Annotated in this window: 55 protein-coding genes (2 of these 55 only partly in view); 19 read left to right on the top strand and 36 right to left on the bottom strand. The window is 71.1% G+C overall.

The window, feature by feature from the left end:
- The 4 genes in view from D0Z08_RS22950 to D0Z08_RS22935 are tightly spaced (at most 35 nt apart) and all read left to right on the top strand, a layout consistent with a single transcriptional unit that may run on beyond the window.
- Positions 1-535, top strand: partial view of a glycerophosphodiester phosphodiesterase gene (locus D0Z08_RS22950; protein WP_118927603.1) — the 3' portion only. Its footprint begins 296 nt before the window's first position; 535 of the gene's 831 nt are visible here — the last part of the coding sequence; the start codon falls outside the window, past its left edge; its stop codon occupies positions 533-535.
- Positions 532-2,094 carry a N,N-dimethylformamidase beta subunit family domain-containing protein gene (locus tag D0Z08_RS22945; protein ID WP_118927602.1) on the top strand — a complete coding sequence of 521 codons (1,563 nt, stop codon included), beginning with the start codon at positions 532-534 and terminating at the stop codon, positions 2,092-2,094. Before D0Z08_RS22950 ends, D0Z08_RS22945 begins: the two co-directional genes overlap by 4 nt.
- A 35-nt stretch (positions 2,095-2,129) precedes the next feature.
- Complete coding sequence (locus D0Z08_RS22940; protein ID WP_147381515.1) at positions 2,130-2,741, top strand: hypothetical protein; 612 nt, start codon at positions 2,130-2,132, stop codon at positions 2,739-2,741.
- Positions 2,741-3,628 carry an LCP family protein gene (locus D0Z08_RS22935; protein ID WP_118927600.1) on the top strand — a complete coding sequence of 296 codons (888 nt, stop codon included), beginning with the start codon at positions 2,741-2,743 and terminating at the stop codon, positions 3,626-3,628. The genes D0Z08_RS22940 and D0Z08_RS22935 overlap by 1 nt, the downstream gene beginning before the upstream one ends.
- Here the strand turns inward: D0Z08_RS22935 and D0Z08_RS22930 are convergent.
- The 9 genes from D0Z08_RS22930 to miaA all read right to left on the bottom strand — a co-directional run bounded on the left by D0Z08_RS22930 (position 3,625) and on the right by miaA (position 13,342).
- On the bottom strand, positions 3,625-4,278 hold the full coding sequence (locus D0Z08_RS22930) for a response regulator (protein ID WP_118927599.1): 654 nt from the start codon (positions 4,276-4,278) through the stop codon (positions 3,625-3,627). The genes D0Z08_RS22935 and D0Z08_RS22930 overlap by 4 nt on opposite strands.
- A 2-nt stretch (positions 4,279-4,280) precedes the next feature.
- Complete coding sequence (locus tag D0Z08_RS22925) at positions 4,281-6,551, bottom strand: sensor histidine kinase (RefSeq protein WP_147381514.1); 2,271 nt, start codon at positions 6,549-6,551, stop codon at positions 4,281-4,283.
- A gap of 51 nt (positions 6,552-6,602) precedes the next feature.
- Positions 6,603-7,379 carry an SDR family NAD(P)-dependent oxidoreductase gene (locus tag D0Z08_RS22920; protein ID WP_118927622.1) on the bottom strand — a complete coding sequence of 259 codons (777 nt, stop codon included), beginning with the start codon at positions 7,377-7,379 and terminating at the stop codon, positions 6,603-6,605.
- Positions 7,380-7,444: 65 nt separating this feature from the next.
- Positions 7,445-8,293, bottom strand: a complete 849-nt coding sequence (gene dapF / locus D0Z08_RS22915; RefSeq protein ID WP_118927597.1) for a diaminopimelate epimerase — start codon at positions 8,291-8,293, stop codon at positions 7,445-7,447.
- Positions 8,286-8,921, bottom strand: coding sequence for an MSMEG_1061 family FMN-dependent PPOX-type flavoprotein (locus D0Z08_RS22910; RefSeq protein ID WP_118927596.1), 636 nt, complete (start codon positions 8,919-8,921; stop codon positions 8,286-8,288). Before D0Z08_RS22910 ends, dapF begins: the two co-directional genes overlap by 8 nt.
- Positions 8,918-10,774, bottom strand: a complete 1,857-nt coding sequence (gene ggt, locus D0Z08_RS22905; RefSeq protein ID WP_118927595.1) for a gamma-glutamyltransferase — start codon at positions 10,772-10,774, stop codon at positions 8,918-8,920. Before ggt ends, D0Z08_RS22910 begins: the two co-directional genes overlap by 4 nt.
- 77 nt (positions 10,775-10,851) lie before the next feature.
- Positions 10,852-11,424, bottom strand: a complete 573-nt coding sequence (locus tag D0Z08_RS22900; RefSeq protein ID WP_118927594.1) for a dihydrofolate reductase family protein — start codon at positions 11,422-11,424, stop codon at positions 10,852-10,854.
- Positions 11,421-12,341, bottom strand: coding sequence for a helix-turn-helix domain-containing protein (locus tag D0Z08_RS22895; RefSeq protein WP_118927593.1), 921 nt, complete (start codon positions 12,339-12,341; stop codon positions 11,421-11,423). The genes D0Z08_RS22900 and D0Z08_RS22895 overlap by 4 nt, the downstream gene beginning before the upstream one ends.
- 68 nt (positions 12,342-12,409) lie before the next feature.
- Positions 12,410-13,342 carry a tRNA (adenosine(37)-N6)-dimethylallyltransferase MiaA gene (gene miaA / locus D0Z08_RS22890; RefSeq protein ID WP_118927592.1) on the bottom strand — a complete coding sequence of 311 codons (933 nt, stop codon included), beginning with the start codon at positions 13,340-13,342 and terminating at the stop codon, positions 12,410-12,412.
- An 82-nt stretch (positions 13,343-13,424) separates the two neighbouring features.
- Between miaA and D0Z08_RS22885 the strand changes: the two genes are divergently transcribed.
- On the top strand, positions 13,425-13,628 hold the full coding sequence (locus tag D0Z08_RS22885; protein WP_245994325.1) for an antitoxin: 204 nt from the start codon (positions 13,425-13,427) through the stop codon (positions 13,626-13,628).
- Positions 13,629-13,651: 23 nt separating this feature from the next.
- The gene (locus D0Z08_RS22880) at positions 13,652-14,137 is read left to right on the top strand and encodes an NUDIX domain-containing protein (RefSeq protein ID WP_118927590.1); all 486 of its coding nucleotides are present in this window, start codon (positions 13,652-13,654) and stop codon (positions 14,135-14,137) included.
- Here the strand turns inward: D0Z08_RS22880 and D0Z08_RS22875 are convergent.
- Complete coding sequence (locus D0Z08_RS22875) at positions 14,134-15,969, bottom strand: sigma-70 family RNA polymerase sigma factor (protein WP_118927589.1); 1,836 nt, start codon at positions 15,967-15,969, stop codon at positions 14,134-14,136. The two genes, D0Z08_RS22880 and D0Z08_RS22875, sit on opposite strands and share 4 nt — an antisense overlap.
- Before the next feature lie 208 nt (positions 15,970-16,177).
- On the opposite strand from D0Z08_RS22875, the gene D0Z08_RS22870 reads away from it, so the two are divergent.
- Positions 16,178-17,323 carry a helix-turn-helix domain-containing protein gene (locus D0Z08_RS22870; RefSeq protein ID WP_118927588.1) on the top strand — a complete coding sequence of 382 codons (1,146 nt, stop codon included), beginning with the start codon at positions 16,178-16,180 and terminating at the stop codon, positions 17,321-17,323.
- A 132-nt stretch (positions 17,324-17,455) separates the two neighbouring features.
- Here the strand turns inward: D0Z08_RS22870 and D0Z08_RS22865 are convergent, their stop codons facing one another.
- From D0Z08_RS22865 to miaB, 4 genes are all read right to left on the bottom strand, one after another.
- On the bottom strand, positions 17,456-18,364 hold the full coding sequence (locus D0Z08_RS22865) for a phosphotransferase family protein (protein WP_118927587.1): 909 nt from the start codon (positions 18,362-18,364) through the stop codon (positions 17,456-17,458).
- A complete protein-coding gene (locus D0Z08_RS22860; protein ID WP_118927586.1) occupies positions 18,364-19,092 on the bottom strand; it encodes a Type 1 glutamine amidotransferase-like domain-containing protein in 729 nt (242 codons plus the stop codon). Before D0Z08_RS22860 ends, D0Z08_RS22865 begins: the two co-directional genes overlap by 1 nt.
- 122 nt (positions 19,093-19,214) lie before the next feature.
- Positions 19,215-19,841: a hypothetical protein gene (locus D0Z08_RS22855; RefSeq protein WP_147381513.1), complete on the bottom strand. Its 627-nt coding sequence runs from the start codon at positions 19,839-19,841 to the stop codon at positions 19,215-19,217.
- A 58-nt stretch (positions 19,842-19,899) separates the two neighbouring features.
- Positions 19,900-21,405 (bottom strand): tRNA (N6-isopentenyl adenosine(37)-C2)-methylthiotransferase MiaB, encoded by a 1,506-nt coding sequence (miaB, locus tag D0Z08_RS22850; RefSeq protein WP_118927584.1) that lies wholly within the window; start codon positions 21,403-21,405, stop codon positions 19,900-19,902.
- Between the two features lie 36 nt (positions 21,406-21,441).
- Here miaB and D0Z08_RS22845 point away from each other — a divergent pair, with 36 nt between their 5' ends.
- The 6 genes from D0Z08_RS22845 (at position 21,442) to D0Z08_RS22820 (ending at position 26,567) form a co-directional block, all read left to right on the top strand.
- The gene (locus D0Z08_RS22845) at positions 21,442-22,689 is read left to right on the top strand and encodes a phospholipase D-like domain-containing protein (protein WP_118927583.1); all 1,248 of its coding nucleotides are present in this window, start codon (positions 21,442-21,444) and stop codon (positions 22,687-22,689) included.
- Positions 22,690-22,714: 25 nt separating this feature from the next.
- Positions 22,715-23,203, top strand: coding sequence for a GNAT family N-acetyltransferase (locus tag D0Z08_RS22840; protein ID WP_118927582.1), 489 nt, complete (start codon positions 22,715-22,717; stop codon positions 23,201-23,203).
- 135 nt (positions 23,204-23,338) lie between these two features.
- Positions 23,339-24,067 carry an amino acid ABC transporter ATP-binding protein gene (locus tag D0Z08_RS22835; RefSeq protein WP_220454309.1) on the top strand — a complete coding sequence of 243 codons (729 nt, stop codon included), beginning with the start codon at positions 23,339-23,341 and terminating at the stop codon, positions 24,065-24,067.
- 11 nt (positions 24,068-24,078) lie between these two features.
- Entirely contained in the window at positions 24,079-25,002 is a 924-nt protein-coding gene (locus D0Z08_RS22830; RefSeq protein ID WP_118927580.1) for a glutamate ABC transporter substrate-binding protein, read from the top strand.
- A gap of 6 nt (positions 25,003-25,008) precedes the next feature.
- On the top strand, positions 25,009-25,704 hold the full coding sequence (locus tag D0Z08_RS22825) for an amino acid ABC transporter permease (RefSeq protein WP_118927579.1): 696 nt from the start codon (positions 25,009-25,011) through the stop codon (positions 25,702-25,704).
- Positions 25,701-26,567 carry an amino acid ABC transporter permease gene (locus D0Z08_RS22820; protein WP_118927578.1) on the top strand — a complete coding sequence of 289 codons (867 nt, stop codon included), beginning with the start codon at positions 25,701-25,703 and terminating at the stop codon, positions 26,565-26,567. Before D0Z08_RS22825 ends, D0Z08_RS22820 begins: the two co-directional genes overlap by 4 nt.
- Positions 26,568-26,570: 3 nt before the next feature.
- Here the strand turns inward: D0Z08_RS22820 and D0Z08_RS22815 are convergent, their stop codons facing one another.
- The 4 genes from D0Z08_RS22815 to D0Z08_RS22800 all read right to left on the bottom strand — a co-directional run bounded on the left by D0Z08_RS22815 (position 26,571) and on the right by D0Z08_RS22800 (position 29,497).
- On the bottom strand, positions 26,571-27,050 hold the full coding sequence (locus D0Z08_RS22815; RefSeq protein WP_118927577.1) for a hotdog fold domain-containing protein: 480 nt from the start codon (positions 27,048-27,050) through the stop codon (positions 26,571-26,573).
- A 373-nt stretch (positions 27,051-27,423) separates the two neighbouring features.
- Positions 27,424-27,810 (bottom strand): VOC family protein, encoded by a 387-nt coding sequence (locus D0Z08_RS22810; protein ID WP_118927576.1) that lies wholly within the window; start codon positions 27,808-27,810, stop codon positions 27,424-27,426.
- Positions 27,807-28,595: a methyltransferase domain-containing protein gene (locus D0Z08_RS22805; RefSeq protein WP_118927575.1), complete on the bottom strand. Its 789-nt coding sequence runs from the start codon at positions 28,593-28,595 to the stop codon at positions 27,807-27,809. Before D0Z08_RS22805 ends, D0Z08_RS22810 begins: the two co-directional genes overlap by 4 nt.
- Positions 28,592-29,497: an alpha/beta fold hydrolase gene (locus D0Z08_RS22800; RefSeq protein ID WP_118927621.1), complete on the bottom strand. Its 906-nt coding sequence runs from the start codon at positions 29,495-29,497 to the stop codon at positions 28,592-28,594. Before D0Z08_RS22800 ends, D0Z08_RS22805 begins: the two co-directional genes overlap by 4 nt.
- Positions 29,498-29,564: 67 nt before the next feature.
- On the opposite strand from D0Z08_RS22800, the gene D0Z08_RS22795 reads away from it, so the two are divergent.
- Positions 29,565-30,059, top strand: a complete 495-nt coding sequence (locus D0Z08_RS22795; RefSeq protein WP_118927574.1) for a MarR family winged helix-turn-helix transcriptional regulator — start codon at positions 29,565-29,567, stop codon at positions 30,057-30,059.
- A gap of 71 nt (positions 30,060-30,130) precedes the next feature.
- On the opposite strand, the gene D0Z08_RS22790 is transcribed toward D0Z08_RS22795, so the two are convergent.
- From D0Z08_RS22790 to rsmI, 8 genes are all read right to left on the bottom strand, one after another.
- Entirely contained in the window at positions 30,131-30,649 is a 519-nt protein-coding gene (locus D0Z08_RS22790; RefSeq protein WP_182481442.1) for a histidine phosphatase family protein, read from the bottom strand.
- Positions 30,646-32,463 carry an ABC-F family ATP-binding cassette domain-containing protein gene (locus D0Z08_RS22785; RefSeq protein WP_118927572.1) on the bottom strand — a complete coding sequence of 606 codons (1,818 nt, stop codon included), beginning with the start codon at positions 32,461-32,463 and terminating at the stop codon, positions 30,646-30,648. Before D0Z08_RS22785 ends, D0Z08_RS22790 begins: the two co-directional genes overlap by 4 nt.
- Entirely contained in the window at positions 32,456-33,391 is a 936-nt protein-coding gene (locus D0Z08_RS22780) for a 4-(cytidine 5'-diphospho)-2-C-methyl-D-erythritol kinase (RefSeq protein ID WP_245994322.1), read from the bottom strand. Before D0Z08_RS22780 ends, D0Z08_RS22785 begins: the two co-directional genes overlap by 8 nt.
- Positions 33,388-34,257 carry a 16S rRNA (adenine(1518)-N(6)/adenine(1519)-N(6))-dimethyltransferase RsmA gene (rsmA, locus tag D0Z08_RS22775; RefSeq protein WP_118927571.1) on the bottom strand — a complete coding sequence of 290 codons (870 nt, stop codon included), beginning with the start codon at positions 34,255-34,257 and terminating at the stop codon, positions 33,388-33,390. Before rsmA ends, D0Z08_RS22780 begins: the two co-directional genes overlap by 4 nt.
- A gap of 48 nt (positions 34,258-34,305) precedes the next feature.
- On the bottom strand, positions 34,306-35,511 hold the full coding sequence (locus tag D0Z08_RS33485; protein WP_281271767.1) for a resuscitation-promoting factor: 1,206 nt from the start codon (positions 35,509-35,511) through the stop codon (positions 34,306-34,308).
- A gap of 289 nt (positions 35,512-35,800) precedes the next feature.
- Entirely contained in the window at positions 35,801-36,655 is an 855-nt protein-coding gene (locus D0Z08_RS22765; protein WP_118927569.1) for a TatD family hydrolase, read from the bottom strand.
- Entirely contained in the window at positions 36,652-37,494 is an 843-nt protein-coding gene (locus D0Z08_RS22760; protein WP_118927568.1) for an alpha/beta fold hydrolase, read from the bottom strand. Before D0Z08_RS22760 ends, D0Z08_RS22765 begins: the two co-directional genes overlap by 4 nt.
- Entirely contained in the window at positions 37,484-38,329 is an 846-nt protein-coding gene (rsmI, locus tag D0Z08_RS22755) for a 16S rRNA (cytidine(1402)-2'-O)-methyltransferase (protein WP_245994320.1), read from the bottom strand. Before rsmI ends, D0Z08_RS22760 begins: the two co-directional genes overlap by 11 nt.
- A 58-nt stretch (positions 38,330-38,387) precedes the next feature.
- Between rsmI and D0Z08_RS22750 the strand changes: the two genes are divergently transcribed.
- Together D0Z08_RS22750 and D0Z08_RS22745 are read left to right on the top strand one after the other, a co-directional pair.
- Entirely contained in the window at positions 38,388-40,211 is a 1,824-nt protein-coding gene (locus tag D0Z08_RS22750) for a dolichyl-phosphate-mannose--protein mannosyltransferase (protein WP_182481441.1), read from the top strand.
- A gap of 2 nt (positions 40,212-40,213) precedes the next feature.
- The gene (locus tag D0Z08_RS22745; RefSeq protein WP_147381512.1) at positions 40,214-40,729 is read left to right on the top strand and encodes a hypothetical protein; all 516 of its coding nucleotides are present in this window, start codon (positions 40,214-40,216) and stop codon (positions 40,727-40,729) included.
- 27 nt (positions 40,730-40,756) lie between these two features.
- Here the strand turns inward: D0Z08_RS22745 and D0Z08_RS22740 are convergent, their stop codons facing one another.
- The 3 genes from D0Z08_RS22740 to D0Z08_RS22730 all read right to left on the bottom strand — a co-directional run bounded on the left by D0Z08_RS22740 (position 40,757) and on the right by D0Z08_RS22730 (position 42,573).
- The gene (locus D0Z08_RS22740; RefSeq protein WP_118927565.1) at positions 40,757-41,026 is read right to left on the bottom strand and encodes a DUF7218 family protein; all 270 of its coding nucleotides are present in this window, start codon (positions 41,024-41,026) and stop codon (positions 40,757-40,759) included.
- Positions 41,027-41,119: 93 nt separating this feature from the next.
- Positions 41,120-41,623 carry a DUF6328 family protein gene (locus D0Z08_RS22735; protein ID WP_245994318.1) on the bottom strand — a complete coding sequence of 168 codons (504 nt, stop codon included), beginning with the start codon at positions 41,621-41,623 and terminating at the stop codon, positions 41,120-41,122.
- An 89-nt stretch (positions 41,624-41,712) separates the two neighbouring features.
- Positions 41,713-42,573: an SDR family oxidoreductase gene (locus D0Z08_RS22730; RefSeq protein WP_118927564.1), complete on the bottom strand. Its 861-nt coding sequence runs from the start codon at positions 42,571-42,573 to the stop codon at positions 41,713-41,715.
- A gap of 126 nt (positions 42,574-42,699) precedes the next feature.
- Here D0Z08_RS22730 and D0Z08_RS22725 point away from each other — a divergent pair, with 126 nt between their 5' ends.
- Complete coding sequence (locus tag D0Z08_RS22725; RefSeq protein ID WP_118927563.1) at positions 42,700-42,960, top strand: hypothetical protein; 261 nt, start codon at positions 42,700-42,702, stop codon at positions 42,958-42,960.
- 196 nt (positions 42,961-43,156) lie between these two features.
- Here D0Z08_RS22725 and D0Z08_RS22720 read toward each other — a convergent pair whose 3' ends face one another.
- Positions 43,157-43,885 (bottom strand): PAS and ANTAR domain-containing protein, encoded by a 729-nt coding sequence (locus tag D0Z08_RS22720; RefSeq protein ID WP_118927562.1) that lies wholly within the window; start codon positions 43,883-43,885, stop codon positions 43,157-43,159.
- Positions 43,886-44,048: 163 nt separating this feature from the next.
- Between D0Z08_RS22720 and D0Z08_RS22715 the strand changes: the two genes are divergently transcribed.
- Positions 44,049-45,233, top strand: a complete 1,185-nt coding sequence (locus D0Z08_RS22715; RefSeq protein ID WP_118927561.1) for an alcohol dehydrogenase catalytic domain-containing protein — start codon at positions 44,049-44,051, stop codon at positions 45,231-45,233.
- 53 nt (positions 45,234-45,286) lie between these two features.
- On the opposite strand, the gene D0Z08_RS22710 is transcribed toward D0Z08_RS22715, so the two are convergent.
- The 6 genes from D0Z08_RS22710 to D0Z08_RS22685 form a co-directional block, all read right to left on the bottom strand.
- Positions 45,287-46,129 (bottom strand): sigma-70 family RNA polymerase sigma factor, encoded by an 843-nt coding sequence (locus tag D0Z08_RS22710; protein WP_245994316.1) that lies wholly within the window; start codon positions 46,127-46,129, stop codon positions 45,287-45,289.
- Between the two features lie 111 nt (positions 46,130-46,240).
- Positions 46,241-46,912, bottom strand: a complete 672-nt coding sequence (locus D0Z08_RS22705; RefSeq protein ID WP_147381511.1) for a hypothetical protein — start codon at positions 46,910-46,912, stop codon at positions 46,241-46,243.
- Between the two features lie 227 nt (positions 46,913-47,139).
- Positions 47,140-49,350, bottom strand: coding sequence for a catalase/peroxidase HPI (katG, locus tag D0Z08_RS22700; protein WP_118927558.1), 2,211 nt, complete (start codon positions 49,348-49,350; stop codon positions 47,140-47,142).
- A gap of 41 nt (positions 49,351-49,391) precedes the next feature.
- On the bottom strand, positions 49,392-49,793 hold the full coding sequence (locus tag D0Z08_RS22695) for a Fur family transcriptional regulator (RefSeq protein WP_281271768.1): 402 nt from the start codon (positions 49,791-49,793) through the stop codon (positions 49,392-49,394).
- Between the two features lie 171 nt (positions 49,794-49,964).
- Positions 49,965-52,538, bottom strand: coding sequence for a DUF4153 domain-containing protein (locus D0Z08_RS22690; RefSeq protein WP_118927557.1), 2,574 nt, complete (start codon positions 52,536-52,538; stop codon positions 49,965-49,967).
- A complete protein-coding gene (locus D0Z08_RS22685; protein ID WP_118927556.1) occupies positions 52,535-53,239 on the bottom strand; it encodes a response regulator transcription factor in 705 nt (234 codons plus the stop codon). The genes D0Z08_RS22690 and D0Z08_RS22685 overlap by 4 nt, the downstream gene beginning before the upstream one ends.
- A 175-nt stretch (positions 53,240-53,414) precedes the next feature.
- Between D0Z08_RS22685 and D0Z08_RS22680 the strand changes: the two genes are divergently transcribed.
- Positions 53,415-55,501: the 5' portion of a M36 family metallopeptidase gene (locus tag D0Z08_RS22680; RefSeq protein ID WP_118927555.1), read on the top strand. 16 nt of this gene lie beyond the right edge of the window; only the first 2,087 of its 2,103 coding nucleotides appear in the window; its start codon is at positions 53,415-53,417; its stop codon lies beyond the right edge, outside the window.

Below are 55,501 nucleotides of genomic sequence, written 5' to 3'. Positions count from 1 at the left end.
CCGGGTCCGCGCGAAGACCCTCGGCTGGATCAGGACGAACTGCCGCGGCCGCCACCACCGGGAGCCCATCCCTGCGCTCACCGACGTCCTGGACTGGGCCCGACCCTCCGGCGTGAGCCTCCTCGTCGAGCTCAAGGAGGCGCCCGGTTGGGATGCCGACCGGACGCGGGAGGTCGTCGACGCGATCGAGGACCGCGGCCTGGAGCTCCGCGCCCAGTTCCTCTCCTTCGAGACGGACCTGCTCGCGCTCGTCGAGCAGGTGGCGCCCGGGATGCAGACCCTGCTCATCATCAGCGGCTCTCGCACCCCAGATCTCGCAGTCGGCCGTTTCGACGGCGTCACCATCGACCCTGACGAGGCGACCCCTGGGCTGGTCGACCAGCTGCACAGGCTCGACATGACCGTCTACGGCCGCACCAGCAACCGCCCGGCCGACTGGGAGACGTTCTGGCAGGCGGGCGTCGACGGGTTCCTGACCGACCGCCCGGGCGCCGCGGCGGACGCTCTCCCGCACACGACCGGGTCGCACCGATGAGGACGATCACGGTTGCGGCGGTCCTGACCGCAGGGCTCCTGGCCTACGGCTGCACACCCACGCGGATCGAGGACCCGACACGGCGGACAGAGCCGGCGGGACACTCCGGAGGAGCACAGCTCGTTGACGAGACCGGTGCCGAGGAGGAGCCGACCGAAGACCTCCGCGGCAGCGGCGAGTGGCGGCTGTCTCCTGATGCGTTCGACGGCAGGATCGAGGCCTACGCGACGCGGGCCAGCGCACCGGCGGGGTCCCTGGTCGGGCTCAAGGTCTCGACGTCGGAGGACGACTGGCGGGTGTCGGCCTACCGTATCGGCGCCTATCGCGGTGGCTGGGGACACCTCGTCTGGCGGTCCCGGCGCCAACCGGGCGAGCAGCAGCCGGACGCGGTCCTCGCCCCCGCGGCGACCCGGACCGTGGTCGCACCGTGGCGGCAGAGCCTGCTCCTCGACACGACCGACTGGCCGGAGGGCTTCTACGTGCTCAAGCTCCGCACCGGCAGTGGCTCCGAGACCCAGGTGCCCTACATCGTGTCGTCCCACACTGCCGAGGGGACCGTCGCGCTCGTGGCGCCGGTGACGACCTGGCAGGCCTACAACAAGTGGGGCGGCTACAACCTGTACGAGGGCCCCGACGGCCCCGAGGGCGACGCGCGGAGCTGGGCCGTCAGCTTCGACCGCCCGTACAACGGCGCCGTGGGCGCCAACGACTACCGGTCGGCCGCACTGCCGATCGTGATGCGCGCCGAGAGTCTGGGGATCCCGCTGTCGTACTTCGCGAACACCGACCTCGATGCCCGACCGGCGGCGCTGGACGGTGCCCGTGGGTACGTCTCCATGGGTCACGACGAGTACTGGACGACCGGCATGCGGCGGGCCGTGCTGCAGGCTCGCGACTCCGGCACCAACCTCGCGTTCCTCGGCGCCAACACGATGTACTGGCGGATCCGCCTCGCCGAGGGACCCTCCGGTCCCGACCGGACGGTGATCGGCTACCGCAGCGACGCCTACCTGGACCCGGTCCGGGACCGGGATCCCGCCAACGCGACGTCACGTTTCCGGGACCCGCCCGCCGCCCTCCCCGAGCAGGACCTGGTGGGCATGCAGTACGAGTGCTACCCGGTCGACCACGCCTACGTCGTGGTCTCACCCCGCTGGTGGGCGTTCCGCGGGACCGGAGTCACGTACGGCGACCGGTTCGAGGGGCTCGTCGGCCCCGAGGCCGACCGGGTCTATCCCGGCAGGCTCACTCCGCGCCCCCTGGAGGTGCTGAGCCACACTCCGTACCTCTGCCGCGACGTGGCCACGTCGAGCCAGTCGGTGTACTACACCGCACCGTCCGGCGCAGGTGTCTTCACCGCCGGCACGCTGCGGTGGGGCTGTGCCCTGATCGACTCCTGCGAGCATCCGCTCGGCGACCGCACGAGAAGGTTCGTGCGCACGGTGACGGACAACCTGCTGCTGGGGTACGCCGGCGGCCCGGTCGGGCTGCGGCACCCCGCCCGCGACAATCTGGACGAGTTCGACCTGTCGCCCTCCAACACGGTGTCGGCGAGTTGAGCCCAGGTCGGGGGGCATACGTCATCATGGCTGCCATGGCCTGCGCCCCGGGAAGAATCCGCGGAACCGGCTCCGCCGGGATGCCGGTCCGCATCTGCCTCGCACTGATCGCCTGCCTGCTGGGACTCGCCTCCTGCTCGCCAGACGAGCCGGACGATCCGCCTGGGAACGGCGAGGAGGTCGCCCTCCACCTGGAGCTCGTCTACGGCGAGGACGATCTCGACGCAGCCACCCGGATCGAGGTCGAGACCGAGGTCGGCGACGTGCTGTCGCGCTACGTCGCGGGCGCATTCCTCGGGGACTACCCACGCCAGGACTTCGTCGCCTCCTTCGAGGACTTCACGCCCCGGGCGGCCCGCTCGGCGGCGACGCACATCGAGGTAATGACCGGCACCGGGTTCGAGGACGCGTCCTCGGTGCGGGCCTCGGCGCTGGACGCCCGGCTCTCGCTGTTCGCACCGCCGGACGGCGTGCTCGCTGCCACGGCCACGATCGACTTCAAGTTCGAGGTGACCCAGGACAGCACGACGTCGACCGCTACGCTCAGCGGCCGCCTGATGCTCGTCCGGGAGCAGGGCAACTGGTCCGTCTTCGGGTACGACGTCGAGCTCGACGACGGCGGCGCCCTGGATGCGGCGGTCTCGTGATGAGCCGGCGCGCCCTGACCCGGCTGGTGTCGCTCGCGGTGGTTCTCGCCGTCGGCTGCCTCGTCGTCCCGGACTCCGCAGTGCACCCCACCCGGATCAGTCTCACCAAGGTCGAGAACGCCCGGAGCGTCGACTTCGCCGACGACGTCGTGTGGATCCTGGTGCTGGGTTCGGACGCCCGGCCCGGGCAGGACCTCGACGAGGGCAACACCGACGCCATCCACCTCGTCGGCCTGGAGGTCCCCTCCCGCCGCGCGGCCGGCATCGGCATCCCCCGTGACTTCTGGATGCAGCTTCCGGACGGGCTCGATCGGATCAACACCGCCTATGAGGAAGGCGGCGGGGAGCTAGTGGCCGCACTGGTGGAGGAGCTGGTGGGCTTCGCTCCCCACTACGTCATGGCCGCCGGGTTCGACACCTTCCGCGACCTGGTCGACACGGTCGGCGGGATCACCGTTCACGCTGACGAGGCGCTGCCCGACCTCGGCATACGACGGGGACGCAACGACTTCGACGGCGCCCAGGCGCTGGACTACGCGCGCAATCGGGAGTTCATCCGCGGCGACTTCGTGCGCTCCGCCAACCAGCAGCAGATCATGATCGGCATCCTCCGTCAGCTGCTGGTGCGCGAGGACGAGGAGGGTTTCATCGAGGGTGGCGCCATGGCGGCGCTGCAGGGGCTCAGCACCGATCTCCCGCCGACGGATCTCTACCGGCTCGCCCAGGCGGTCACCCAGATCCGGCCCGACCGCGTCACCACCTGCATCCTCCCCGGCACCGACGAGACGACCTCGGGCGGTGGCGCGGTGCTGATCCCGGACGCGGACGCCGCCCGGCGGATCGGCGACGACGTGCGGGACGACGCCCGCGTCGATGGCGACTGCTAGTCAGGTGTCTCCAGGCCGGCCTCACGAGCGAGGATGACCGCCTGCGCCCGATGTGCCACCTGCAGCTTGGCGAAGATGTTGCTGACGTGGTTGCGGACGGTCTTCACCGACAGCCCCAGCTCGCGGGCGATCTCAGCGTTCTCCAGCCCGTCGGCGATCCGCCCGAGGATGATCCGCTCCCGTTCGGTGAGCTGTGGGAAGGTCTGCGAGGTCGGCTTCAGTCGGACGCCGCGGAAGTACGACATCATCCGGTCCGCGATGCCCGGACCGAAGATCACCTCACCGGCGGAGACGGCCTCGATCGAGCGAAGGATCTCGCTGCGTCGCGCACCCTTGAGCAGGTAGCCGCGCGCGCCGGCCCGGATGGCGGCGAAGACCGATTCCTCGTCCTCCATCATCGTCAGCACCAGGACACCGATGTGGGGCGACGACTGCACGATCCGCGCCGTCGCCTCGACGCCGTTGAGGCGTGGCATGTGCAGATCCATCAGGATGACGTCGGGCTGCTGCTCGAGAGCCACCTCGACCGCCGTACGACCGTCGGCGGCCGTGCCGACGAGCTCGACGGAGTCGGCGGCGGTGAGCATCGCCTCCAGGCCCCGACGGAAGTTGTCGTGGTCGTCGACCACCATGACGCGCAACGGTTCCATGCCTACCTCGTGCTCTCCTGCGACGGCGCCCCCAAGGGAAGCCGCACGGTGACCACCGTGCCGCCGGGGGCCGACGAGACGGTGCAGGTGCCGCCCAGCTCCTCGGTGCGCTCGCGCATCGAGGTCAGGCCGACACCGGGGGCTGGGTCCGCTGGCATTCCGACCCCGGAGTCGCGGACCTCGATCCGGAGTGCATCGCCGTCGCGACGAAGGGACACGGCGCAGCTCCCCGCCTCGCTGTGCCGGACCGCGTTGGCAACCGCCTCGAGCACGATCCGGTACGCCGCGACCTCGACCGCCGCGGGAAGCGGCTCCAGGTCGTCGTCCGCCTCGACGGACCAAGCGAGCCCGTCGCGCGCGGTCGTGTCGCCCGCCAGGTTGTGCTGGTCGGCGCGCTGCCGGAGCGCGGTGACGAGGCCGAGCTGGTCGAGGGCCGGAGGACGCAGGCCGTCGATCACCCGGCGTACCTCAGTGATCTCAGCCCGGGTCTGGTCGGAGAGCTGACCGAGCAGGACGGCGGCCTTCGCGGGGTCCTCGTCGAGCAGGTCGCGGGCAGAGTCGAGACCCATCGCGAGCGTCGCCAGCGATGGCCCGAGCCCGTCGTGGAGGTCGCGGCGCACCCGGCGACGCTCCTCCTCCCGCGCGCTCACGATCCGCTGTCGGGAGCGCTGGAGCTCCCGGTTGATCGCCACTGCCTGCACCAGCGCCCCGACCTGGCTCCCCACGTCCGCGAGGAGGCGCCGGTCGCCGGGCCCGAAGGGGTCACGACCGACGGCGACCTGGAGCCGCATCCGGCCCAGCGTCGCGCCACCGGCGACCAGGTCGATGTCGGTCGTACGGCCGCGCTTCTCGCCGATCGACGCCTCGATCTGGTCGAGCCCGCCCTCACCGAAGACCTCGATCGATGCGTAGCTGAGCTGCAACCGGCGAGCGAGCACGCGGAGCGTCTCCTCGAGCGCCTCCTCCGGCGCCGTCAGCGGGTCGAGCCGTCGCAGCTCGGAGACCACCCTGCCGGGGAAGGCACGGTCGCCGTAGACCAGCCGCCGGACCGCCCGCTGCAACCCGACCGCCACGGGGAGCAGGAGCAGCGCCACTACTCCCCCGGCCACCATCGCGTCGAAGGACGTGTCCGAGGCGAGGTTGACTGCGCCAGCGACCGCCACGAACACGCTGCCGACCAGCGTCGCGAGCAACGCCTGCACCAGCGCGCGCCGTACCGTCGGCTCGATCTCCTCGAGCCGGAAGCGCAGCATCGCGACCACCACGCTGCACAGCACGGCCCCGACCAGCGGGGGACCGAGGATCTCCCACGGCACCAGCGCGGCGTCGCCGAGACCCGCCGGCAGGTCCACGAGCAGGACGCGGGCCGCCAGCCCGCCGACGACCGCCAGGAGCAGCAGCCTGAGAGCGAGCCGGTCCACGGTGTCCTGCGCCCGGAGATAGGTCACGACCAGGACCAGCAGCATCGCCGGCAGGGCAGCGGCCAACGCAGGGACGGCCACCGTGACGAGGTCCTGCAGTCGGTCCGGTTGGTCGTCGGCGCGGTTCACGACGGTCAGGACCCAGACGAGGTAGCCGCCGTACGGCAGCGCGACCACGGCCGGGACGACCCACGGCCGGTGACGGAGCCATCCCGGCGGCGTGCCGAGGGCGACGGCGGAGAGCAGCAATGCGCCCAGCCCCAGCGCGAAGGCCCCCTCGCCCACGAGCTGCGGCCAGACTCCGCGGGCACCGGCGAGGTCGATGGCACCGAGACCGAGGGGCCAGGACGTCAGCCCGCCGGACATCAGCGCCGCGCCCGCGAGGAAGGAGCGGGAAGCGGCCGACCCGGGCCGACGCCAGAAGGCGAACGAGGCGAAGCCCAGCAGCAGTGGTGCAAGCGACACGGTGGAGAGGTTCGCGAGGATCGCGTCGCCGATCGGGTACCGGGTGAGCGGCACCTCGATGTCGATCTCGTGGTCGATCTCGGCCGCCGGGCGCCGGATCTCGTACAGCGGCGCGTCGCCGTCCGACCAGCTCCCGGAGCCGCCGTCCGACAGCCAGTCCTCGACGGTGCGACCGTCGATCCGGAGGACGGTGTCGCCCTCGATCAGCGGCGTGTCGCCGTACGCACGCAGCACCCGGACTCCCGTGCCCCACCGCTGGTCCTCGTCGATCGAGCTCGACGAGACAGCGGTGCCGTCGGACGGTCCGGACAGCAGTGCGACCGCGATCCAGGCGACCGGCATCGCCCAGGCCGCGGTGACCACGAGAAACCGTCCTGCGCGCGACATCTTCCGCCCATGGTCGCGCTGATTCCTCCTGCGCGCCGGGAAACTGCCGCGTTACTTGGGAGGCATCCGGATGCCGCCGTCGACGCGGACGACCTCGCCGTTCATGTAGGAGTTGGTGAGGCACTCCATCACCATCGAGGCGAGCTCGTCGCCGCTGCCGAGACGCTTGGGGAAGAGCACGTTCTGGCCCAGGTTGGCCTTGAACGCGTCCGAGTCGGGGCCCTCGCCGTAGATCGGCGTGTCGATCAGGCCGGGGGCGACCGTGTTGAGGCGGATGCCAGCCGCCGACAGGTCGCGCGCGACCGGGAGGGTCATGCCGACGACGCCGCCCTTGGAGGCGGAGTACGACGCCTGGCCGATCTGGCCGTCGAAGGCCGCCACGCTCGCCATGTTGACGATGGCGCCGCGGCAGCCGTCCTCGTCGGGGTCGTTGAGGCTCATCGCGGTGGCGGCCTGGCGGACCATGTCGAAGGTGCCGACCAGGTTGATCGCGATGACCTTCTGGAAGGCCTCGAGCGAGTGCGCCGACTCGACGGTGCCGTCACGGCCGATGGTGCGCTGGGCCCAGCCGATGCCCGCCGAGTTGACGACGGCACGCAGCGGAGCGATCTCAGCAGCGGCCTTGACCGCCGCGGCGATCTGCTCGGTGTTGGTGACGTCGACCTGGGCGAAGACGCCCTTGATCTCCTCGGCAAGGGCCTCACCCTTGTCGGCCTGGAGGTCGGCGACGACGACGGTCGCGCCGCGGGCGGCGAGCTGGCGCGCGCACGCGGCCCCGATGCCTGATGCGCCGCCGGTGACGATCGCGGATGATCCGGTGAGTTCCATGGGGGCGAGCATAGGGGTGCGCCGCCGACCGTGACACCATCGGTGTCACAGTCAGAGACGACGGATCAGAGCGAGGTCGTGCCGGCGGCGACGACCACGGCCGGGCCGGTCATCAGGATCCGGTCGTCGGCGGTCCAGCTGATCCGGAGGGTCCCGCCGGGGAGGTCGACCCGGTAGTCGGTGTCGCGCGGAGCGGCGTCGGCGAGGGCGGCGGCGACCATCACCGCGCAGGCGCCGGTGCCGCACGAGCGGGTCTCGCCGGAGCCGCGCTCGTGGACGCGCATCGCAACATGGGCCGGCGCGCGTCGTACGACGAACTCCACGTTGACGCCGTGGGGATAGACCGCCTCGTCGTGCACGGGCGGGTCGAGCAGGTGGCCGGCGTCGGCGAGGTCGTCGACGAACGCGACCGCGTGCGGGTTGCCCATGTCGACGTGCAGCGCCGGCCAGGTGCGGTCGCCGACCGACACCTCGGTCTCCTCCAGCACCTTGGGAGTGCCCATGTCGACGGTGATCTCGCCGTCGGCACGACCGCCGGCGAAGGAGAGGACCTTGATGCCGTCCCGGGTGCCGACCGGCACCGGGCCGGTGGGGTCGACCAGACCCCCCAGGGCAAGGTGACGACCGAAGACGCGGATCCCGTTGCCGCACATCTCCGACAGCGACCCGTCGGAGTTGCGGTAGTCCATGAACCACTCGGCCTCGGTCTCGACCGGCTCGACCAGCTGCCGGTAGTAGATCGAGGTCGTCGAGACCACTCGCAGCACGCCGTCGCCGCCGATCCCGGCCCGTCGGTCGCACAGCGCCCGCACCCGCTCGGGGCTGAGGTCGCCGTGGACGGTGCCGTCGTGGTCGGGCAGGAGGACGAAGTCGTTCTCGGTGCCGTGGCCCTTGAGGAAGGGGTACTCATCCATAGAGCTTCTCCTCGTACGCCGGGCCGTAGTGGGCGTCGAGCGCCTCCACCGGTACGTCGGGCGCCTCGGCGCGGTGCGCGAGCACGGCCCGGCGCTCCACGAGGGCCTCCGGCTCCCAGGTCTCGGGGCGCCACAGCTGGGAGCGCAGGAAAGCCTTCGAGCAGTGGAAGAAGATCTCCTCGATCTCCACGACGAGCGCCAGCACCGGCCGGTGCCCCTTGACGACCATCGCGTCGAAGAACGGGGCGTCGGACACCAGGCGGGCCCGGCCGTTGATGCGGAGCGTGTCGCCGCGACCGGGGATCACGAAGACAAGGCCGACATGGGGGTTCTGGAGGATGTTGCGGTAGCCGTCGGCCCGCCGGTTGCCCGGCCGTTCGGCGATCGCGACCGTGGTGTCGTCGACGACATGGACCAGTGACCCGGCGGGGTCGCCCTTGGGCGACACGTCGCAGCGGCCGGCCGCATCGGAGGTGGCGACCAGGCAGAACGGCGACGCCGCGAGCCAGGCGCGGTCGTCGTCGGACAGTGCCGCGCGGTCCTTGGTGAGCACCCGCTCGCCGGGCACACCCAGCAGCGCCGTCAGCGCGGCGTCGTCAGCGATCTCGGTCCAGACGGGGGCGCTCACTCGTCAAGGGTAGGCCGGACCACGTACGCCGCCCCACCACCCCGCCGCGTCGGCTCGGCGACGGCCGTCATCCTCAGGCGCGGCCCGAGCCCGATCGCGGCGACCGCCCCGATCTCCGCGCGGCTGGTGCCGGGCGGACCCGCGACGGCGAACTGGTGACCGTAGTCCCCGAGCACACCAGCCCACCTGTCGATGAAGGCCTGCTCGGCGGTCACCGCGGTCGTGTTGCGCTGGGAGGCGCGCGGCGCCGCGACTGCGCCCGGCAGGGTCATGCCGAGGTCCAGCCGGTTGACGAGCACCTGGAGGACGGTGGTGATGATGGTCGACCCACCGGGCGAGCCGAGCGCGAGCACCGGCCTCCCGTCACGCAGCACGATCGTCGGCGACATCGAGCTGCGCGGCCGCTTGCCGGGCTGGATCCGGTTGGGGTCCTCCTCGTCGTAGACCGTCGAGAAGTCGGTGAGCTCGTTGTTGAGGATGAACCCGCGGTCGGGGACCACGATCCCCGAGCCGCCGGTCTGCTCGATCGTCAGCGTGTAGGCGACGACGTTGCCCCAGCGATCGGCGGTCGTGAGGTGCGTCGTCGAGCGGCCCTCGGTGTCGGAGTCGGCGGCACCGTCGCCGGCAGCGCCGCACACGCCGTCGTACGACGACACGTCGCCGGGCATGACCGGCTTGGTGGCTGCGGTGTCGGGGTCGATCAGGCAGGCGCGCTCCCGGGCGAAGGTGTCGTCGAGCAGCTGCTCGGTCGGCACGTCGACGTACGCCGGGTCGCCGACGTACTCGCCGCGATCAGCGAACGCGAGCGCCGTCGCCTCGAGGTAGTGGTGCAGCACGTCCCGCCGCTGCATCGCACCGAGGTCGAACTGCTCGAGGATGTTGAGCGACTCCCCCACCGTGGTGCCGCCCGACGACGACGGCGCCATCCCGAACACGTCGTAGCCGCGGTAGCCGATCCGGGTCGGCGCCTGCAGGAGCGCTTCGTAGGTGGCGAGGTCGGCCCTCGTCATGCTTCCCGGCGGGGCCGGCAGGTCGGTCCGGCCGCTCAACGGCGGCTCCTGGACCGTCGCCGCGATCTGCGCACCGAGCCGACCTTCGTAGAACCAGTCCGTGCCACGGTTCCCGAGCCGCTCGTAGGTGCGGGCAAGGTCGGGGTTGCGGAAGCGGCTGCCGACCACCGGCAGTCCGTCGTTCAGGAACAGGTCGAACGTCGGCTCGAACGTGCGGAACCGGGCGGCGTTCTCCTTGGTCTGCAGGCGGAAGGTCTCGTCGACGACGAAGCCATCGCGGGCCAGCCGGGCGGCCGGCCGCAGTGCCGACCGCAGCGACAGAGAGCCCCAGCGGTTGAGCGCCCGCGCCCAGGTCGCCGGCGTCCCGGGCACACCGACGGAGACGCCGCTGGTGACCAGGTCCGGGGAGAACGGGTACGGCTCGCCGGTGTCGGGGTCGATGAACGCATCGGGCTGCATCGCCGCGGGCGCGGTCTCGCGGCCGTCGATGGTGGTCACCCTGCCGTTGTTCGCGTTGTAGAAGACGAAGTAGCCGCCTCCGCCGATCCCCGCACTGTAGGGCTCGGTAACGCCGAGTGCCGCCGCCATCGCGACCGCGGCGTCGACAGCGTTGCCGCCGCGCGCGAGCACGCGGCGACCGATCCGCGACGCGTAGGGGTCGACCGAGCTGACCGCACCGCCGCGACCGACCGCGGTCGGTGTCTTGGGCGGTGTCTCGGGCGGAGCACCGGACCGGTCGGCCGAGGGCTGCGGCGCAGCGCCGGCACCGTCGAGGCCGGTGGACGTGCCGAGCAGGGCGAGGGCGAGGGCGCACGACGCGACGAGCGCGGTCGGACGGGGCATGGGGACCTCCCGAGAGTCGGAACCGTGGTCTCACCATGCCCCCGCTGGTGTGGGATGTCGAGGGCGCGCCTCGCACCTCAACCAGCGGCGGGGGGCTGGTCCTCCTTCAGCGGCCCGACGTACCGGTAGCGGGCCGCGATGAACGCCTTGTTCTGCGTCGCCTCGAGCAGCTCCAGGTCCAGTCGGCGCGGCAGGATCGGGCGACCGGCTCCGAGCGTGACGGGCGCGATGTAGGTGATCACCTCGTCGAGCAGGCCCTCGTCGGCGAACTGGCCGACCAGGTCTCCCCCACCGACCACCCACAGGTCCTTGCCACCCGCGGCAGCCGCCATGTCGTCGTACACCTCGCGCACGCTGCCGGACGCGAACCGCACGTCGGGGTCGACCCCCTCGATGACCGGCGGCTTGAGGTCGCGGTGCGTCATCACCCACGACGGCATCGAGTAGAACCACTGGTCGGGTTCGTGGGCGCGGACCCACTCGTACGTCGTCGCGCCCATCACGATCGCGCCGATGTCCTTGATGAAGTCGTCGTAGTTGAGCGGGCCCTTCTCGTCCTGATCCTGCCGGAAGAGCCACTCGAGCGAGTCGTCGGGATCGGCGATGTAGCCGTCGAGCGTGGTCGCCGTGTAGTAGGTCAGCTTCGTCATGCGCCGGCTCCTCCGTCCTCGCCCCGTCGGGCGCGCAGCCAGTTGATGGGATCGCCGTCGTCGATCTCGACGTCGGCGCCGCGCAGCATCTGCCGTACCAGCTGGCGGCGATGCGCTGCGAAGGACAACACGTGCGCGACCACGCTGCCCATCTGGAAGCTCTCGGGCGGATCGCACAGCGCGTCGATCAGCCGGTCGTCCCACGCACCGCGGCTCTCCGTGTCACGGACGAAGCCCAGCCAGCGCGCGGCGACGGCGTCGTGCCGCTCCAGCAGCGTGGCGGGATCGTTGGCCTGCTCCTGGGGGAAGTCGGTGCCCTCGATCGCGGCCAGCCAGACCTCCTTGGTGAAGACCTGGTGCTCGAGGACGTTCACGATGGACGAGTCCTCACCGTCCCAGCGCAGCACCGTGTGGGCAGGGAAGCGCTCCTTGCGGTACTCCTCGTCCGGGAGGCCCTTCGCGACCTCGAGCAGGTGGCGGGTGTCGTCGAGGTCGTGCTCGACGAGCTGTCCGGTCAACGGGTTCATCGGCTGCTCCGTGGTGTGCACCCACAGCGACATCGGTGGGTGGAAGTGGATTCCGTTGTTGGCGGGGAGCCAGTGGCTCTCGGCGTACGTGCTGGGCGGATGCCCGAACGCCCTCGTGAACGCGCGGCCGAACCCCTCGACGCTCTCGTAGCCGGCGTCCCACGCCGCGTCGGTCACGCTGGTCCCCTGCCGGATCTGCCACGCCGCCCGCTCGAGCATCACCCGGCGCCGCATCGCCACCGGTGCCTCGTAGGCGCTGCGGGAGAACAGCCGGTTGAAGTGGTACGGCGACGCGTACGCGTCACCCGCCATGTCGGTCAGCGTCCGGTTGTCCTCGTCGAGGACCGCGTCGAGCAGCTCGCGGAGTCGGTCGCGCGGGGTGTCGGCCATGCGAACAGTCTCACCCCGAGGGTGGGTCCTGCGCCTGACCGTTCTTGCGCAGCGCCCGACTGATGTAACTACATCACTGCCGCGACCACCGCCAGCGCCTGGTCCACCCGATCGGGAGCGTCGTGCTCGACCCAGGTGATCCGGGGGTCGTTCTTCCACCAGGCGAGCTGGCGGCGGGCGAACTGGCGGGTGGCGATCACGGTCCGCTCGCGGGCCTCGTCGAGGGTGAGGTCGCCGGCCAGGTGGGCGATCACCTGCTGGTAGCCGATCGCCCGCGACGCCGTACGGCCCTCGGCGAGGCCGTCGTCCAGCAGCCGGCGCACTTCGTCGACGAGGCCGGCGTCGAACATCTCCTCGACCCGCTGCTGGATCCGCTGCTCGAGCAGCTCGCGGTCGATCCGGACGCCGATCTGCACGGTGGCGGGCTCGACGTACTCCAGCTGCGGGAGGGTCGCCGAGAACGGCCGGCCGGTGAGCTCGATGACCTCGAGCGCGCGGACGATCCGGCGGCCGTTGTCCGGCTGGATCCGGGCGGCGGCCTCCGCGTCGCGCTCGGCGAGGCGGGCGTGCAGGTCGGCGGCTCCGCGTACGGCGAGCTCGGCCTCCCACGTCGCGCGGAGCGCGGGATCGGTGCCCGGGAACTCGAACCGGTCCAGCACCGCGCGGGTGTAGAGCGCGGACCCGCCGACCAGCACCGGCGGCTTGCCCTCGTCCCGCAGATCGGCGATCACCCTGCGGGCCCAGCCCTGGAACTCCGCCACGGTCGCCGGGTCGCGAACGGTGAGCAGGTCGAGCAGGTGGTGCGGGATGCCGCGCCGCTCGGCGACGGGCAGCTTCGCCGTACCGATGTCCATGCCGCGGTAGAGCTGCATGGCGTCGGTGTTGACGATCTCGCCACCGAGACGTTCGGCCAGGTCGAGCGACAGGCTGGTCTTGCCGGCAGCGGTCGGCCCCACGATCGCGACGATCGGAGTCGTCGATCGGGGACTGTCTGAGGCCATGGTGGCAGTCTGCCAAGGCGGGCTAGGGTGGGCCGGACGCGGCCCGGCGAGCGGGCCGATCGATCAACACAGGGGGTTTCTCGTGGGCTTCTTCGACAGCGCGAAGGACAAGCTGACCGACGCGGTCGACAGCCAGGGCGACAAGATCGCCGACGGCCTCGACAAGGCCGCCGACCTGGTGGACGACAAGACCGGCGGCAAGTTCGGCGACAAGATCGACATGGGCGCCGACAAGGCGAAGGACGCGCTCGACGGCCTCGACGGCCAGGACGACGACATCAACTGACCACCACCCAGGCAGCACCTCAGGTGACCGTTCAGGACCCGGCCACGGGCGCCGAGCGCTTCGTGATCGTCCCGGCGTCGTACGTCTTCTTCCTGCGGGAGTACGACGACGCGGTCACCGAGGTGCTGCTCCAATTGCGGCGCGGCACCGGGTACATGGACGAGCACTGGGCGGCTGCTGCCGCCGGCCACGTGGAGCGGGGCGAGACCGCGGAGGCGGCCGCGCGGCGTGAGGCGGCCGAGGAGGTCGACGTCACCGACCTCGGGCTGGAGTTCCTGACGGCGATGCAACGTACGGCGCACGACCTGCCCATCGACGAGCGGGTCGACTTCTTCTTCGCCGCCCGCACCTGGAGCGGCGAGCCACGGATCGTCGAACCCGCCAAGTGCGCCGACCTGCGCTGGTTCCCGCTCGACGCGCTCCCGGACCCGGTGGTGCCGCACGAGCGGTTCGTGCTCGATGCGCTGCGGTCGGGACGGGTACCGCCACTGACGAGCTTCGGGTTCTAGAACGCTCCCTGGTCGACGACTTGGCCGTTCGACCTGACGGTGACCGTGCCCGGAGGGCTCTTGTTGATGTTCGGAACCAGGGCGCGCGCATCGACCTCGACCGCGGGAGGCTGCACGCCGGTGTAGTCGAACGTGCAGGTCACCGGACCGCCGAGGAGGACGAGTGGGTTGAGTGCGCCGTCGCAGGCCCAGCCCGTCTGGGACTGGCCGAAGAGGAACACCGGCTGGGTGAAGTCGAAGACGACGTCGACCGTCGCCGGCCGCGTTCCCTGGACATCCAGCGTGACCCGGAACTCCCAGGGGGTGATCAGGGGCGGCCCGTTGCGTTGTTCGTCGACGTCCGTGAGCGTGACGCACGGGTAGTAGGCGCCGAGGTCGCCTGCGAAGTGGGTCGTGGCGCCGTCGGCGATCACGTAGCCCTCGTCTGTGGACGCCTCGACCTCCCACGGCCCCTCGGTCCCGCTGCCGGCCGTCCGGTCGTAGCTGACGCCCTCGGTCTCGGGGAGGTCGAGGGAGCCGTCGGTGCCGCAGGCGGAGATGTCGACCTCGACCGGCGCCTCCGGCACGACCTCGACCGGGTCCGGCGGTTCGGTGGGCTCGGTGGGCTCGGTCGGCTCGGTCGGCTCCGAGGATGGCTGGGTCGGCTCCGAGGATGGCTGGGTCGGCTCCGAGGACGGCTGGGTCGGCTCCGACGTCGGGGTGGTGGAGGTCGGGGCGGCCGCCGGCGGCTCGAAGGCGTCCGGCTCGTCGGTCGACGTGGCGGCGGGTGGCTCGTTGGCCGGTGGCTCGTTCGCCGGAGGCTGGTCGGCCGGAGGCGGATCCTGGTTCGCGTCGTCTGCGACAGGAGACTCGGCGGTGGTGTTGTCGCGCGGCTCGTCCTTGGCCGCCACCACCGCGAACGCCACGCCACCGGCGAGGCCGCAGGCCACGGCTGTGGCGACCGCGCCGACCACGAGCGGGTTGGGTCCTGACCCGCCGGGCGATCCACCGGGCGTCGTACCGGCTGCACCGGCTCCCCCGGCTCCGGCCGCTCCCGCGAACCAGAGCAGGCCGCCCTTGTTGGCGCCGGCGATGCCCCAGAGGACGACGGGGAACAGCCAGGCCGCGAGCTTCTGGTTGACCCGGTCGACCGCGACGAACGCCACGCCGCAGGCGCTGCAGTCGTCGAGGTGGTCGGCGACCTTCTGCTGGGCGCGCGGGCTGAGGTCGCCCCGGACGTACTGGCTCATCCGGGTCTGCGTCCAGCCGCACTGGCCACCCGCGGCCGGTTGGAAGTGCTGGTCGAGGTAGGCGCGCTTGAGGCCCTCGCGGGCCCGGTAGGCCAGCGACGAGACCGCGCCGGCGTCCATGTCGAGGAGGCCGGCGACCTCGGCCGGCTTGCGGCCCTCGACCTCGAGGTGCCAGAGGACCTGCTGCCACGACCTCGGCAGCGTCGCGAGCGCGGTCACGGCGACGTCGCGGTCGAGGTCCTCGACGAGCTCTTCCACCGGAGGGAGTACGTCGTCGAGGAGCCACGGCTGGTCGGACGACGGCGACTCCTTGGTGCCGCGTAGGCCGTCGCGGAACCCGTTACGGATCGTGACCTGCAGGTAGGCGCGGAAGTCGTCGGTCGGGCCCCGCCCCGCCTGCAGCTGGGCGAGCACCTTCGCGAAGGACTCGGCGACCAGCTCGTCGGCCCCGTTGTCACCGACGAGGATCCGGGCCAGGCGGGTCGCCGGGTCGATCTCGCGCTTGTAGAGCTCACCGAACGCGTCGCTGTCTCCCGCGCGGGCGCGCTCGAGCAGGAGCGCGTCGTCCGCGTCGTCCCCGGTGCGGGGAGGGAGATCGGTCATGGGTCTGCCTCGGTCGTTGCCGGGGGGAACCCGAGCGCACCCCCCGATGCACCTCCCGTCCAACGAACGGGAAACAGCAACATCATGCCGCCAAAAAAGATTCTTGGACTAATTCTCAAAATCGCGTGATGTTCGCGAGCCCGTCCCGTCTTGGTTGGTGAACGCGGAGGCCATGGGAGCCGCCCACACCGGCAAGAGGACGGAATCGATGACGAAGAGGACGAACCGCACGCCCGCGGCCGCCGCCGCTCGACCGACCTCTCTTGCCGACTACCGCGCCCGCACCCGGGGTGGACAGCGCCCCACGCCGCCCTTCGACGCGGCCGCGGACACCCCCGCTCCTGACGTCGCCCAGGTGCTCGCCTCCTTCGCCGCCGCTGCTCGGGCCAACGGCCACACCGCCGAGTTCCACCGCATGGTGGCCGCGGTCCTCGACCGCGGCGACCGCGTCGCCGAGGCCGACCTCCGCGAGTGGAACCGATTCCTGAACCTTCTCGACCGGCACCGCAGGAACCCCAAGGCGGCGCTGAACTGCGCGGTTCTCGCCAACCTGGTCGGGATCGCCGCGTTCGGCGACAACGCCGACTTCGTCACGCTCGAGGAGCTGACCTGTCTGCTCGGCGCCGAGCGGGTCGCCGCGGTCCAGCACCGGTCGGCACGATTCGTGGAGCCCGATCTCACCTACCCGATCACGACGATCGCGGTGCGCCGGATGGTGGCGGCGTCGCCGGCAGCGTCCGTCGACGCGAGCATCGCGTCGGCGGTGGCCCTGCTGCTCGAGGGCCTGAACCCCGACCAGTACCTCCCGGTGATCCGCACCCAGGCGGAGCTGCTCGGCGTCGTCGACGGTGGGAGCGTCCTCGAGTGGCGCCACCACCTCGCCATGATCGCGGCCAGCCCCTGGTCGCCGTACTCGCGTCACCTCGTCGAGCTCGCGACGGAGGCCTCCCGTCCGGGGGTCGCCACGGTCGTCGAGCAGGTCACCGAGATCTGCCGCGAGCAGAACAAGGAGCGCGAGCGCGAACAGGTCGCTGAGGAGGTACGCCGGCTCGTCTCGTCCAGCGGCGTGACCCAGCGGCAGTTCGCGCAATGGGTGGGCACCTCGCCCTCGCGCCTGTCCACGTACATCTCCGGCACGGTCACGCCGTCGGCATCGCTGATGCTGCGCATGGCCCGCACCTCACGCCTGCTCCTGGAGCGTGACGTGCACGAAGCCCCGTCGACGTCGGCCGAGCAGAGCTGGGGGGCCGCTCGGGCCGGCGTCGACGGTCGGGGGACTGAAGGGGCGGCCGGCCCGGCCGAGCGAGTCTCGGGGCCGCTCAGTCGCGGCCGGTCGCACCTTTCGGCGGTGTAGCCACCAACCACATACAGGGAGCGGGAAACCGCCTCACCGAGCGAGCCTGGGGGGCTCGCTCGGTGAGGTCGGCGGGGAGAGAGACCGCCGTCCCGTCCGAGCTGATCGGGGGGTCGCTCGGGCGGGGCGGCTTCATTCTTGCCCTGGTACGGCGTGCCAGTCGCGGGTGTCGACGATCGCGCGCAGGTTGGCCTCGGCCCGGGTCGCGACCGGGTTCGTCCCACTGCGCGCCGCGAGGTCGACGAGGGCCAGCAGGTCGGCCGCCCGGGCGAGGTCGAGCGCCTCGTCGGCGGCGGTGCCGTGACGGTCCTCCCAGGCGCCGAGCACGCCCTCGAGGTAGGGCGGCTCGCGGTCGAAGCGCGCCACGTTGCCGAGGTCGGTGAACGGGTGGCCGCTGTGCGTGAACTCCCAGTCGAGCACCCCGGTCACCGTCAGCGTCTCGGGATCGAGCAGCAGGTTCTTCGGGTTCAGGTCGGCGTGCACGAGGCTGGTGCGGCCGACCGTGTCGAGCCGCGCCTGGGCGCGCTCGGCGATCCCGACCAGGTCGTCGATCTCGCCGCTGTGCCAGTCCATCCGCACCAGGTCGTCGCGGTGCCGCTCGACCCAGTCCGCCAGGCCGCTGTCGAACGGCTCGATGGTCAGGTCGCCGTCGGCGAACAGCCCGCCGCGCAAGGTCGGCATCCCGGCGAGCACGGCCGCCACCTCCCCCACCGCAGCCCCCGCGCGACGGAGCCCGGCCCCGTCGAGCGTCGGCAGCAGCAGGTCTCCCCGGACCCCGGGGAGCCACTCGGTCACGAGGAGCGCGGGGGTGCCCGCAGCGGGGTCGGCTCGTCGTACCTCTCGGACCTGCGGCACCGGCAGCAGCCCCCGCAGCAGCCGGAGCAGGGAGGCGGCGATCTCGGCGGCATGTTGCGAGTGGCGCGGATCGGCATAGATCCGTACGACGGTCCGCTCCCCGCCCGCCTCGGCGACGAACGTCTCGCCGGACCAGCCGCCCTCGAGCGGCGCGATCGAGGCGCCGGCGGCGGAGAAGGGGTCCATCAGCGCAGCAGCCGGGTGTCGAGCCGGGTCTCGACCGCGCCGTCCGGCCCGCGCTCGACGAGGTAGGCCGCCTTCCCGTCCTTCTCGGTCAGCGCCTCGACGAACTCGGTGCCGCGGTAGAGGACGCCCACGCCGTCGTCGGTCGCGTAGCCGGTCGGCAGCGTGCCGTCGGCGACCAGGGACTGGAAGAGCGGTCGGCGCTGCTCCTCGGAGTCGTAGTGCACGCCGTTGGAGAACGGCACCAGCCCCAACCCGTTGGTGATCGGCCGCAGCTCCGGGCCGAACGAGTCGGTCGTGCCGCCGACGTGCCAGCAGATCGAGCCGGCCGAGACCCCCGTCAGCACGACGCCCGCCTCCCACGCCTCGCGCATCAGGTCGTCGACCCCGTGCAGTCTCCACATCGCCAACAGGCCCGCGACGCTGCCGCCCCAGACCCAGATCACGTCCTGACCGAGCAGCAGGTCCCGCATGTCGTCGACGTTCGGCATCGTGAAGAGCCGCAGGTGCGTGCCGTGCAGGCCGGCCTCCTGCGCCATGTCGTAGAAGTCGCGGATCAGCTGGGGATTGTCGCCGTACGCGGTGCCGAGGAAGCACACCCGCGGCGCCCGCCCGGACACCCCCGACAGCTCGATGGCGTGCTTCGTCAGCGGTCCGACCGACCAGCGGGTCCGGTCGGCGGGCACGGCGCCACCGGAGGTGGCCAGGATCGTCGGTACGTCCGCAGGCATCCGCCGATCGTAGGCGCACGGCCCGGCCCACTGGTGCTACCCGCGTGACGTCAAGCAGGGCAACCACCGCGTCACCCTGCATGACGTCAAGCAGGGCAACCACCGGGTCACCCTGCATGACGTCACGCAGGCGGAGGGCTGGGGTCGGTGGTGTCGGTGGTCCGGGCGCCCGAGCGGAGGGCTTCGACACGGCTGCGGAGCACCCGGTCCGCGTCCTCGGGAGTCAGGTCGGGAATGGGGGCTGCCAGGGCGCTGCGGAGTCCGTCTGTCAGCGCGCAGAGCTCGAGCACGTCATCGTCATCGGGCGGGGTGCCCAGCCAATCCCAGAGCCGGTGGCGAAGAACCTCGCGCTCCTGTCGCCGGGTGGCGTGGATGCGCGCAGCAGCATCGGGGATGCCGGCCACCAGGTCGCCGCGGGCAAGCTCGGAAAGCGCCATCCACACCCGGACGCCGTGCACCTCGTCCTCCGTCCTCGGCAGGCTGGGCAGCGGAAGGTCGTCGAGCAAGCCCGGCCGGACCCATGCGATCCAGCGATCGGCGAAAGCCCCGACCGTCAGCGCGATCACCCGTCGCCGCGCCCCGTCCGGGTCCCAGAGACGCTCGTTGAGGGCCTGTCGGCTCATGCCGATCCATCGAGCAAGCGCACTGGCATTGACGACGGATACGTTCCGCTTCTTCAGCAGCGCGACGGCACCGTCGGCGAGCATCTCATCGAGATCTGCCGCATCAGGTCGGACGAACGGGGACACACCCCCAAGGCTGCCAGCATCCGCGGCGGCCAGCGGCTTGATCCACAGCCGACAGGGGTCAGCCGCAAGCAGGGGCGTCGGGCAGTGGGGCAGGTACGCCGACGGACGGCATGCCGAGGCCGACCGTCGCCTCGACAGGCTCGGCGGACGTTCCCTGGCGAAGGGCCCACGCATCGCCCGATCGGGTACGACGCAGCGCGCGCACGGGTCCGTCGGCGACCAGGTGGTGCGGTGCGGCGTACGTGATGCCGATGGTGACGAGATCGCCCGGCCTCGGCTCGCTCTCAACCTGGCTGAAGTCAGCCTCGAAGTGCACGAGCCGGTTGTCCCGGCCACGTCCGGAGAGCCGGTGCGTGGCGGCGTCCTTGCGGCCCTCGCCCTCGGCGACCATCAGCTCGACCTCGCGGCCGACGAGCCGCTTGTTCTCGTCCCAGGCGATCTCGTTGACGAGCTCGACGAGCCGGTTGTAGCGATCGGTCACGACCTCGCGCGGCACCTGGTCCTCGAGCTCAGCGGCGGGGGTGCCGGGCCGCTTGGAGTACCGGAACGTGAACGCCCCGGAGAACCGCGCCTGCCGCACCACGTCGAGGGTGGCCTGGAAGTCCTCGTCGGTCTCGCCGGGGAAGCCGATGATGATGTCGGTGGTGATCGCGGCCTCGGGCATGGCGGCGCGGACCCGCTCGATGATGCCGAGGTACTTCGACTGCCGGTAGGAGCGACGCATCGCCTTCAGGATCCGGTCGGAGCCCGACTGGAGCGGCATGTGCAGCTGCGGCATCACGTTCGGCGTCTCTGCCATCGCCTCGATGACGTCGTCGGTGAACTCCGCCGGGTGCGGGCTCGTGAACCGCACCCGCTCGAGCCCCTCGATCTCACCGCACGCGCGCAGCAGCTTGGAGAACGCCTGCCGGTCGCCGAACTCGACGCCGTAGGAGTTCACGTTCTGTCCCAGCAGCGTCACCTCGGAGACACCCTCGGCGACCAGCGCCTCGATCTCGGCGAGGATCTCCCCCGGCCGGCGGTCCTTCTCCTTGCCGCGCAGGCTGGGGACGATGCAGAACGTGCAGGTGTTGTTGCAGCCGACCGACACCGACACCCAGGCGGCGTACGCCGACTCCCGCTTCGTCGGCAGCGTCGACGGGAAGACCTCGAGCGACTCGAGGATCTCGACCTGCGCCTCCTCCTGCACCCGCGCCCGCTCGAGCAGCACCGGCAGCGAGCCGATGTTGTGCGTGCCGAACACGACGTCGACGTACGGCGCCTTGGCGGTGATCGTCGAGCGGTCCTTCTGCGCGAGGCAACCACCGACCGCGATCTGCATCCGCGGGTTGGCGGCCTTGATCGGCGCCAGGTGCGAGAGGTTGCCGTAGAGCTTGTTGTCAGCGTTCTCGCGCACCGCGCACGTGTTGAACACGACGACGTCGGCCGTCTCGCCCGCCGCCGCTCCCGCGGCGTCGAACGCGGTGAAGCCCGCGCCCTCCAGCAGCCCGGACAGGCGCTCGGAGTCGTGGACGTTCATCTGGCACCCGTAGGTGCGGACCTCATAAGTTCTGCTGGCGTTCATGACCGCTCAAGGGTACGGCGCCGTAGTCTCCCGACTGTGATCCGCGTGGCCTCGGCGGTCGTGACACTGCTCGTCGTGCTCGGGAGCACGGCGCTGCCTCCGGCCGCCAGCGATTCGCCCGGCTCGCGCGACCTGCCGAGGGCGGAGGCCGCCTTCCGGGTCACCCGGGCGATGTCGATGAACGACCCGACCCACAACCGGGGTCAGGTGGCCCGGCAGCTGCGCACCTTCATCAGGCACACGCCGCGCGGCGCGACGATCTCGATCATGTCGTTCTACATGGCGTCGTCGATCACCTGGCCGGCGCTGAAGGATGCGTACCAGCGTGGGGTCGACATCCGCGCGATCTTCTACGGCGGACCGACCGGCAAGCCCCTCGCCGGGGTGTCCTCGGGGGGCGTGAAGCTCACCGAGCTGATCAGGCAGGGCCGGGCGCGCGGACGCCGTGGGTCGTGGGTGGTGTGGACCAAGAACTCCGCCCGCGGCAGAGACGGCAACACGACGATGCATGCGAAGGTCTGGCAATTCTCGAGAGTCGGTCGCACCCGCAAGGTCACGATGATCGGCTCCTACAACAACAGCGATGCGGCCGACGCCCGCGCCTACTCCGCGATGGTGACGGTGGCGCTGCCCAGGCTGTACGACAAGGTCCAGAACGTCTTCCAGCAGTCGGCCAGGGACCGCAAGCCGCCCGGCAACCCGCAACGACGGGCCGCCGGGGCCGGATGGGACGCCTACTTCATGCCGTCGCTGCCGATCACGAGGGCGAACGACCCCGTCCTGGAACGGCTCCGCTCCATCCCTGCCCGCCCTGGCACCCGGATGACCATCTCGATGTACTCCTGGCAGGGGTTCCGCGGCGCCTGGCTGGCCCGCAAGCTCGCCAGGATGGTCCAGGCGGGCGCCCGGCTGACCGTGGTCGTGGGCCCCGACGTCGACGCCTCCGTCGTCCGCACCCTGCGCGAGGCCGGTGCTCGTCTCGAGGACGGTTGCTGGCGGACCGGGCATAGGAGCCGCCCCTACGCCTACACCCACGACAAGGAGATGACCGCGACCTGGGTCGACGGCGCCGGCACGACCCAGTACGCCGCGTGGCTCGGCTCGGACGACTGGGGCAACGGGAGCGGCGGGTCCCAGTCGGACCAGGTCACGATCGGCCTCTACTCCCGATGGGCCCACGACCGGCTCCTCAAGCTGCTCGCACCGCAGATCGCCCACGAGCCCGACAACCTCGCTCACTGCGACCCGCTCCCGAGCCGGGTCCGCGCCGTGCTCCGGTCGTGACCCGCGCGACGTACCCTCTCTGCCCATGAGCACCCCGGAGCCCGCAGAGCTCCGCCCGGCCACGACCGCGGACGCTGCCGAGATCTCCCGGATCTGGTGCGAGGGCTGGCGCGACGGCCACCTCGGCCACACACCTGCGGCGCTGGTCGAGGCCCGCACCGCCGCCTCGTTCGACCACCGCGCGCTGGAGCGGCTGCCGCACACGACCGTGGCGACGGTCGACGGCGACGTCGTCGGGTTCGTCGTGGTCGTCGACGACGAGGCCGAGCAGGTGTACGTCGACCGCGCCGCCCGCGGGTCCGGCGTCGCCGCGGTCCTGCTCGCCGAGGTCGAGCGGCAGGTCGCCGCCAGCGGGCACCGGAGGGTGTGGCTCGCCGTCGCGTCCGGCAACACCCGGGCGCGCCGGTTCTACGAGCGGAGCGGCTGGTACGACGACGGGGCTTTCGACTACCAGGCGGACGGGCCGGACGGGCCCATCGCCGTACCGTGCCACCGCTACGTGCGGGACCTGTGAGCGGTCGACGCCAGGGTCACAGATTGGTCGCGCCCGGCGCGGTGGTCTAGCCGAACGGTCTACGCGGGGCTAGCGTCCCCTGACATGACGGTGCAGGAGGAATCCGCGGCGGCCCCGGGCGGCACCGGGCAGCCACTGGTGCGACTGACCGGGGTGCAGAAGCACTACGGCAACTTGCACGTGCTCAAGGACATCGAGCTCGACGTCGCGCGCGGCGAGGTGGTCGTGGTGATCGGGCCTTCCGGTGCCGGCAAGTCGACGCTGTGCCGCGCGATCAACCGGCTCGAGACCATCGACGAGGGCGACATCTTCCTCGACGGCCAGCCCCTCCCCCAGGAGGGCAAGGCGCTCGCGCGGCTGCGGGCCGACGTCGGGATGGTCTTCCAGAGCTTCAACCTCTTCGCCCACAAGACGGTCCTGGAGAACGTCACCCTCGGGCCGATCAAGGTCCGCAAGAAGTCGAAGGCCGAGGCGGACAAGCGCGGCAAGGAGCTGCTCGACCGGGTGGGGGTCGGGCACCAGGCGGGGAAGTACCCGGCACAGCTCTCCGGGGGCCAGCAGCAGCGGGTCGCGATCGCCCGGGCGCTGGCGATGGACCCGAAGGTGATGCTCTTCGACGAGCCCACCTCGGCCCTGGACCCGGAGATGATCAAGGAGGTGCTCGACGTGATGGTCGACCTCGCCGAGCGCGGGATGACGATGATCGTCGTCACCCACGAGATGGGCTTCGCCCGTACGGCGGCCAACCGGGTCGTGTTCATGGCCGACGGAGCGATCGTCGAGACGGCCGATCCCGAGACGTTCTTCACCAACCCCGAGAGCGATCGAGCCAAGGACTTCCTCGGCAAGATCCTCAAACACTAAGGAGTAGGTATATGCGCAGGATGAAGCTCGGGATGACCGCGGTCGCGGTACTCCTGGCCGGTTCGCTGGTGGCGTGCGGGGAGGCCGGAGAGGACGACGACGGCGGCGGCGGCACGGGCGTCGAGGGGGCCGAGCCACTGACGGTCGAGGCCGAGTCGGACTGCGACGGCAAGTTCGAGGAGGGCTCGCGGATGGCCGAGCTCGCCGAGGCCGGCGAGATCGCGATCGGCAACCGGGTCGACCAGCCCGGGCTCGGTCAGCAGGACACGCCCGACTCGGTACCGGAGGGCTTCGACATCGACATGGCGAAGCTGCTCATCGCCGACCTCTGCATCGACCCGGAGTCCGACGCAGTCAACTGGACGGAGGCAGTCTCCGAGCAGCGTGAGCAGTTCCTCGAGGACGGCACCGTCGACCTGGTCGCCGCGTCGTACTCCATCACCGACGAGCGCCGGGAGCTGGTCGGCCAGGCCGGGCCCTACCTGCTCACCGGCCAGCAGGTCCTGGTTCCGATCGACTCCGAGGTCGAGTCCATCGCGGACCTCGAGGGCGAGGAGGTCTGCGCGGCTGAAGGCTCGACGTCGCTGGAGAACATCGAGCTCGAGGGTGCCGTCGGCGTGCCGGCAGCAACCTACGGCCAGTGCGCCGAGGACGTCGTCAACGGCACCGTCCCCGCGATGTCGACCGACGGATCGATCCTTCGCGGCCTCGCCCAGCAGTACGAGGGCGAGGTGAAGGTGGTCGGTCCGGAGTTCTCGGAGGAGCGGATCGGCATCGGCTACTCGCCGGACGCCCCGGAGATGTGCGAGTGGATCAACGGCGTCATCACCGAGGCGTACGACAGCGGCGACTGGGAGCAGGCCTTCCAGTACCACCTCGGCACCGAGGACGAGGACGCTCCGGAACCGCCGGCCCTGGACGAGTGCCAGGCCTGACCTGACGTGGACGTCGTATGGGAGCACCGTGAGGCGATCGCGCTCGCGTTCGCCTACACGGTGCTCCTCTTCCTCATCGCCGGAGTAGGCTCGACGATCCTCGGGACCCTGCTGGCGGGGATGCGCGTGGGCCCGATTCCCGTGCTCCGGTGGGCAGGCGCGGGTTACGTCACGTTGGTGAGGAACACCCCGCTCGTCATCGTGATCATCTTCTTCCGGTACGCGGCGCCGAAGATCGACCTGAAGTTCAACTTCATCGACGTCGTGATCCCGACCGGCGCCGGCGACATCCGGCTCAACAACATCTTCGCGGCATGCACGGTGGGGCTCACGATGTACACCGCAGCGTTCGTGTGCGAGGCGCTCCGGTCCGGGATCAACGCCGTACCGCTCGGGCAGGCCGAGGCCGCCCGGGCTGTCGGCATGCCGTTCGGCGGCGTGATGCGCCACGTGGTGCTGCCTCAGGCGTTCCGCGCGTCGATCCCTCCGCTTGCCAACGTGCAGATCGCGCTGATCAAGAACACGACTGTCGCAGGCGCACTCGGGGTCGCGGAGGCGTTCGTCCGGATGCGTGGTCTCATCAACATCGACGCCACCGCGCGGATCCCGATCTTCATCGCGTTCGCGGCGATCTTCGTGGTCCTCGTCGAGATCATCTCGTTCGCCGCGCACCGGCTCGAGCGGCGGGTGAGAGTGGCATGAGCGGCAGCGTTCTCTTCGATGCGCCCGGCCCCCGCTCGGTGGTGCGCCACCGGCTCTACACGGTGATCACCTCAGTCGTGCTGCTCGGGGCTCTCGGGTACGCAGTGGTCCGGCTCGAGCAGAACGGCCAGTTCGAGTACGAGAAGTGGGAGCCGTTCGTCAGCCCCGTCTACATCGAGACCATCCTGGTCGACGGTGTGCTGGAAACCGTCAAGATGGCGTTCTCGGCCATCCTCCTCGCCGTCGGGTTCGGTGTGCTCTTCGGCATCGGCAAGCTCTCCGATCACGGCTTGGTGCGCTGGCCGTGCTGGGCGGTCGTCGAGTTCTGGCGGGCGGTCCCCGTCCTGTTGAGCATGATCTTCATCGGGGCGTACCTCGACCTCTCCCAGCTGAGCCACCGGTACTGGGCCGTCGTCATCGCCCTCATGCTCTACAACGGCGCCGTCCTCGCCGAGATCTTCCGGGCCGGCGTCAACGCCGTCCCGCACGGGCAGGTCGAGGCGGCGTACGCCGTCGGCATGCGCAAGACCCAGGTGATGCTGGCGATCCAGCTGCCGCAGGCGGTGAAGATCATGCTGCCCGCGCTGATCAGCCAGTGCGTGGTGGCCCTCAAGGACACCGCCCTCGGGTACGCCGTACTCGCTCCCGGCCTGACGTTCGTGGCCCGGCTGATCTACAACAACCCCGACTTCGGGCAGAACCAGCTCCCGACGGTGTTCGTGATCGCGATGATCTACATCGTGCTCAACCTGATCCTCACCGCCATCGCGACCTGGGTGCAGAAGAAGTTCGTCGGCGAGAAGAAGGTGCTCGAGGTGGCGATGGTCGGCGAAGGCGACCCGACCGCCGCGGCGCCGAAGTAACGACTACTTGCTCTTGGGAGTGACCCAGAGCCGGATCTCGCCCTCGATGACGACGGTGCCGTCGTCACGCACGCCCTTGACCCGGACCGCGAGGTCGCCGTCGGCGGTGTCCCACTGGACCTGGTCGGTCTCGGCGACGCAGGTGATGTCGCTGGTGGCCTTGGCGGTGTAGGCGACCTCCATCCCCTTGGGGATCCAGCGCTTGTCCTTGGGGATGGTGACCTCGGCCAGCGCTCCCATCGCCGCCTCGAGACCGTTGCACAGCGCGATGGCGTGCACGGTGCCGATGTGGTTCTGGACGCTGCGGCGCTTCGGGATCACGAGCTCGACGTGGTTGGGCTCGATGATGGTGAACCGCGGGTGGATCGAGGCGAAGTACGGCGCCTTCTGGCTGAACGCGATCGAGAACGCCCGCTTGCCCACGACACCACCGACGACGGGCAGTCCGGAGGCGGTCTTCCAGAGGCTGTGTACCTGGCTCATGCCCGTCAGATTACTCGCGAGTAACAATCGGCCACAACCCCGGATGCGCGTGAGCGGCGCCACTCGGCCACCGGAGGGACGCCCGACACGAGATCCGCCGCGCCAAGCCTTGCTCGCAACGGATTCCGTCGCTAAAGAACGGATCGCCGGGGGATTAGCGGGCCACAGTTACCGAATCTGGCACGATTCCGACGCTTTCGAGTTGTGCCGGACACGTCCCGTCGCTAACGTCAGCAAGAGACGATCGTCGAACGAACACAGGCGGCTCCAACGCCTATGACCGCGACAGCGAACGCCGGCTCCTTCAAGACGCATCCCCGGACCGGCCGATGAACCGTGGTTCGGCCGGACCGGGGCTCAGAATCGCGCGCGCTCAGGTCGCCGCCATCACCTCGACCCGGTTGCCGGCGCCGTCGTACGTGTGGAAGCGCTGGTGGCCGGGGAACGTCATCCGTTCGCGCCAGTCGACCGCGAAGCCGAGGGTCGCGAGGCGCGCCGCGACGGCCTCGAGGTCGGCGACGGTCGGCAACAGCAGCGCAGGATGGGCCTTGCGTGCCGGCGCGAAGGGGGTCTCGACGCCGATGTGGATCTCGGCCGTGACGGCGCCCGCGTCGTCGTACCAGCGGAACCAGGCGCCGCCGCGCGTCGCCAGCGCGGTGGGCTTCTCGGCCTCGGCCATGCCCAGGCCTTCCGCGTAGAACCGGCGGGCGGCGTCCTCGCCGCCGGGCGGGCAGGCGACCTGCACGTGGTGGAGCCTCATGAGACCCGGGCGACGACGAAGATGCGCCGGAACGGGAGTACGGCGCCGCGCCCGTCGTCCGGGTAGGCCTCGCGCAGTCGCCGCTTGAACTCGGCCTCGAAGGAGGGGCGCAGGTCGTCGGGCAGCGCCTGCAGGGTCGGGCGGGCGCCGGTGCCGGACACCCAGGTGAAGACGGGGTCCGCGCCGTGGAGCACGTGGAGGTACGTCGTCTCCCACGCGTCCACCTCGCACCCGAGGTCCTGGAGGGCGCGGAGGTAGGTGGCCGCGTCGTGCGAGGACGGTACGGCGGCGCCCGCCACGTGCGGTGCGTAGGGCGGCTCAGCGGCGAGCTCGGCGCGGATGGTGTGGCTCGGCTCGTCGAAGTTGCCGGGCACCTGGAACGCGAACCAGCCGCCCGGGCGGACCAGCGCGACCAACCGCGGTAGCAGCTCGAGGTGGTCGGGCAGCCACTGAAGGGTGGCGTTGGAGACGAGGACGTCGACGGTCCCTCCGCCGGCGGATCCCGTCGGGACCCACTCGCGGACGTCCCCGATCTCGAACGCCACGGTCGCCGCCGCCGCGCTCCCCTGCGCCTTCGCGACCATCTCGGCACTGCTGTCGACGCCGGTGACCGCGGCCTCCGGCCAGCGCGCGGCCAGCAGCGCGGTCAGGTTGCCCGGACCGCAGCCGAGGTCGACCACGGTCCTCGGCTCGGTGGCGTCGATCCGGGTGATCAGGTCGACGAACGGCCGGCCGCGCTCGTCGGCGTACGTCAGGTAGCGGTCGGGGTCCCAGGTGTGGGTCACGGTGCCTCCTCGCTCAGGAACTCGAGGATGCGGGCGTTCACGACGTCGGGTCGCTCGAGCTGGAGGAAGTGGCCGGCGCCGGTGATGAGGGCGCTGCGCCCGCCCTGGCGGAGCTTCCCGCTCACCCGGCTAGCCCACCGCGCATCCAGGCAGCCGTCGTCCTCACCGTGGAGGTAGAGCAGCGGCACCCGGGGCGAGCCCACCGCCCACGCGGACCCGAGGTGCCGGTAGCGGCTCGGCAGCTGCCACGGGCGGGAGTTGGCGCGGTAGTAGCCGACCGCCGCTGCCTTGCGCTCCGTCGTCGGCAACGAGGCGGCGAGCCGCGCGAGATCGTCCGCGGCGTCGTACCCAGGCGACCATTGACGCCACAGGTGGGCGACCAGCTTGTCGAAGCTGCGCTCGGGGAGTCCGGGGAGCTGGTTGAAGCCGATGTACCAGCTCATCGTCGCCTGCCGGGCCAGGGCGCCGGCCCAGCGTGCGACGTCGCCGCGGCTCGGGTTCATCGCCGGGAACGGCGGCACCGCCAGCGAGACCACCCGGCGGAACGGGCTGGCCTCGGTCGCCGCGAGGCCGTTGGCGACGATGGCGCCCCAGTCGTGCCCGATGAGTACGGCGCGCGCGTCCCCCTCCAGCGCGGCGTGCAGCTCGAGCACGTCGCTCATGAGGGCGGGGACGTGGTAGCTGCCGTCGGCGGGCAGGCCGCTCGGTCCGTAGCCACGCGTGAACGGCGCGACCACCCGGTAGCCGGCGTCGGCCAGTGCCGGGCCGAGGTGGCGCCAGGTGTGGGCGGTGTCGGGGAAGCCGTGCAGCAGCACCGCGAGCGGCGCGGCGGGGTCGGCAGTGGGGCCCCAGGTCAGCGAGGCCAACCGGAGCTGGTCGAGGTCGGTGGTGAGCTGGTCCACGCCGCCCACCCTAGGTCCGGTTTATCTTGACGTCAAGATTCTCGACTCGTCCGGTAAAGTGCCGCGCATGGGCGGACGGGACGAGGTCGACGCGCTGCTCGAGGCGTGGGCGCGCGAGCGGGACGACCTCGACCTCGGGCCGGTCGCGGTCTTCAGCAGGATCTCGCGCCTCGGCCACCACGTCGACCGGGCCCGCCGGCAGGCGTTCACCGCCCACGACATCGAGCCGTGGGAGTTCGACGTCCTGGCCGCGCTGCGGCGGGCCGGCGCGCCGTACGAGCTGTCGCCCGGCCGGCTGCTCCGCGAGACCCTCGTGACCAGCGGCACGATGACCAACCGCGTCGACCGGCTCGCGTCCCGCGGCCTGGTCGAGCGGCACCCCGACCCGTCCGACCGCCGCGGCGTGCTGGTCAGGCTGACGCCCGACGGCAAGGACGCGGTCGACGGCGCCTTCACCGCGCTCCTCGAGGCCGAGCGCGAGCTGCTCGCCGACCTCTCCGCCGCCGACCAGAAGCAGCTGGCTGGGCTGCTGCGGCGGCTGCTGGTGCCGTTCGCGAACTGACGCTGCCGGGCGGAATTCGGCGTACTCCCTGACGTTTCTGTCGCCGTTCCGGCCGATCGACGACCGGAACGTCAGGGACTATCCACCACGACCACGTCCGGCATCGCCAGCGAAGCCCAGCGGTCGAGGTCGGGCGCGGTGCCGGTGAGCTCGGCGACGAGCACGGTCCAGGCGGTGCCGTGGCCGACGAGCACCAGATCGGTGTCCGGGCAATCGGCGAGGAGGCCACGGACGGTCGTGACGACCCGGTCGCGGCAGGTGGCGAGCGGCTCCCAGCCGTCGTACGCCGGAGCGTCGGGGTCGTCGAACGCCCGCCGGACCGCACCGGCGAAGTCGTGGATCCACACCGTTGAGGCGCGGACGTGCTCGCGCAGCCCCTCGACGATCCCGACCTCACCCTCGGTGAGCAGCTGGGCGGTCTGGATCGCCTTCGCCTCGGGCGAGCTGAACCAGACCGCAGCCGTCGGCAACCGACCGGACTCACGGAGCGCCCACACATCGTCGAAGCCCGCCGGGTCGAGCTCCCAGCCCGCCGCCGGCAGGCTCCGGTCGATCAGCGGCCGGCCGTGCCGGACCAGGTAGAGCGTCACTCCAGCACCGAGGCGGCGTCGAGCCAGTCGAGCTCGACCGCTTCCTTCTCCTCCAGCAGCGCTGTCAGCTCCACGGACAACGCGGCGAGCCGCTCGGGGTCGCTGGCACTCGCCGCCAGCGCCTCCGTCAGCTCCGCCTCCCGAGCCGCCAGACGCTCCAGCTGCTTGTCGAGCCGGGCGAGGGCCTTGCGCGCCGTACGCTCCTCGGCCGAGCCTGCTCGCGCACGAGGTGTCGCGCTTGGCTGCTCGAAGTGTCGATCTTGGTCGGCCGAAGTGTCACCCTTCGCACCGCCAACCTCGACACTTCGTGGGGCAGAGACTGACACTTCGCGGGCACGGCGCTCGAGGTACTCATCGACGCCCCGGGGCAGCATCGAGATCTGGCCGTCGCCGAGGAGGGCCCAGACGGAGTCAGTGACCCGCTCGAGGAAGTAGCGGTCGTGGGAGACGACCACGAGGGTCCCGGGCCAGCCGTCGAGGAAGTCCTCGAGCACGTTGAGGGTCTCGATGTCGAGGTCGTTGGTCGGCTCGTCGAGGAGCAGCACGTTGGGCTCGGTGAGCAGCAGCCGCAGCAGCTGGAAACGGCGGCGCTCGCCGCCGGACAGGTCGCCGAGGCGGGCGGTGAGCTTGTCGCCGGTGAAGCCGAACCGCTCCAGCATCGCGCTGGCCGAGACCTCGCCGTCGAGCGTCTTCGTCACCCGCCGGATCGACTCGACGGTGTCGAGCACCCGCGCCTCGGGGCTGTCGAACTCGAGCGCCTGCGTCAGGTGCTGGAGTACGACGGTGCGCCCCTGCCGCACCCGGCCGTGCTGCGGCGCCAGCTCCCCGGAGAGCAGCGACAGCACCGATGTCTTGCCGGCGCCGTTGACGCCGACGATGCCTACCCGGTCGCCGGGCCCGAGCCGCCAGGTCGCGCGCTCGAGGAGCGTCCGGTCCCCCCGGGCCAGATCGACGTCCTCGACGTCGATGACGTCCTTGCCGAGCCGCTGGGTGGCGAACCGCTGCAGCTCCATCCGGTCGCGCGGCGGCGGCACGTCCTCGATGAGCGCGTTGGCCGCGTCGATCCGGAACTTCGGCTTCGACGTCCGGGCCGGAGCACCGCGCCGCAGCCAGGCGAGCTCCTTGCGCATCAGGTTCTGCCGACGGGTCTCCGACGCCGCGGCCTGCCGCTGCCGCTCGGCCTTCGCCAGCACGAACGCCGCGTAGCCACCCTCGTAGGTGTCGACGACGCCGTCGTGCACCTCCCACGTCTGCTGGCAGACCGCGTCGAGGAACCACCGGTCGTGGGTGACGACCACGAGCGCGGACTGCCGGCCGGCGAGGTGTCGCGCCAGCCAGGCGACAGCCTCGACGTCGAGGTGGTTGGTGGGCTCGTCGAGGATGATCAGGTCGTGCTCGCCGATGAGCAGTCCGGCCAGCCCGCAGCGACGGCGCTCACCGCCGGACAGCCCGGACACCGCACGGTCGAGCTCCACGCCCGCCAGCAGGACCGTGACGATCTCCCGCAGCGCGGCGTCGGCCGCCCACTCGTGGTCGGACCGGCCACCGAGCACCACCTCCCGGACGGTGTGGGTGTCGGAGAAGTCGTCGGTCTGCCGCAGGTACCCGATGAGCAGCCCACGCTCGCGCGAGACCCGGCCCTCGTCCGGCGACTCCTCGCCGGTCATCACCCGCAGCAGCGTGGTCTTGCCGTCACCGTTGCGGCCGACGATGCCGATGCGCTCGCCGGCCCCGACGCCGAGCGAGACGTCGGACAGGAGCGGGCGGACGCCGTACGACTTGGAGACCCGCTCCAGGTTGAGGAGGTTAGCCATACGCCACCACGTGCGCTCCTGCCACCGGGCCGTGCACCACAGCGGTCCGGTCGAAGCCCCGTCCCGTGAGCATCCCGGCGATGTTGCGGGCGTCCTCGGCGCCGGACGCGATCGCCAGCATCGTCGGACCCGACCCGGACAGCAGCGTCATCGTGGCGCCGCACTCCAGGGCGGCCTCCGCGGCGCGTTCGAGGTCGGGGCGCAGGTAGAAGGCCGCGTCCTCGAGGTCGTTGTAGAGGAAGACCGCGAGCGAGTCGGAGTCCGCGCCGTCGCGCAACGCGTCGAGCATCGCGGGCTGGATCCGGTAGTCGTGGTCGCCGCCTTCGAGCAGGTCGTAGGCGCCGTAGACGGACGGGGTCGACAGACCCTCGTCGTTGAAGACCACCACCCACCACCAGGTGCCGTTGTCCTCGACCGGCGTGACGACCTCGCCGCGGCCGGTGCCGGTCGCGGTGCCGCCGACGAGGGCGAACGGCACGTCCGAGCCCAGCTCGGCGGCGAGCTCCAGCAGGTCGGCGTCGGCGGTGTTGAGGTTCCAGAGCCGGTCGAGTGCCACCAGGGTCGCGGCGGCGTCGGCAGAGCCGCCCGCCATGCCGCCGGCGACGGGGATGCTCTTGCGCACCTCGATCCCGGCCTTCCGGTCCACGCCGTGGTGCGCGGCCAGCGCCTTGCCGGCGCGGATGACGATATTGGTGTCGTCGTCGGGGATGGCGCTGCCGTCGACGTGCGGACCGTCGGTGACCGTGGTGACCGACCACTCCTCGGCATCGGTCACGGTGACGTCGTCGTAGAGCGAGACGGCCTGGTAGACGGTCTCCAGCGGGTGGAAGCCGTCCGGTCGCGCCTTCCCGACACCGAGGTAGACGTTGATCTTCGCGGGCGCGCGGACGGTCACCGAGATCGGGTCCGGCAGCAATGCGGCGCTCACGTCGCTGATCCTGCCAACTCCTCGGTGATCCGCACGAACTCGGAGATGCCGAGCGACTCCCCCCGCGCCAACGGGTCGATCCCCGCCGCCACGAGGGCGGCCTCGGCCGCCTCGCCGGATCCGGCGATCCCCCGGAGCACACCCCGCAGCGCCTTGCGGCGCTGGGCGAACGCGGCGTCCACGACCGCGAACACCTGCTCCCGGCTGACGGCGGTCGTCGGCGGCTGGCGCCGGGTCCACGCGACCAGGCCGGAGTCGACGTTCGGGGCCGGCCAGAAGACGTTGCGCCCGATCGTGCCGGCCCGGCGTACCTCGGCGTACCAGGCGGCCTTGACCGACGGGATGCCGTACGTCTTCGAGCCGGGCGGCGCGGCCAGCCGGTCGGCGACCTCGGCCTGCACCATCACCAGGCCGTGCTCGAGGGACGGCAGCAGCGCGAGCAGGTGCAGCAGCACCGGGACCGACACGTTGTAGGGCAGGTTGGCCACGAGCGCCGTCGGCGCCGGACCTGGGAGCTCGGCGATGTGCAACGCATCAGCGAGTACGACGCGCACCCGGTCGGCCTGCGCCGGAGCGAACTCGGCGATCGTCCCCGGCAGCGCCCCCGCAAGCGCAGGGTCGACCTCGATCGCGGTGACCGACGCACCGGTCTCGAGCAGTGCCAGGGTCAGCGAGCCGAGCCCGGGGCCGACCTCGACGACGACGTCCGCTGCCGTCACGCGGGACTCGCGGACGATCCGGCGCACGGTGTTGGCGTCGATCACGAAGTTCTGGCCGCGCTGCTTGGTCGGCCGGAGGTCCAGCGCGGCCGCAAGCGAACGCACTTCCGCCGGCCCGAGAAGTCTCGGACCGGCGGAGGTGCTCATGCAAAGGAGGCTAGTGCCTCGGGCTCAGACCAGCGTCACTGCGCTCGGCTACTGGGGCAGGCCGAGCTGCGCGGAGCAGTGCGGCCACGAGCCGTAGCCACCGGTCGCCGCACGGAGACGCTCGGCGACAGCGATCTGTGCCTCCCGGCTGTTCTGGTGCGGGTAGCCGGAGCCGCCGTACGCCTGCCACGTGCCCAGGTTGAACTGGAGGCCGCCGTAGTAGCCGTTGCCGGTGTTGATGGCCCAGTTGCCGCCCGACTCGCACTGCGCCAGGGCGTCCCAGACGGTGCCGCCACCGGCGTAGTTCGTGGTGGCGACCTCCTGGGTGCCGACCTCGACGATCTCGGCGACGGGCTTCTCGGTCACCTTGGACGTGACGACGGTGCGCTTGACCTCGACGCCGTTGCGGTAGCGGATCTTGTAGACCACGTTGCGCATCCCGGCATCGCCCTCGCGGACGACGGTCTCGGTGCCCTCGGGCGACGAGGAGTCCTCGCGGGTGATGGTCTCGGCCGAGAAGGCCTCGCCCTTCACGCGCTTGGTCTTGATCTCGATGTCGACCCAGCGGACCTGGTCGCCGTCCTTGAGCTTGGCGTCGCGCTTCGGGAACACGAGGTCGTGCTTGTCGAGCTTGACGTCGAGCGCGCTCAGCGCGTCCTCGACGGTGAGCGCGGGCACGCTGACCTTCTTGGTCTTCTTGCCGGCGAGGGTCACCTTCAGGTTCTTCGGGGTGACGACCTCGAGCTCCAGACCACCACGGTCGATCGTGGTGCCACGGCTGGTCGAGAGCCGGGCGCCGCGGTAGAGCGCCCCGATCTGGCTCAGGGCGCCGTCGACATCGGTCGCGGTCACCCAGTGGGTCTTCGTCTTGCCGTCGACGGTCAGCTCGATCTCACGCCCGTAGCGCACCGCGATGCGGGTGCCCTCGGAGATGGGCTCGTCGACGTCCGGCTGGACGAGGTCGTGGGAGGTGAGCTCGATGCCCTCGGCGTCGAGAACGTCGCCGACGGTGTCACCGAGGACGCGCACCTGGCGTTCCTCACCGTCCACCGACAAGGTCACGGGGGTGGTCATCGACTGGTAGCCGTAGGTGGCGCCGGCGACGGCGAGCAGGACCACGGCGACAGTGGCGACGAGAGCGACCCTGCTGCGCGCTGCCCGTCCGAGGAGGGTGGCTGCGCTGGCCTTCAGCGAAGGCTTTGTGGTCGGGGTCGCGGGGGCGAGGGGCTGGGTCTGGTGCTCGTCAACGGGCACGATTCTCCGAACGTCGTACTCCCCGGGCCTCAGGCTGGCCAGCGTCGATCCCCCGAGTGAGGCGGCTCCCTCGTCGTACCTCATACGTACGGCGGACGGTGCCGATGCTGGTCGATGGTGCTACCCGATCCCGGCTATCTGGCATCTACCAGAACAAAAGCAAGCACCCCAACGCAAACTCGCGGACCCCCTTCCGCGCTCAGAGCGTGACTCGAGTCACCCCGATGGCGCCACTTCCACCCCACTTGTCACACGAGTTTGCTAACTTTAGTTAGCACAGTGCGAGGCGCTACCAAGCACCGCCGAAGGCCCGCTCGGTGTTGGCGTCGATCGCCGCGCACAGCTCGGCGAGGTCGTCTCCGCGCACCTCGGCCATGGTCCGCACCGTCAACGGCACCAGGTACGACGCGTTGGTGCGGCCGCGGTACGGGTGCGGCGTGAGGTACGGCGCGTCGGTCTCGACGAGCACCCGGTCCTGCGGCGTCACGACGAGCGCGTTGCGCAGCGGAGCCGCGTTCTTGAAGGTCACCGTGCCGGCGAAGGACAGGTAGGCGCCCCGGTCGAGGCACGCCCGGGCGAACGCGGCGTCACCGGAGAAGCAGTGCATCACCCACCGCTCGGGCGCCCCCTCGGCGTCGAGGACGTCGAGCACCGCGTCGTGCGCGTCGCGGTCGTGGATCACGAGCGTCTTGTCGAGCCGTTTGGCCAGGTCGATGTGCGCGGCGAAGGACTCGACCTGCGCGGCGCGCCCCTCCGGACCGGTGCGGAAGTGGTCGAGACCGGTCTCCCCCACCGCCCGCACCCGCGGATGGGCGGCGGCCAGCTCGCTGATCGCCTCGAGCGCGCGGTCGAGCCCACCGGCGGCGGCGAGCCGCGGCGCCTCGTTGGGGTGCAGCGCCACACCGGCGACGATCTCCGGATGGGCCTGCGCCGCCTCGACCGCCCAGGTCGCACGCCGCAGGTCGCAGCCGATCTGCACGATCCGCCGTACGCCGACGGCGACGGCCGCGTCGATCGCCTCCCGGACGTCCCACGCGGAGCTGTCGGGCCCGCCGCGAGCGATGTCGAGGTGGCAGTGGTTGTCGACCACCGGGTGCGGGAGGGGCTCGGGGACCGGCGGGCGGTCGTGGGGAGCGTCGCTCACCCGCGCACCCGCCGCAGGATCGCGTCGGCGAGCACGTCGGGCTCCTGGGTCGGGATCCAGTGCGAGGTGCCCTCCAGCACCACCAGCTCGAACGACGCGTCGACCCACTCGCCGCTGTGCTCGGCGCCCCACCGCCCGAGCGCCACGTCCTTCGTGCTCCACACCATCGTGGTCGGCGCCGAGACCCGGAACCGGAGCACCCTCGGGTCGGTGAGGAACATCGCGCGGTAGCACCCGATCGACGTCGACAGCGCACCGTCCTCGACGATCTCCCGCCGGAACCGGGCGACGTCCTCGCGGGACATCCCGCCCTTGAGGAGCTGGACGTCGAACCACTCCGCGCGGCGGGTGGCGACCAGCTCGGGCAGGAACGGCAGCTGGAAGAGCAGCATGTAGTAGGACTTCTTCAGCTGGTCGGACTTCACCATCGCCTTCATCATCGCCGCCGGGTGCGGCACCGAGACGGCGGTGAGCGTGCGCACCCTCTCCGGGCGGTGGCCCGCCACCGCCCACGCGACCGCAGCGCCCCAGTCGTGGCCGACCACGTGGGCACTGCCTCCGACCTCGTCGATCAGCGCTGCGACGTCCTCGATGAGGACGGGCAGCCGGTAGTCCCGGCGCCGCTTCGGCCGGGCTCCCGGCGCGAACCCGCGCCGGTCCATCGCCAAGGTGCGGTAGCCGGCGGTGTTCAGGATCGGCGCGACGTGCCGCCAGACGGTTGCCCGCTCGGGCCACCCGTGCAGGAGGACGACGGGTTCGCCGTCCATCGGTCCCTCGTCGAGTACGTCGAACACCAGCCCGTCGCGCTCGACCGAACAGATCCGCTGGTCAGTCCTCATCCACATGCACCACCTGATAGACCTCCCGCTTCGGGAGTCCCGCTTGCTTGGCCACTGCGGCGATCGCGTCCTTGCGGGTCAACCCGTCGTCGACGAGTGCGTCGACCGCGGTTCGCAGGCTAGCGGCGTCGGTGTCGACGGCGCTGTGAGGCGCGGCACCCGCCACCACGATCGTCACCTCGCCGCGGACGCCGTCGGAGGCCCACTCGGCCAGCTCACCGACCGCGCCCCGGCGTACCTCCTCGTAGGTCTTCGTCAGCTCCCGGCAGACCGCCGCCGGCCGGTCGTCGCCGAATGCCCCCGCCATGGCCGACAGGGCAGCGCCCGTGCGGTGCGGCGCCTCGAAGAACACCATCGTCCGCGGCTCCGCCGCCAGCTCGGCGAGCCGGCGCGACCGCTCGCCGCCCTTGCGCGGCAGGAAGCCCTCGAAGCAGAACCGGTCCACCGGCAGGCCCGAGACCGCCAGCGCCGTCAGGACCGCGCTCGGCCCGGGCACGGCGGTGACCCGGATGTCCGCCTCGACCGCGGCTGCCACCAGGCGGTAGCCCGGGTCGGACACCGACGGCATGCCGGCGTCGGTCACCAGGACGACCCGCTCGCCGTTCTCCAGCGCCTCGAGCAGCTGCGGCGTACGGGCCGACTCGTTGCCCTCGAAGTAGGACACGATCCGCCCGCCGACCTCGATGCCGAGGTCCGCTGCCAGCCGGCGCAACCGCCGGGTGTCCTCCGCGGCCACGACATCGGCCCCCGCGAGCTCCTCGGCCAACCGCGGCGGCGCGTCGGTCACCCTGCCGATCGGCGTCGCCGCCAGCACCAGCACGCCCGGAGAGGTCACCCGTCGATCATTGCAGGGACCGTCGCGGGCTACGGGGAGGACCGTAGAGTTCTGGCTCGTGACCGCCGCCGACCAGCAGCCCACCCGACGGTGGACCGGGCTGTCGCGGACCGCCGAAGGCCGGCCGGTGCCGTCGGCGGCCGAGCGGGCGCGTGGCTACCTGGTCGGGCTCCGGCCCAGTGACCGGGCGGTCGGCTGGCTGGCGCCGATCGCGGTCACGCTGGTGGCGTTCGCGCTGCGGATGTACCACCTCGGTACGCCGAACCGGTTCGCGTTCGACGAGACGTACTACGCCAAGGACGCCTGGTCGCTCCTCCACAACGGCTACGCGCAGACCTACCTGTCCGACGTCGACGGCGACACCGGCAACAAGATCGACGACGACATCCTCGCCGGCCACACGCAGGACGTGTGGACCGGCGACCCGTCGATGGCGGTGCACCCCGAGGTCGGCAAGTGGCTGATCGCCCTCGGCGAGAAGGCGTTCGGGATGGACCCGTTCGGCTGGCGGATCGCCTCCGCCGTCGTCGGCGCCCTGATGGTGCTGGTGATCTGCCGGCTGCTGCGGCGGATGACCGGCTCCACGGTGCTCGGGTGCATCGCCGGCCTGTTGCTGATGTTCGACGGCCTGCACTTCGTCCTGTCCCGGCTGGCCCTGCTCGACATCTTCTTCGCGTTCTTCCTGCTCTGCGCGGTGCACTGCCTCGTCGCCGACCGCGACCACTTCCGCCGCCGGCTGGCCAGACGGGTCGCCGACGATGCCGACGACGCCTCGACAAGCTCGGCGAGCGGGCGTGGGTGGGGACCGGTCCGGTCCGTGCTGTTCCGGCCGTGGCTGCTCGCCGCCGGTGCCAGCTTCGGGCTGGCGGCGGGCGTCAAGTGGGCCGCGGTCTATCCCCTCGCGGCGTTCGGGCTCCTGGTCTGGATCTGGTGCGCGGGAGCGCGCCGCAGCTTCGGCGTCCGCTGGCCGATCCTGAAGTCGGCACTGGTCGACGGCATCCCCGCGTTCGTGCACCTCGTGATCGTCGGGACGTTGGTCTACATCGCGACGTGGGGCGGCTGGCTGGCGAACGCCGGCGAGTACGAGGAGCACCTCAGCGCCACTCAGTACCGGCAGTACACCGGGCACGGCCACTGTGCCGAGGACGACGACTCCTACGTGGCCACCGACCTCGACCACGACAAGCACTGGCCGACCAGGAACGAGAAGGACGCGAGCGGGATCGGCGAGGCATGGCAGTCGCTGCGCTCGCTCTGGTACTACCACCAGGACGTCTACACGTTCCACACGCACTTCCTGAACTGCTCCGAGCACACCTACGCGTCGAAGCCGTCCAGCTGGCTGCTCATCAACCGACCCGTGGGTGTGGCGGTGACCAACGACATCCTGCCGCCGGACGCACCGGCCCCCGCCGACAACGAGGACCCGGTCCGCGACGAGGACTGCGACGCGCCCGAGGGCAGTGACTGCATCCGTCAGGTGCTGCTGATCGGGACGCCGATGATCTGGTGGGGCGGCTGCATCGCGCTGATGTTCGCCGTCGTGATGTGGCTGGGCTCGCGCGACTGGAGGTACGGCGTCGCCGTGGTCGGCACGCTGTCGACCTGGCTGCCGTGGATGCAGTACGACGACCGGCCGATCTTCTACTTCTACGCGATCGGCATCCTGCCCTTCATCGTGATGGCGCTGACCCTTGCCATCGGCACCCTGATCGGGCCGTCACGACTCCCGTCGACCCGTCGCACGGTCGGGGTGGTGGTGAGCGGGGCGTTCGTCGTACTCGTGCTGGTGAACTACGCCTGGTTCTGGCCGATCTGGACCAACGGGCTGCTGACCAGCAGCGAGTGGCTGGACCGGATCTGGTTCTCGAGATGGGTGTGACGATGTCCCGGACACAGCTCGCCGGAATGGCGCTGGTCGCTGCCCTGGTCGCTGTTGCCGCGTTCCTGCTGGTCCGCGGCTACGGCGACGACCCTCCGGACGAGGGCAGCGCTGCCGATCCCACCTCCAGCGCTCCGCCGGTCGCGTCCGACGAGGCGTGGTGCACGGGCTGGGAGAACCTCGTCGCCGTCCAGGGCCAGTACGTCAGCAGCCCGTCCGCCGAGACCGCGTCGATGCTGCTCGCCGTGGTCGCTGACCTGCGGTCTCTCGGCGTACCCGAGAGCCTCGACCCGTCGGGCTACAGGGAGCTGAACGCCGTGCTCGACGACGTGCAGGCGAGCGTCGACCCGTCGTTCACGCCCTCGGTGGTGCCATCAGAGCCGGCGGACGTGCAGGTCGAAGGTGACGAGCACGAGGACGAGCACGAGGACGAGCACGGTGACGACCACGAGGACCACGGCGCGGACGCGGGCGAGGCTCCGTTCGGAGCCTGGTTGGCGGAGTACTGCCAACGGTGACGGCCGGATCCGCAAGCTGCTGGCGGGTCAGTGGTTGCGGAGCGCGTTGATGAGCTCGTCCTTGCGCATGTCGGACCGACCCTCGATGCCGATCTCGGCCGCCCGCTTGCGCAGCTTGTCGACGGTCCAGTCGTCGTAGTCGCCGGCCTTCCCACCCCGGCGGCCGATGGTCTCCTCCCCCTCGGCCGCCTGTGCGTTGGCGATCCGCGCGGCCTTCTCCTTGCTCGCGCCGTCGCGCCGCAGCGCTTCGTAGGTCTCGTTGTCCTTGATGCTGGGTCCGTGCTTGCCGCCGGGCATGTGCTCGTCCTCCTCGTCTCGAACGACGCCGGATCGGTACCCACCGATCAGTCGGTCAACGCGGCGACGAGGCGGACCAGCACCGCACGGCGCTCATCGCCGTGCCAGGAGGGGAACGCCCAGCCACAGCCCGACGAACAGGGCGAGCACGATCAGGGACGCAACCACCGCGGCGGTGGTGCCGACCACGACGTCGAAGACCAGCAGGACGACCGCGGCCGAGACCAGGCCGAGAGCGGCCAGGCCGAGGCGGGCGCACACGTTGGACGCCTTGACCAACCACGGTCGCTGCTGCTTCCGGAACAGCACCCGGTGGAACGACACGGGCGCCACGATCAGGCAGGTCGTCAGGACCGAGCCGACGAGCAGCCCCAGGTAGACGGTCCGCTGGCGGTCGTCGAGGGCGGTGAACCGGTCCGTGAACGGGACGGTCAGCAGGAAGCCGGTCAGGATCTGGACACCGGTCTGCATGACCCGCAGCTCCTGGAGCAGCTCGTTCCAGTTGCGGGTGATCTGCTCCGCCGACTTCTCCTCGTCGGAGGATCGTTCTGAAGATTCTGTGGCTGCCGCGTGCCGGCGTACGTACGCAGCAGCCACAGAACCTCGGTCCGACGGCGCGCCGGGATCGGGGGGGTCCGGCGCCGTCATGGCACCGAGGTACCCACTGCCCGCGCGCACATTCCCACCTAGAAGACCGGCTTGCCGCCGGTCACCCCGAGCACGGTCCCGGAGACGTACGACGCATCGGCCGGCGAGGCCAGGAAGACGAAGGCGGGCGCCACCTCAGCGGGGCGTCCGGCCCGGCCGAGCGGGGTGTCGGCGCCGAACCGCTCGATCTTCTCCGGCTCCTGGGTGGCGGGCTGGAGCGGCGTCCAGATCGGCCCGGGCGCGACCGCGTTGACGCGGATCCCGTCGGAGCCGAGCTGGGCGGCGAGGTTGACGGTGAAGTTGTTGATGGCCGCCTTGGTCGCGGCGTAGTCGAGCAGGCTCGGGGACGGCTCGTACGCCTGGATCGAGGTGTTGTTGATGATGCAGCCGGGCCCCTTCCTCAGGTGCGGCACCGCTGCCCGGCACAGCCAGATCAAGGCGTAGAGGTTGGTCTTGAAGGTGCGGTCGATCCGCTCGTCGTCGTACTCCTCGATCGAGTGGTCGCGTGCCATCTGGAAGCCGGCGTTGTTGACGAGGATGTCGATACCGCCGAGCTCCGCGGCGGTGCGGCTGACGGCCTCGTCGCACGCGCTGCGCTCGCAGAGGTCGAGCGGCAGGGGCAGCGCCTTCTGGCCGGCGTCCCGGACGAGGGTCGCGGTCGCGTCGGCGTCCTCCTGCTCCTCGGGGAGGTAGGTGAACGCGACATCAGCGCCCTCGCGGGCGAACGCGATCGCCACCGCGCGCCCGATCCCGGAGTCGCCTCCGGTGACCAGCGCGACCTTGTCCACGAGCCGGCCGTGGCCGACGTAGCTCTGCTCGCCGTGGTCCGGCTCCGGGCGCATCGCGCCGGTGAGGCCGGGCGGCTCCTGCTGCTGTGCGGGGAACTCGACATCGCTCATGGAACGCCGGTACCCCGGGCCCTAATTCTCACCCGTCGGCCCTGCACCGGGATGCGCCCGGGAAGGCGGGGTACCGCCTCCACGAACAGAAGAGCGCTCAAGATCCGAAGGAGAGGAGGGTCCCCCATGACCACCTTCAATCCTGATGTCACCGACGCCGGTCTGGTCGACGCAGGGAAGGTGACGGGCACCCGGGACCGCGACTACGACCTCGTCTGGTTCCTCCAGGCCTGCTTGTCCAACGCGTTGCGGCTCGAGCAGTACCTGGCTGATGCCGAGGCGGACAACGACGACCAGCTCATCGAGCTGTTCACCAAGGCCCAGATCGACAGCAAGAAGGGCGCAGCACTCGCCAAGGAGCTGCTGCGCGATCGGCTGTCAGCATGACCACCTTGCGGTCGAGCAACAGACCGCTGATGGTCGCGGGGTTCGTGGTCATCCTGCTGGTCGTGCTGGCCACCCTATGGCTGGTGGGAGCCGTGCTGAGCTGAGGCCCGAAACTGCAGTGAGGTGCGGCTCCCACCTCTCCCTCTGCGTCAGCAGAGGGTTCGGCGGTCGACCGTCCCGGCCGGCGGAGTCCTGATCAGGATCCGTCGTTGTTGGCGCTGGGGCGGTCGGCCGGCCGCCCGGTCGCGAGGTCGTGGATGAGAGCGTCGAGCATCGACCGAAGACCCGGGTGGCTGACGTGGCCCGTCCGGGCGATCTCGATCAGGCGCTCGGCGATCTCGCGCACCTTGACGTTGCGGTTGCGGGACCACCAGCGCAGCATCGCGAACGCCGCGTCGGGGTCGAGCCCGTAGCCGAGCATCAGGATGCCCTTGGCCTGTTCGATCGACTCACGGGCCGCCGCAGAGGCGGCGACCGCTGCGTCAGCCGCCGCGGCGTTCTCCGCCGCGAACTCCGGAGTCAGGTCGAGGTAGTAGCCGACCAGCTGCTCCACCAAACCGTTGGCGTCGCGGATGCCCTCGCCCACCACGACGACCCGACGCTCGGCACCCTTGGCCCGGATCCGGTAGTAGAGGTTGAAGGGCTCGCCGCTGGCGATCGCCTCCTTGAACGTCTGCAGGACCCGGTCACGGTCGCCGTCGTGCTTGTGCAGGAGGAACAGCTCCGTGGTCGGTTCGACCTCCCCCGGCTCGTAGCCGTGAATCGCGAAGACGTCGTCGTCCCACTCCCAGGTGTCGTTGCGTACGTCGTACGCGAACCGTCCCGTCTGCCGTACGTCGTCGTCGGCGAACGGATGGACCACGACCTCGGGCGTGCCCTCGAGACTCTCCTCCCGGCGCACCGCAGGTGCCTCACCGCTTGTCATCCCCGCCTCCTCTGTCGACCGCTCACGACCGTATGTCGTCCTACCACACGGGTATCGAAACCAGACCCCGAGGAGGCCGACCGTTGAGGCGCCGACCCACCCTGCGAATTCCTATCATCTCCAACGGCCGAGGGTCACGGCAAGACACTCCCGAGGAGGAAAGATGAAGGCAGTGACCTGGCAGGGCCGCCGCAAGGTGACGGTCGAGGAGGTCCCGGACCCGACCCTCCTGCGGCGGGACGACGTCATCGTCGAGGTGACGTCGACCGGGCTCTGCGGCTCCGACCTGCATCTCTACGATCCGCTCGCGCCGTTCATGGAACCGGGGGACATCGTGGGCCACGAGCCGATGGGGGTGGTCGCCGAGGTCGGTCCCGAGGTACGGACGCTCGCCCCCGGCGACCGGGTCGTCGTACCTTTCAACCTCAGCTGCGGCACCTGCTGGATGTGCGCCCAGGGCCTCCAGAGCCAGTGCGAGACCACGCAGAACGTGGAGCACGGCACCGGCGCCAGCCTGTTCGGCTACAGCAAGCTGTACGGCGCAGTGCCCGGCGGCCAGGCCGAGCTGCTCCGCGTCCCGTTCGCCGACCAGCTGCCGATCAAGGTCCCGCACGGCCCTCCGGACGACCGGTTCCTCTTCCTCTCCGACGTGCTCCCGACGGCGTGGCAGGCGGTGGAGTACGCCGATGTCCGGTACGGCGACACCCTCCTCGTGCTCGGCGCCGGACCGATCGGTGACATGTCCGCACGGATCGCGATCCAGCGCGGCTGTCGGGTGCTGGTCGCCGACCCGGTCTCCGAGCGGCTGAGCCGGGTGGCGGCGTTCGGCGCGGAGACGATTCCGATGATCAGCCCGGACGACCGGGTGCTGGACATCGTCCTGACGGTGACGAACGGTCGTGGCGCCGACGCGGTCATCGACGCGGTGGGGATGGAGGCGCACGGCTCGCCGGTCATCGAAGGGATCAGCAACGTGATCAGCCTGTTCCCGGACGCGATCGGCGAGCCGATCCTCCGCAAGTCCGGCGTCGACCGGCTGGCCGCGCTGCACCTGGCGCTCGACGCCGTCCGCAGAGGCGGCACGGTCTCGGTGGCCGGCGTCTACGGCGGCTCCATGGATCCGATGCCCCTCATGGAGATGTTCGACAAGCAGGTCCAGCTGCGAATGGGGCAGGCCAACGTCCGCGCGTGGTCCGACGACATCCTCGAGCTGCTGCTCGACGACGAGGACCCGCTCGGCGTCGAGCAGTTCGCGACCCACCACCTGCCGTTGACGGACGCGCCCGCCGCCTACCGCGACTTCCGCGACAAGCGGAACGGCATGGTCAAGGTCGTCTTCCAGCCCTAGGAGTACCCGGCCAGGAGGGGTAGCAAGGTCCTGGCCGGGTACCCGGGTGCCGGTCAGGCCGCCTTCACCGGACGACGCTGACCCGTGATGCTGCGCCGAAGGTCAGTCAGGATCCGCTGCAGGAGCCGCGAGACCTGGACCTGCGTCACGCCGAGCTCGTCGGCGATCTGCTGCTGGGTCTTCTGCTCGAAGAACCTCATCTCGAGGATCTGACGGTCACGCCGCTTGAGTCGACGGCACGCCGGCCCGAGGACGGCCACCGCCTCGGCACGCTGGAAGCCGAACTCCTCGCTCGGCAGTCGTTCGATCCAGGCGAAGTCACCGTCGCCGGGCCGGCTCTCGTTCAGCGAGTCCGGTGACGCGCAGGTGACCGACTCGTGCGCCTCGAGGACGTCCTCCGTCGAGCAGCCGACGTACTCGGCGACCTCACTCGGCCGGGGCGGGCGCCCGAGCTGCTGGGTCAGCTCCTCCTCGGCCTCGCTCAGGCGCGGCCGGAGCTCCTGGATCCGTCGCGGTGGGCGCACCGTCCAGGTGACGTCCCGGAAGTAGCGCTTGAGCTCACCGAGGATGCTCGGCACGGCGAAGACGAGGAGGTCGTCGCCACGAGCGGGGTCGTAGGCGCGTACCGCCTTGGTGAGCGCGAGGCAGGCGACCTGCTCGAGCTCCTCGATCGGCTGCCCGCGGTTGCGGTAGCGGGACGCGAGGGCATGGGCGACCGGGATGTTGAGCAGGATCACCTCGTCGAGGATCGCCTGCCGCTCGTCCCCCTCGCACTCGGCGGCTTGAGCGATCAGCTCGGCCGTCCGCCGCTTGCGATCGGGGGGCTCGGCCTGAGCCGAGCTGGGAATGGGTTCAACGGAGCGATGAGCAGGCTCCATAAGGGTGGCGTTAGACATGTCTCTGACTCCAAGGTCAAGAGCAGTCGTGGCGGTTGGCTGGGCCACGCAATACGTCTGGCCGACATGTACCCCGTGGGGAAAGGCGTCAAACCTGACGCTGCTTCGAACTTAGCGCAGATCCGTGGGCTCTGCGAGGGTGCGGGGCCGGTCACGGGGCTCCGCCCAGGTGATGGTCCCGGTCACGCGGACCTCGCTGACGACCGACGCCATCGGTACGTCGAACGCGATCGACGCGCCGGTGGTGGCGACCCATGCTCCGTCGAGCGCGTCGTTGTCGAGGTAGAACGTGGACTCGCCGCCGCGGGCGTCGGGGCTCAGGTGGAAGTCGTCGACCTCCCACCACTCCACCTCGTCGCTCTCGGCGCGGCGGCGCAGGTCGTCCAGGGGGTAGAGACCCGGGCCGACGTGGCCGGGAATGGCGATCGAGAACGAGGTCAGCTGGGTGCGGCCCAGGGCAACCGGGACGATCGCCTCGACCCGCGCGATCAGCCACGACATCGGCACCGGCTCGCCGTCGACCGGGCTGAGGTCGCCAGGCCGCTCCTCGCTCACCTCGCAGGGCAGCTCGACGGTGATGGTCCCCTCGACGTCGCCGCAGATGGTCAGGCTCAGGGTGGCCTTGGAGAGCTCCTGGAGCCGCGCGCGACGCTCCGCCGCGTCCTCGACCCAGAGGTCGGGGGCAGCGTCGAGCTCGCTCGACCACCGGTCGAGGAGCTCGTTGTCCTCGGCCGAGGTTCGCATCAGCGGCTCTGCCGCCGCAGCGGCTTGGTTCCAGCTCATTAGCGCCCCTTAGACCCCGTCGCCCGAACTGCACGGCAGCGTGCCGACACCCGAGAGCGTAGGGGGTACGGACTGCTCCATGGCGAGATTTCGTAGGTCAACCGATTCGTGTCGATCTCACTTCTGAAAAGCACCTGTTCGTCTCCCGCAGCCGCATTCTGCCACTGATTGCGTCGACCCGCCGCCGGGCCGGCGGCGGGTCGACGGGGGCGACATGCCCAGTTCGATCAGACGTCGAACCGGTCGGCGTCCATCACCTTGGCCCAGGCAGCGACGAAATCGGCCACGAACTTCGCCTGTGCGTCGTCACTCGCGTAGACCTCGGCGAGCGCGCGGAGCTGGGAGTTCGAGCCGAACACCAGGTCGACCGCGGTCGCCGTACGGGTGACGTCACCGGAGGTCCGGTCCCGGCCCTCGTAGACGTGCTCCTGCGACTCCGACGCCTTCCACTCCACGCTCATGTCGAGCAGGTTCGCGAAGAAGTCGGCGGTGAGCGCGCCCGGCCGGTCGGTGAAGACGCCGTGCCCGGTCTGCCCGTAGTTGGCGCCGAGCACCCGCAGGCCGCCGACGAGCGCCGTCGTCTCCGGCGCCGACAGGCCGAGCATGTAGGCACGGTCGACGAGCAACGTCTCCGGCGGCAGCTTCTCGCCGGGCCGGACGTAGTTGCGGAACCCGTCGGCCCGCGGCTCTAGCACCGCGAACGACTCGACGTCGGTCTGCTCCTGCGAAGCGTCCGTGCGGCCGGGACGGAACGGCACCGTGATGTCGACGCCGCCGTCCTTGGCGGCCTTCTCGACGGCTGCGGCGCCGGCCAGGACGATCAGGTCGGCCAGCGAGATCTGCTTGCCGCCGGACTGAGCCTCGTTGAACTCCTGCTGGACCTGCTCCAGCGTCTGCAGGACAGTGGCGAGGTCGGCCGGGTTGTTGACGTCCCAGTCCTTCTGCGGCGCGAGCCGGATCCGTGCACCGTTGGCGCCACCGCGCTTGTCGGTGGTGCGGAAGCTCGCAGCCGAGGCCCAGGCCGTCGAGACCAGCTGGGTGACCGTGAGGCCGCTGTCGAGCACCTTCGCCTTGAGGGCGGCCACGTCGGCGTCGTCGACCAGCTCGTGGTCGACCGCGGGGACCGGGTCCTGCCAGATCTGCGGCTCCGGGACCCACGGGCCCAGGTAGCGCTCGACCGGACCCATGTCGCGGTGGAGCAGCTTGTACCAAGCCTTCGCGAACGCGAGCCGGAACTCCTCGGGGTTCTCGTGGAAGCGCCGCGAGATCGGCTCGTAGATCGGGTCGTAGCGCAGCGCCAGGTCGGAGGTGAGCATCGTCGGCAGCCGCTTCGGCGAGTCGGCGGCGGGGCCCGGGATGATCTCCTCGGCGTCCTTGGCGACCCACTGGTTCGCACCGGCGGGGCTCTTGGTCAGCTCCCAATCGTGGCCGAAGAGCATGTCGAAGAAGGTGTTGTCCCACTTCGTCGGCGTCGGCGTCCAGGTGACCTCCAGACCGCTGGTGATGGCGTCCGCACCCTTGCCGCTGCCGTGCTCGCTCTTCCAGCCGAAGCCCTGCGCCTCGAGCGGCGCGCCCTCGGGCTCCACACCGACGAGGTCGGCGTCGCCGGCACCGTGGGTCTTGCCGAAGGTGTGGCCGCCGGCGATCAGCGCGACGGTCTCCTCGTCGTTCATCGCCATCCGGCGGAACGTCTCCCGGATGTCGCGGCCGGAGGCCAGGATGTCGGGGTTGCCGCCCGGACCCTCGGGGTTGACGTAGATCAGGCCCATCTGGACGGCACCGAGCGGCTCGGCCAGCTCGCGGTCACCGCTGTAGCGCTCGTCGCCGAGCCAGGTGTCCTCGGAACCCCAGAAGATCTCCTCGGGCTCCCACACGTCCTCGCGGCCGAAGCCGAAGCCGAACGTCTCGAAGCCCATGTCCTCCAGCGCGACGTTGCCGGCGAGGACCAGCAGGTCGGCCCACGAGATCTGCTGGCCGTACTTCTTCTTGACCGGCCACAGGAGGCGGCGGGCCTTGTCCAGGTTGCCGTTGTCGGGCCAGCTGTTGAGCGGCGCGAACCGCTGGTCGCCCGAGCCTGCGCCGCCGCGGCCGTCGTAGATGCGGTAGGTGCCGGCCGCGTGCCAGCTCAGCCGGATCATCAGGCCGCCGTAGTGGCCGAAGTCCGCCGGCCACCAGTCCTGCGAGGTGTTGAGGACCTCGACGATGTCGCGCTTGAGCGCCTCGACGTCGAGGTCGCCGAACGCCGCGGCGTAGTCGAAGTCCTCACCGAGCGGGTTCGACGCCGGCGAGTGCTGGTGGAGCACCGACAGGTCCAGCTGGTTCGGCCACCAGTCCTTGTTGCTGCGCGGCGAGTGGGCCTTCGGGGTCGGCGAGTCGAGGGCGGGGTTCTCGCTCTCGCTGCCTTCGCTGGTCACGCCGTGTTCGACGGGGCAGTTCATGGGGAAACCTTTCGGACTAGCTGGTGGGGCGGGGATATCGGTCAGGGTCGTGCGGTGGAGCAGTCGGGGCAGCTGCCCCAGTAGATGACCTCGGCCTCGTCGATGACGAAGCCGTGGTCGTCGGCCGCGGTCAGGCACGGGACCTCGCCGACGGCGCAGTCGACGTCGGCGATGGCGCCGCAGGTGCGACAGACGACATGGTGGTGGTTGTCGCCGACGCGCGCCTCGTAGCGCGCCACCGATCCGGACGGCTGGATCCGACGGACCAGCCCGACCGCGGTGAGCGCGCGGAGCACGTCGTACACGGCCTGGTGGGAGACGTCTCCCTCCTCGGCCCGGACCGCGCCGATGATGGCGTCGGTGTCGGCGTGCGGAAGCCCGTGCACGGCCCCGAGTACCGCGACGCGGGGCCGGGTCACGCGCAGGTCGGCACCACGAAGCATCTGCTCGTAGTCGGCTGCCGTGGTCACGTTCCCGAACATACTCGCTTTCTTGAATGAGTCAAGTTTATCGACGGCAGGAATCCCCGGCCGACCGGGGAAACTTGCACTTGTCGGGCGTTGCATTGCCTGACAAGCGCACGAATCCCCGGTCGACCGGGGATCCCTGCACCACTACGAGGTCTGCCCGGGACAGTCCGTGCGTTGCTGCCACGTCCGCTCGTGCTCGTCGGCGAAGTCGGCGGCGCGGGCGCGGCCGAGGTTCCACTCGAGCCAGTCGTCCTCGCCGTGCTCGGCGCGGGCGCCGAGGTCGATCGCGCACTCCTCGAGGTCGTCGGGCAGGTCGGTCAGCACCGGGAGCGCGTCGTCGGAGAGACCGGCGAGGTAGTCCCAGTCGATCTTGCCGGTGTCGTCGTACCGCTCGATGTTGTGCCGGGCGATCCACGCGTCGGGGTTGATCGCGGCCAGGCCGAGCAGCGCCACCACGCCCGTCAGCAGCCCGAACCGCGGCAGCCAGGCGGCCCGCAGCGAGAGCCCCCCGGCCATCGTGGCGAGCACCAGCAGGCCCAGCCAGCCCTCGAACACGTCGACCAGCAGCCGGAGCCGGGTGAAGCCGTAGGCGTCCTGGTAGACGCTCATCCGGTAGAGGGCGGAGGCGACGACGACGAGGGTGGCGGCGCACAGCGGGCCGAGCGAACCGCGGATCCAGGCGCGGTCGGCCGGCGTCTCGCGGGGTGCCTTGCGGCTGGCTGCCCAGGTCACCAGCAGGGTCAGCGCGGTGGCGACCGTGAGCTGGCCGAAGCCTTGGTGGACGTACTCCGCGTAGGTCAGGCCGGTCGTCCGCTCGAGGTAGGCGTGGCCGCCGAAGATGACTGCCGCCTGCGCCACCAGGAAGAGGACGAAGACGGCGTCGACGACGAGCACCGGCGCGAGCCACTCGAACCGGTGGGCGACCGGACGCTGCTGGCGGACACCGCGGTCCGTCGTCGGCGGGTTGAGGGCGAGGTAGCCGCCGGCCAGCACGACCCCTCCGACGAAGAACGCGACGAACACGCGCAGCGCGAAGTCCTCCGAACCGACGTCGGGCACCACCGCCCCGACCCACTCGGCGAACAGCGCGTCGGCGGACGCGAACAGCAGGGCGAAGACAGCGAGCCCGATCGCCGAGAGCAGCACCGTGCGCAGCAGGGCCGCCCCGCTGCCGAGGCCGGTGAGGATGCGGATCGTGCGCCCCAGCCAGGGCAGGCCACGCAGGCCGGCCAGCGGCCAGGCGATCACGGACACGACGAACGCCGGCACGGTGCGGCCGCGGACCAGCCCGACCGCGCAGAGCCCGCCGCCGGCCAGCAGGCAGAGGACGGCGATCCACTCCGCGTCCCGGATCACCACGACTGAGGCGAGGGCCAGGCACAGCGCGGCGCAGGTCAGGGTGAACGGGTCGCGCCGGTGCCGGCTCGCCGCCATCACCAGCCCGCCCGCGGCCAGCAGGACGACGAACACACCGAGCCCGAGGTCGCGGAAGGGAAGCACGATCCCGGCCAGCACCCCGACGCCGAGTGCGCCGAGGAGCACCCGGACGTTGCCGGGAAGTGCCCGCTCGGGCCAGAAGTCGCCGAACGTCGCGTCGGTGATCGACGCACCGGCCGGTGGCGCGGGACGTACGGCGACCGGTGCGGTGGGCTGGGTCACGGGAGGTTCCTCTCGGGTCTGCGGGACGTGGGGCGGGCGGGACGGTGCAGGGACGAGCGGGAGATCCGCGCGGACCCGGGCACCGGAGCCGCCCGGTCCGGGGTCCACGAAGCCGATCGACCCGCCGTGCAGGTCGGTGACCCAGCGGGCGATCGCGAGGCCGAGCCCGGTACCCCCGCCGCCGCTCTCGGCACTGACCTCGCTGAGGGTGCCGAACCGCTCGAACGCGCGATCCCGGTGCTCGGGCGCGACCCCCGGCCCTTGGTCGGAGACCTCGAGCAGCCAGCGGCCCGAGTCGGCGCGCGCGCTGACGGAGACGACGCCGCCCGGCGGGCTGTGCCGGGACGCGTTGTCGAGCAGGTTGGCGACGAGCTGGCGCAGCCGGGCCGGGTCGCCCTCGGCCGACAGGTCGGGCGGGTCGACGCGGACGTCGTACGTCACGTCCCGGCCGCCCACGCGCGACTCGGCGACGGCGGCGTCGAGCAGCCGCCGTACGTCGACCGTCTCGCGCGCCAATGGCGCCTTGCCGGCGTCGACCCGGGAGAGGTCGAGCAGGTCGCCGACCAGACCGGCCATCCGCTCACCCTGGTCGAGCGCGGCGCGGAGGGTGGCCGGGTCGGGGTCGGCGACGCCGTCGGCGAGGTTCTCGAGGACCGCGTTGAGGGCGGTGATGGGCGTACGGAGCTCGTGGCTCACGTTGGCGACCAGCTCACGGCGCTGCCGGTCGACCGCGGCGAGCTCCTCGGCCATCCGGTTGAACGCGTCGGCGAGCTCGCCCACCTCGTCGCGCGAGGTCGCCGTCACCCGGACGTCGTGGTCGCCGGCGGCCATCCGCCGTGCGGCGGTCGTCATCTCGCGCAGTGGCGAGGTCATGCCGACCGCGAGCAGCTGGGTGACCGCGAGCGCGAGCGCGACGGTGACCGGGATGCTGAGCCAGACCGGCACTCCCCCGGCCTCTCCGATCGTCGCGACGACGACTGCGACGAGCACGCTGGCGGCGACGAGGAGGCCGAGCTTGACCTTGACCGAGCGGACCGGGTCGAGGACGCGGACGCTCACGGTCGGGCGCCGGTCTCGAGCGCGTAGCCGACGCCGTGCACGGTGCGCACCCGGTCGGCCCCGATCTTGGCGCGCAGCGCCTTGATGTGGCTGTCGACCGTGCGGGTGCCGGAGGCGCCGGGCCAGCCCCACACCTCGGCCAGCAGCCGGTCGCGGGTCAGGACGGTGCCGGGCTCGCCGGCCAGGCAGATCAGCAGGTCGAACTCCGTCGGCGTCAGGTGCACCTCGTCGGTGCCGACCCAGACCCGGCGGGCTCCCGCGTCGATCCGGAGATCGCCCAGGACCGTGCTGCCAGCGGGACCCGCCGCCAGTGCGAGCTCGGCGGCACGGTCGACCCGGCGCAGCAGGGCCGCGACCCGGGCCACCAGCTCCCGCATCCGGAACGGCTTGGTCACGTAGTCGTCCGCGCCGACGCCCAGCCCGACGAGGATGTCGGTCTCGTCGTCGCGGGCGGTGAGCATCAGCACCGGCACCGGCCGCACCGCCTGGATCCGGCGGCACACCTCGTGCCCGTCGAACCCGGGCAGCATCACGTCGAGTACGACGAGGTCCGGCTCGTGCTCGGCGAAGGCCTGCACGGCGGCGGGTCCGTCGTACGCCTGCGCGACGTCGTACCCCTCCGCCGTCAGGCGGTCGGTGACAGCCCCGTTGATCACGGGCTCGTCCTCGACGACGAGGATCCGGCGGGGCTGGTCGGTCATGCTCCTGAGCGTAGGAGCGCGGCTGGTCGGGAAGGCCGGACGACTCGTGAAGATCCTGTGCAGGTTGCTGCCGGTACGGCGGGCGACCGCCCCCGAAGCTGGCCCCTGCAAACCGTGGTGCAGACGCGAACTGCGGGTCTAACGTGAGTCGTTGGTTCGTCCCCGAGGAGCTCCCATGCGCACCCACCTCATCCCCACGCGCTCTCGCCTCGCCGGACTGGCTGCGGCCGTCCTCGCCGCCACCGTCCTCGCCGTCACCCCGACGGCTGAGGGGCAGACCGCCCCCAGGCCCGTCGACGCCCGGCATCGCGTCCACTGGGCCGACGGCAAGGCCCTCGGACGGGCCGGACTGCCGCCGAGCCGGGCGGTCAAGCAGTACCTCGACAGCGGGGCCGGCGACACCCTCCGTCCGACCTCCCGCGCCTGGACCGTCCGCGGGGTCACCTACCTCCGGATGGAGCAGTACGTCGCGGGGCTGCGCGTCGCGGGCAGCGACGCCAAGGCGGCGTTCGACGCCAGGGGCCGGCTGGTCAGCCTGGTCGAGAACACGGTCCGGGCGACGGACCCCCGTGCGGCATCCGCCAGCGAGGGCGACGCGCTGCGTGCCGCCGTACGGTCGCTCTATCCGGGTGGGTCGCCGCGCTGGCTGCAGGCACCGTCCGTCGAGAAGGTCGCCCTGCCGATGAGCGACGGGCGCCTCTCCGAGGGCTACGTCGTGCTCACGTGGGACGCCGACAACCAGCTCTTCGAGACCGTGGTGGCCGGCAACGGCTCCGTGGTCCGCAGCGAGTCCCGCACCTCGTCCGAGGGTTACAACGTCTTCCCGGAGCACCCGGACGAGACCCCGCAGACCGTGGTGACCGACCCGGCCGACCCGGCCGCGTCACCGGACGGTTGGCTCGTCGGTGACCAGTGGAGCAACCACATCAGCGGCAACAACGCCCACGCCTACATCGACGCCGACAACGACGACGCGCCCGACCCGAACGACGAGGTCGAGGCGGACGGCGTCTTCGACACGGCGTTCGACGCGACGACGCAGCCCACGGCCGGCGACAACCCGGACGTCGCGGTGCAGAACCTCTTCTACTTCAACAACCTGATCCACGACACGCTGTACCGCGCCGGCTTCACCGAGGCGGCCGGAAACTTCCAGAACGACACCTTCGGCAACGGGGGCACTGGCGGCGACGCCGTCGAGGCGCAGGCCCAGGACGGCGGTGGCACCGACAACGCCAACTTCGCGACGCCGCCGGACGGCCAGCCCGGCCGGATGCAGATGTACCTGTGGACGCCGCCGGGTGGCTACGACGTCATCCAGAACGGCGTGACCTACTCGGGCGCGCCCGCGTCGTTCGGTGCGCAGCTCGACACGACCGGCGTGACCGGACCACTGGCAGTGGCCGACGACGGCGTCGGCACTGGGTCCGACGGCTGCGAGGCGCTGCCAGCCGTCGCGGCCGGCACCGTGGTCCTGGTCGACCGCGGCACCTGCAACTTCTCGGTCAAGGCCGTCAACGTGCAGCGTGCCGGCGGCTCGGCAATGCTGGTCGTCAACAACGTGCCCGGTCCCGCCGTACCCATGGGCGGCGGCAAGGGCGGTCGCATCAAGATCCCGTCGCTGATGGTCAGCCAGGACGACGGCGCGGTGCTCCGCGCCGGCGCGCCCGCAGCCACGACCCTGCGACTGTCGCCGACTCCTCCGCCGTTCAAGGACGGCGACCTCGACTCCGACATCATCTGGCACGAGTACGGACACGGCCTGACCTGGCGCATGATCGGCTCGATGAGCGGACCGATGTCCGGTGCCATCGGTGAGGGCATGGCCGACGTGCTCTCGGTGATCACGGGCGACGACCCGGTCGTCGCGGAGTACCCGTTCAGCGATGCCGGCGGCATCCGTCGCTTCTCCTACGAGGGCTATCCGAACACGTACGCCGACGTCACCGGCACCGAGGTCCACGACGACGGCGAGCTGTACGGCGCCATCGGGTGGGACCTCTGGAAGGCGTACAAGGCCGCTTCGCTGGGGCAGGACGACATCCTGGCCGACCTCGTCGGCGGCATGAACTTCACGCCGGCCGGCCCGAACTTCGAGCAGATGCGGGACGGCATCCTGATGGGCCTCACGGCCTCTGGCAACGACGCCCGGGCCTGCATGGTCTGGCGCTCCTTCGCCAAGTACGGCGTCGGCGTCGGCGCCACCAGCCGGGTCCGTGGTCCGAACATCACGGCCACCGAGTCGTTTGCCGTGCCGCCGGA

Origin of the sequence: Nocardioides immobilis, assembly GCF_003515065.1 — a bacterium.
Classification (GTDB): Bacteria; Actinomycetota; Actinomycetes; order Propionibacteriales; family Nocardioidaceae; genus Nocardioides; species Nocardioides immobilis.
The sequence above is the reverse complement of the archived record's forward strand: the minus strand, read 5'-3'. Positions and strand labels throughout refer to the sequence as shown.

What these genes read in the sequence shown, in the direction of transcription:
- D0Z08_RS22945 (WP_118927602.1), top strand. Translation starts at nt 532, where the DNA reads ATGAGGACGATCACGGTTGCGGCGGTCCTGACCGCAGGGCTCCTGGCC.
- D0Z08_RS22940 (WP_147381515.1), top strand. Translation starts at nt 2,130, where the DNA reads ATGGCCTGCGCCCCGGGAAGAATCCGCGGAACCGGCTCCGCCGGGATG.
- D0Z08_RS22935 (WP_118927600.1), top strand. Translation starts at nt 2,741, where the DNA reads ATGAGCCGGCGCGCCCTGACCCGGCTGGTGTCGCTCGCGGTGGTTCTC.
- D0Z08_RS22930 (WP_118927599.1), bottom strand. Translation starts at nt 4,278, where the DNA reads ATGGAACCGTTGCGCGTCATGGTGGTCGACGACCACGACAACTTCCGT.
- D0Z08_RS22925 (WP_147381514.1), bottom strand. Translation starts at nt 6,551, where the DNA reads ATGTCGCGCGCAGGACGGTTTCTCGTGGTCACCGCGGCCTGGGCGATG.
- D0Z08_RS22920 (WP_118927622.1), bottom strand. Translation starts at nt 7,379, where the DNA reads ATGGAACTCACCGGATCATCCGCGATCGTCACCGGCGGCGCATCAGGC.
- dapF (WP_118927597.1), bottom strand. Translation starts at nt 8,293, where the DNA reads ATGGATGAGTACCCCTTCCTCAAGGGCCACGGCACCGAGAACGACTTC.
- ggt (WP_118927595.1), bottom strand. Translation starts at nt 10,774, where the DNA reads ATGCCCCGTCCGACCGCGCTCGTCGCGTCGTGCGCCCTCGCCCTCGCC.
- D0Z08_RS22900 (WP_118927594.1), bottom strand. Translation starts at nt 11,424, where the DNA reads ATGACGAAGCTGACCTACTACACGGCGACCACGCTCGACGGCTACATC.
- D0Z08_RS22895 (WP_118927593.1), bottom strand. Translation starts at nt 12,341, where the DNA reads ATGGCCGACACCCCGCGCGACCGACTCCGCGAGCTGCTCGACGCGGTC.
- miaA (WP_118927592.1), bottom strand. Translation starts at nt 13,342, where the DNA reads ATGGCCTCAGACAGTCCCCGATCGACGACTCCGATCGTCGCGATCGTG.
- D0Z08_RS22875 (WP_118927589.1), bottom strand. Translation starts at nt 15,969, where the DNA reads ATGACCGATCTCCCTCCCCGCACCGGGGACGACGCGGACGACGCGCTC.
- D0Z08_RS22870 (WP_118927588.1), top strand. Translation starts at nt 16,178, where the DNA reads ATGACGAAGAGGACGAACCGCACGCCCGCGGCCGCCGCCGCTCGACCG.
- D0Z08_RS22865 (WP_118927587.1), bottom strand. Translation starts at nt 18,364, where the DNA reads ATGGACCCCTTCTCCGCCGCCGGCGCCTCGATCGCGCCGCTCGAGGGC.
- D0Z08_RS22860 (WP_118927586.1), bottom strand. Translation starts at nt 19,092, where the DNA reads ATGCCTGCGGACGTACCGACGATCCTGGCCACCTCCGGTGGCGCCGTG.
- miaB (WP_118927584.1), bottom strand. Translation starts at nt 21,405, where the DNA reads ATGAACGCCAGCAGAACTTATGAGGTCCGCACCTACGGGTGCCAGATG.
- D0Z08_RS22840 (WP_118927582.1), top strand. Translation starts at nt 22,715, where the DNA reads ATGAGCACCCCGGAGCCCGCAGAGCTCCGCCCGGCCACGACCGCGGAC.
- D0Z08_RS22830 (WP_118927580.1), top strand. Translation starts at nt 24,079, where the DNA reads ATGCGCAGGATGAAGCTCGGGATGACCGCGGTCGCGGTACTCCTGGCC.
- D0Z08_RS22820 (WP_118927578.1), top strand. Translation starts at nt 25,701, where the DNA reads ATGAGCGGCAGCGTTCTCTTCGATGCGCCCGGCCCCCGCTCGGTGGTG.
- D0Z08_RS22815 (WP_118927577.1), bottom strand. Translation starts at nt 27,050, where the DNA reads ATGAGCCAGGTACACAGCCTCTGGAAGACCGCCTCCGGACTGCCCGTC.
- D0Z08_RS22810 (WP_118927576.1), bottom strand. Translation starts at nt 27,810, where the DNA reads ATGAGGCTCCACCACGTGCAGGTCGCCTGCCCGCCCGGCGGCGAGGAC.
- D0Z08_RS22795 (WP_118927574.1), top strand. Translation starts at nt 29,565, where the DNA reads ATGGGCGGACGGGACGAGGTCGACGCGCTGCTCGAGGCGTGGGCGCGC.
- D0Z08_RS22785 (WP_118927572.1), bottom strand. Translation starts at nt 32,463, where the DNA reads ATGGCTAACCTCCTCAACCTGGAGCGGGTCTCCAAGTCGTACGGCGTC.
- rsmA (WP_118927571.1), bottom strand. Translation starts at nt 34,257, where the DNA reads ATGAGCACCTCCGCCGGTCCGAGACTTCTCGGGCCGGCGGAAGTGCGT.
- D0Z08_RS22760 (WP_118927568.1), bottom strand. Translation starts at nt 37,494, where the DNA reads ATGAGGACTGACCAGCGGATCTGTTCGGTCGAGCGCGACGGGCTGGTG.
- D0Z08_RS22745 (WP_147381512.1), top strand. Translation starts at nt 40,214, where the DNA reads ATGTCCCGGACACAGCTCGCCGGAATGGCGCTGGTCGCTGCCCTGGTC.
- D0Z08_RS22740 (WP_118927565.1), bottom strand. Translation starts at nt 41,026, where the DNA reads ATGCCCGGCGGCAAGCACGGACCCAGCATCAAGGACAACGAGACCTAC.
- D0Z08_RS22730 (WP_118927564.1), bottom strand. Translation starts at nt 42,573, where the DNA reads ATGAGCGATGTCGAGTTCCCCGCACAGCAGCAGGAGCCGCCCGGCCTC.
- D0Z08_RS22725 (WP_118927563.1), top strand. Translation starts at nt 42,700, where the DNA reads ATGACCACCTTCAATCCTGATGTCACCGACGCCGGTCTGGTCGACGCA.
- D0Z08_RS22720 (WP_118927562.1), bottom strand. Translation starts at nt 43,885, where the DNA reads ATGACAAGCGGTGAGGCACCTGCGGTGCGCCGGGAGGAGAGTCTCGAG.
- D0Z08_RS22715 (WP_118927561.1), top strand. Translation starts at nt 44,049, where the DNA reads ATGAAGGCAGTGACCTGGCAGGGCCGCCGCAAGGTGACGGTCGAGGAG.
- D0Z08_RS22710 (WP_245994316.1), bottom strand. Translation starts at nt 46,129, where the DNA reads ATGTCTAACGCCACCCTTATGGAGCCTGCTCATCGCTCCGTTGAACCC.
- D0Z08_RS22705 (WP_147381511.1), bottom strand. Translation starts at nt 46,912, where the DNA reads ATGAGCTGGAACCAAGCCGCTGCGGCGGCAGAGCCGCTGATGCGAACC.
- katG (WP_118927558.1), bottom strand. Translation starts at nt 49,350, where the DNA reads ATGAACTGCCCCGTCGAACACGGCGTGACCAGCGAAGGCAGCGAGAGC.
- D0Z08_RS22695 (WP_281271768.1), bottom strand. Translation starts at nt 49,793, where the DNA reads ATGCTTCGTGGTGCCGACCTGCGCGTGACCCGGCCCCGCGTCGCGGTA.
- D0Z08_RS22685 (WP_118927556.1), bottom strand. Translation starts at nt 53,239, where the DNA reads ATGACCGACCAGCCCCGCCGGATCCTCGTCGTCGAGGACGAGCCCGTG.